This window comes from Pedobacter nototheniae, assembly GCF_004335085.1.
GTDB classification, from domain to species: domain Bacteria; phylum Bacteroidota; class Bacteroidia; order Sphingobacteriales; family Sphingobacteriaceae; genus Pedobacter; species Pedobacter nototheniae.
This window is the reverse complement of sequence record NZ_RQRS01000008.1, coordinates 115,343-173,013: the sequence shown is the minus strand read 5'-3', so window position 1 is coordinate 173,013 and position 57,671 is coordinate 115,343. Positions and strand designations below refer to the sequence as shown.

Annotated in this window: 53 protein-coding genes and 1 riboswitch (2 of these 54 running past the window's edge); of the genes, 26 read left to right on the top strand and 27 right to left on the bottom strand. The window is 34.3% G+C overall.

Annotated elements, in window-relative coordinates; all coding sequences use genetic code 11:
* Both EHC72_RS09345 and ctlX read left to right on the top strand, forming a co-directional pair.
* Positions 1-124, top strand: the final stretch of a protein-coding gene (locus tag EHC72_RS09345) for an arginine deiminase family protein (protein WP_131537418.1). 1,325 nt of this gene lie to the left of the window's left edge; the window shows 124 of its 1,449 coding nt (coding positions 1,326-1,449); its start codon lies beyond the left edge, outside the window; its stop codon occupies positions 122-124.
* Between the two features lie 44 nt (positions 125-168).
* Positions 169-1,080, top strand: coding sequence for a citrulline utilization hydrolase CtlX (gene ctlX, locus EHC72_RS09340; RefSeq protein WP_131537417.1), 912 nt, complete (start codon positions 169-171; stop codon positions 1,078-1,080).
* Between the two features lie 64 nt (positions 1,081-1,144).
* Here ctlX and EHC72_RS09335 read toward each other — a convergent pair whose 3' ends face one another.
* On the bottom strand, positions 1,145-1,378 hold the full coding sequence (locus tag EHC72_RS09335) for a hypothetical protein (protein ID WP_131537416.1): 234 nt from the start codon (positions 1,376-1,378) through the stop codon (positions 1,145-1,147).
* 324 nt (positions 1,379-1,702) lie between these two features.
* Here EHC72_RS09335 and EHC72_RS09330 point away from each other — a divergent pair, with 324 nt between their 5' ends.
* A complete protein-coding gene (locus EHC72_RS09330; RefSeq protein WP_131537415.1) occupies positions 1,703-3,091 on the top strand; it encodes an arginine decarboxylase in 1,389 nt (462 codons plus the stop codon).
* A gap of 59 nt (positions 3,092-3,150) precedes the next feature.
* Here the strand turns inward: EHC72_RS09330 and EHC72_RS09325 are convergent, their stop codons facing one another.
* The 3 genes from EHC72_RS09325 to EHC72_RS09315 are packed head-to-tail and all read right to left on the bottom strand — an operon-like array spanning position 3,151 to position 8,783.
* Entirely contained in the window at positions 3,151-4,140 is a 990-nt protein-coding gene (locus EHC72_RS09325; protein ID WP_131537414.1) for a TlpA disulfide reductase family protein, read from the bottom strand.
* 16 nt (positions 4,141-4,156) lie between these two features.
* Entirely contained in the window at positions 4,157-5,590 is a 1,434-nt protein-coding gene (locus EHC72_RS09320) for a SusD/RagB family nutrient-binding outer membrane lipoprotein (RefSeq protein ID WP_131537413.1), read from the bottom strand.
* 10 nt (positions 5,591-5,600) lie between these two features.
* A complete protein-coding gene (locus EHC72_RS09315) occupies positions 5,601-8,783 on the bottom strand; it encodes a SusC/RagA family TonB-linked outer membrane protein (protein ID WP_131537412.1) in 3,183 nt (1,060 codons plus the stop codon).
* A gap of 281 nt (positions 8,784-9,064) precedes the next feature.
* Positions 9,065-9,164: riboswitch (SAM riboswitch) on the bottom strand.
* A gap of 214 nt (positions 9,165-9,378) precedes the next feature.
* Between EHC72_RS09315 and EHC72_RS09310 the strand changes: the two genes are divergently transcribed.
* Genes EHC72_RS09310 through EHC72_RS09300 form a run of 3 tightly spaced genes read left to right on the top strand, consistent with a single transcriptional unit; the run spans position 9,379 to position 10,873 of the window.
* A complete protein-coding gene (locus EHC72_RS09310; RefSeq protein ID WP_131537411.1) occupies positions 9,379-9,615 on the top strand; it encodes a DUF433 domain-containing protein in 237 nt (78 codons plus the stop codon).
* Positions 9,608-9,955: a DUF5615 family PIN-like protein gene (locus EHC72_RS09305; protein WP_131537410.1), complete on the top strand. Its 348-nt coding sequence runs from the start codon at positions 9,608-9,610 to the stop codon at positions 9,953-9,955. The genes EHC72_RS09310 and EHC72_RS09305 overlap by 8 nt, the downstream gene beginning before the upstream one ends.
* Before the next feature lie 21 nt (positions 9,956-9,976).
* The gene (locus EHC72_RS09300; protein WP_131537409.1) at positions 9,977-10,873 is read left to right on the top strand and encodes a DUF72 domain-containing protein; all 897 of its coding nucleotides are present in this window, start codon (positions 9,977-9,979) and stop codon (positions 10,871-10,873) included.
* Between the two features lie 51 nt (positions 10,874-10,924).
* Here EHC72_RS09300 and EHC72_RS09295 read toward each other — a convergent pair whose 3' ends face one another.
* Positions 10,925-11,446, bottom strand: coding sequence for a DUF1579 domain-containing protein (locus tag EHC72_RS09295; protein ID WP_246029409.1), 522 nt, complete (start codon positions 11,444-11,446; stop codon positions 10,925-10,927).
* Positions 11,447-11,543: 97 nt separating this feature from the next.
* Between EHC72_RS09295 and EHC72_RS09290 the strand changes: the two genes are divergently transcribed.
* The 7 genes from EHC72_RS09290 to EHC72_RS09260 all read left to right on the top strand — a co-directional run bounded on the left by EHC72_RS09290 (position 11,544) and on the right by EHC72_RS09260 (position 20,111).
* Entirely contained in the window at positions 11,544-12,257 is a 714-nt protein-coding gene (locus EHC72_RS09290) for a 3'-5' exonuclease (protein ID WP_131537407.1), read from the top strand.
* Positions 12,257-13,960 (top strand): ABC transporter ATP-binding protein, encoded by a 1,704-nt coding sequence (locus EHC72_RS09285; RefSeq protein WP_131537406.1) that lies wholly within the window; start codon positions 12,257-12,259, stop codon positions 13,958-13,960. Before EHC72_RS09290 ends, EHC72_RS09285 begins: the two co-directional genes overlap by 1 nt.
* Before the next feature lie 7 nt (positions 13,961-13,967).
* The gene (locus EHC72_RS09280) at positions 13,968-15,008 is read left to right on the top strand and encodes a sialidase family protein (protein WP_131537405.1); all 1,041 of its coding nucleotides are present in this window, start codon (positions 13,968-13,970) and stop codon (positions 15,006-15,008) included.
* Positions 15,009-15,131: 123 nt separating this feature from the next.
* On the top strand, positions 15,132-17,264 hold the full coding sequence (gene rnr / locus EHC72_RS09275) for a ribonuclease R (protein WP_131537404.1): 2,133 nt from the start codon (positions 15,132-15,134) through the stop codon (positions 17,262-17,264).
* Positions 17,265-17,477: 213 nt separating this feature from the next.
* Positions 17,478-18,452 carry a polyprenyl synthetase family protein gene (locus tag EHC72_RS09270; protein ID WP_131537403.1) on the top strand — a complete coding sequence of 325 codons (975 nt, stop codon included), beginning with the start codon at positions 17,478-17,480 and terminating at the stop codon, positions 18,450-18,452.
* 163 nt (positions 18,453-18,615) lie between these two features.
* The gene (locus EHC72_RS09265; RefSeq protein ID WP_131537402.1) at positions 18,616-19,395 is read left to right on the top strand and encodes a hypothetical protein; all 780 of its coding nucleotides are present in this window, start codon (positions 18,616-18,618) and stop codon (positions 19,393-19,395) included.
* Positions 19,396-19,397: 2 nt separating this feature from the next.
* On the top strand, positions 19,398-20,111 hold the full coding sequence (locus tag EHC72_RS09260; protein WP_131537401.1) for a hypothetical protein: 714 nt from the start codon (positions 19,398-19,400) through the stop codon (positions 20,109-20,111).
* Between the two features lie 57 nt (positions 20,112-20,168).
* Here the strand turns inward: EHC72_RS09260 and EHC72_RS09255 are convergent, their stop codons facing one another.
* From EHC72_RS09255 to rplU, 3 genes are all read right to left on the bottom strand, one after another.
* On the bottom strand, positions 20,169-21,005 hold the full coding sequence (locus EHC72_RS09255; RefSeq protein WP_131537400.1) for a hypothetical protein: 837 nt from the start codon (positions 21,003-21,005) through the stop codon (positions 20,169-20,171).
* Between the two features lie 140 nt (positions 21,006-21,145).
* Positions 21,146-21,550 (bottom strand): 50S ribosomal protein L27, encoded by a 405-nt coding sequence (gene rpmA / locus EHC72_RS09250; RefSeq protein ID WP_131537399.1) that lies wholly within the window; start codon positions 21,548-21,550, stop codon positions 21,146-21,148.
* Between the two features lie 51 nt (positions 21,551-21,601).
* The gene (rplU, locus tag EHC72_RS09245) at positions 21,602-21,913 is read right to left on the bottom strand and encodes a 50S ribosomal protein L21 (protein ID WP_039476071.1); all 312 of its coding nucleotides are present in this window, start codon (positions 21,911-21,913) and stop codon (positions 21,602-21,604) included.
* Positions 21,914-22,267: 354 nt separating this feature from the next.
* On the opposite strand from rplU, the gene EHC72_RS09240 reads away from it, so the two are divergent.
* Both EHC72_RS09240 and EHC72_RS09235 read left to right on the top strand, forming a co-directional pair.
* Positions 22,268-23,191, top strand: a complete 924-nt coding sequence (locus tag EHC72_RS09240) for a GLPGLI family protein (RefSeq protein ID WP_131537398.1) — start codon at positions 22,268-22,270, stop codon at positions 23,189-23,191.
* The gene (locus tag EHC72_RS09235) at positions 23,188-25,851 is read left to right on the top strand and encodes a TonB-dependent receptor (RefSeq protein WP_131537397.1); all 2,664 of its coding nucleotides are present in this window, start codon (positions 23,188-23,190) and stop codon (positions 25,849-25,851) included. Before EHC72_RS09240 ends, EHC72_RS09235 begins: the two co-directional genes overlap by 4 nt.
* A gap of 191 nt (positions 25,852-26,042) precedes the next feature.
* On the opposite strand, the gene EHC72_RS09230 is transcribed toward EHC72_RS09235, so the two are convergent.
* The 4 genes from EHC72_RS09230 to EHC72_RS09215 form a co-directional block, all read right to left on the bottom strand.
* Positions 26,043-27,494, bottom strand: coding sequence for a M56 family metallopeptidase (locus tag EHC72_RS09230; RefSeq protein ID WP_131537396.1), 1,452 nt, complete (start codon positions 27,492-27,494; stop codon positions 26,043-26,045).
* Between the two features lie 4 nt (positions 27,495-27,498).
* The gene (locus EHC72_RS09225) at positions 27,499-27,861 is read right to left on the bottom strand and encodes a BlaI/MecI/CopY family transcriptional regulator (RefSeq protein WP_131537395.1); all 363 of its coding nucleotides are present in this window, start codon (positions 27,859-27,861) and stop codon (positions 27,499-27,501) included.
* Positions 27,862-27,982: 121 nt separating this feature from the next.
* The gene (locus EHC72_RS09220; RefSeq protein WP_131537394.1) at positions 27,983-28,483 is read right to left on the bottom strand and encodes a hypothetical protein; all 501 of its coding nucleotides are present in this window, start codon (positions 28,481-28,483) and stop codon (positions 27,983-27,985) included.
* Positions 28,484-28,540: 57 nt separating this feature from the next.
* Positions 28,541-29,926 carry a dicarboxylate/amino acid:cation symporter gene (locus EHC72_RS09215; protein ID WP_131537393.1) on the bottom strand — a complete coding sequence of 462 codons (1,386 nt, stop codon included), beginning with the start codon at positions 29,924-29,926 and terminating at the stop codon, positions 28,541-28,543.
* Between the two features lie 160 nt (positions 29,927-30,086).
* On the opposite strand from EHC72_RS09215, the gene EHC72_RS09210 reads away from it, so the two are divergent.
* The 3 genes from EHC72_RS09210 to EHC72_RS09200 are packed head-to-tail and all read left to right on the top strand — an operon-like array spanning position 30,087 to position 31,748.
* Positions 30,087-30,584, top strand: a complete 498-nt coding sequence (locus EHC72_RS09210) for an RNA polymerase sigma factor (protein ID WP_131537392.1) — start codon at positions 30,087-30,089, stop codon at positions 30,582-30,584.
* Positions 30,571-31,170: a hypothetical protein gene (locus tag EHC72_RS09205; protein ID WP_131537391.1), complete on the top strand. Its 600-nt coding sequence runs from the start codon at positions 30,571-30,573 to the stop codon at positions 31,168-31,170. Before EHC72_RS09210 ends, EHC72_RS09205 begins: the two co-directional genes overlap by 14 nt.
* Positions 31,171-31,202: 32 nt before the next feature.
* Positions 31,203-31,748 carry a DUF922 domain-containing protein gene (locus EHC72_RS09200; protein WP_131537390.1) on the top strand — a complete coding sequence of 182 codons (546 nt, stop codon included), beginning with the start codon at positions 31,203-31,205 and terminating at the stop codon, positions 31,746-31,748.
* Positions 31,749-31,858: 110 nt separating this feature from the next.
* Here the strand turns inward: EHC72_RS09200 and EHC72_RS09195 are convergent, their stop codons facing one another.
* From EHC72_RS09195 to EHC72_RS09165, 7 genes are all read right to left on the bottom strand, one after another.
* Positions 31,859-32,230 (bottom strand): diacylglycerol kinase, encoded by a 372-nt coding sequence (locus EHC72_RS09195; protein WP_131537389.1) that lies wholly within the window; start codon positions 32,228-32,230, stop codon positions 31,859-31,861.
* 26 nt (positions 32,231-32,256) lie between these two features.
* The gene (locus EHC72_RS09190; protein WP_246029408.1) at positions 32,257-32,871 is read right to left on the bottom strand and encodes a hypothetical protein; all 615 of its coding nucleotides are present in this window, start codon (positions 32,869-32,871) and stop codon (positions 32,257-32,259) included.
* A gap of 56 nt (positions 32,872-32,927) precedes the next feature.
* The gene (locus EHC72_RS09185) at positions 32,928-34,838 is read right to left on the bottom strand and encodes a beta-N-acetylhexosaminidase (RefSeq protein WP_131537388.1); all 1,911 of its coding nucleotides are present in this window, start codon (positions 34,836-34,838) and stop codon (positions 32,928-32,930) included.
* Positions 34,839-35,073: 235 nt separating this feature from the next.
* Positions 35,074-36,030 carry a thioredoxin-disulfide reductase gene (gene trxB / locus EHC72_RS09180; protein ID WP_131537387.1) on the bottom strand — a complete coding sequence of 319 codons (957 nt, stop codon included), beginning with the start codon at positions 36,028-36,030 and terminating at the stop codon, positions 35,074-35,076.
* 115 nt (positions 36,031-36,145) lie between these two features.
* Positions 36,146-37,309 carry a dipeptidase gene (locus tag EHC72_RS09175; protein WP_131537386.1) on the bottom strand — a complete coding sequence of 388 codons (1,164 nt, stop codon included), beginning with the start codon at positions 37,307-37,309 and terminating at the stop codon, positions 36,146-36,148.
* Between the two features lie 85 nt (positions 37,310-37,394).
* Positions 37,395-37,931, bottom strand: coding sequence for a preprotein translocase subunit SecA (locus tag EHC72_RS09170; RefSeq protein ID WP_131537385.1), 537 nt, complete (start codon positions 37,929-37,931; stop codon positions 37,395-37,397).
* Between the two features lie 30 nt (positions 37,932-37,961).
* Complete coding sequence (locus EHC72_RS09165) at positions 37,962-39,590, bottom strand: acyl-CoA carboxylase subunit beta (protein WP_131537384.1); 1,629 nt, start codon at positions 39,588-39,590, stop codon at positions 37,962-37,964.
* 172 nt (positions 39,591-39,762) lie between these two features.
* Here EHC72_RS09165 and EHC72_RS09160 point away from each other — a divergent pair, with 172 nt between their 5' ends.
* The gene (locus EHC72_RS09160; RefSeq protein WP_131537383.1) at positions 39,763-40,224 is read left to right on the top strand and encodes a DUF1801 domain-containing protein; all 462 of its coding nucleotides are present in this window, start codon (positions 39,763-39,765) and stop codon (positions 40,222-40,224) included.
* Between the two features lie 24 nt (positions 40,225-40,248).
* On the opposite strand, the gene EHC72_RS09155 is transcribed toward EHC72_RS09160, so the two are convergent.
* From EHC72_RS09155 to guaB, 5 genes are all read right to left on the bottom strand, one after another.
* Positions 40,249-40,806, bottom strand: coding sequence for a hypothetical protein (locus tag EHC72_RS09155; protein ID WP_131537382.1), 558 nt, complete (start codon positions 40,804-40,806; stop codon positions 40,249-40,251).
* A 184-nt stretch (positions 40,807-40,990) separates the two neighbouring features.
* Entirely contained in the window at positions 40,991-41,452 is a 462-nt protein-coding gene (locus tag EHC72_RS09150) for a MaoC family dehydratase (RefSeq protein WP_131537381.1), read from the bottom strand.
* A 65-nt stretch (positions 41,453-41,517) separates the two neighbouring features.
* The gene (locus EHC72_RS09145) at positions 41,518-42,111 is read right to left on the bottom strand and encodes an LOG family protein (RefSeq protein ID WP_131537380.1); all 594 of its coding nucleotides are present in this window, start codon (positions 42,109-42,111) and stop codon (positions 41,518-41,520) included.
* Between the two features lie 175 nt (positions 42,112-42,286).
* Positions 42,287-44,866, bottom strand: a complete 2,580-nt coding sequence (locus EHC72_RS09140; protein ID WP_131537379.1) for a TonB-dependent receptor — start codon at positions 44,864-44,866, stop codon at positions 42,287-42,289.
* A 408-nt stretch (positions 44,867-45,274) separates the two neighbouring features.
* Entirely contained in the window at positions 45,275-46,744 is a 1,470-nt protein-coding gene (gene guaB / locus EHC72_RS09135) for an IMP dehydrogenase (RefSeq protein ID WP_131537378.1), read from the bottom strand.
* Between the two features lie 194 nt (positions 46,745-46,938).
* On the opposite strand from guaB, the gene EHC72_RS09130 reads away from it, so the two are divergent.
* From EHC72_RS09130 to ppnP, 3 genes are read left to right on the top strand one after another with little or no spacing between them, the layout of a single operon-like run.
* Positions 46,939-48,936: a DUF3858 domain-containing protein gene (locus EHC72_RS09130; RefSeq protein WP_131537377.1), complete on the top strand. Its 1,998-nt coding sequence runs from the start codon at positions 46,939-46,941 to the stop codon at positions 48,934-48,936.
* Positions 48,936-50,831: a DUF3857 domain-containing protein gene (locus EHC72_RS09125; RefSeq protein WP_131537376.1), complete on the top strand. Its 1,896-nt coding sequence runs from the start codon at positions 48,936-48,938 to the stop codon at positions 50,829-50,831. The genes EHC72_RS09130 and EHC72_RS09125 overlap by 1 nt, the downstream gene beginning before the upstream one ends.
* Before the next feature lie 20 nt (positions 50,832-50,851).
* On the top strand, positions 50,852-51,136 hold the full coding sequence (gene ppnP, locus EHC72_RS09120; protein ID WP_131537375.1) for a pyrimidine/purine nucleoside phosphorylase: 285 nt from the start codon (positions 50,852-50,854) through the stop codon (positions 51,134-51,136).
* A gap of 77 nt (positions 51,137-51,213) precedes the next feature.
* On the opposite strand, the gene EHC72_RS09115 is transcribed toward ppnP, so the two are convergent.
* The 3 genes from EHC72_RS09115 to EHC72_RS09105 form a co-directional block, all read right to left on the bottom strand.
* Complete coding sequence (locus tag EHC72_RS09115; protein ID WP_131537374.1) at positions 51,214-51,459, bottom strand: hypothetical protein; 246 nt, start codon at positions 51,457-51,459, stop codon at positions 51,214-51,216.
* A 178-nt stretch (positions 51,460-51,637) separates the two neighbouring features.
* Positions 51,638-52,909, bottom strand: a complete 1,272-nt coding sequence (locus tag EHC72_RS09110; RefSeq protein ID WP_131537373.1) for a M16 family metallopeptidase — start codon at positions 52,907-52,909, stop codon at positions 51,638-51,640.
* On the bottom strand, positions 52,902-54,146 hold the full coding sequence (locus tag EHC72_RS09105) for a M16 family metallopeptidase (protein ID WP_131537372.1): 1,245 nt from the start codon (positions 54,144-54,146) through the stop codon (positions 52,902-52,904). The genes EHC72_RS09110 and EHC72_RS09105 overlap by 8 nt, the downstream gene beginning before the upstream one ends.
* 178 nt (positions 54,147-54,324) lie before the next feature.
* Between EHC72_RS09105 and EHC72_RS09100 the strand changes: the two genes are divergently transcribed.
* The 4 genes from EHC72_RS09100 to EHC72_RS09085 form a co-directional block, all read left to right on the top strand.
* Complete coding sequence (locus EHC72_RS09100) at positions 54,325-55,035, top strand: hypothetical protein (protein WP_131537371.1); 711 nt, start codon at positions 54,325-54,327, stop codon at positions 55,033-55,035.
* Positions 55,036-55,059: 24 nt separating this feature from the next.
* Entirely contained in the window at positions 55,060-56,169 is a 1,110-nt protein-coding gene (locus EHC72_RS09095) for a hypothetical protein (RefSeq protein ID WP_131537370.1), read from the top strand.
* Between the two features lie 28 nt (positions 56,170-56,197).
* A complete protein-coding gene (locus tag EHC72_RS09090) occupies positions 56,198-57,193 on the top strand; it encodes a hypothetical protein (protein ID WP_131537369.1) in 996 nt (331 codons plus the stop codon).
* Between the two features lie 123 nt (positions 57,194-57,316).
* Positions 57,317-57,671, top strand: the 5' end (the start) of a protein-coding gene (locus EHC72_RS09085; protein WP_131537368.1) for a CofH family radical SAM protein. 770 nt of this gene lie beyond the right edge of the window; only the first 355 of its 1,125 coding nucleotides appear in the window; it begins with the start codon at positions 57,317-57,319; the stop codon falls past the right edge of the window.

Genomic DNA, 57,671 nt, shown 5'->3' with positions numbered 1-57,671 from the left:
CGGCAAAGTTGACGCTAATACAATTACCGATACCTTAATTTTAATGCCATCGGCTGAGTTATCAAGAGCCAGAGGTGGTTTCCATTGTATGAGTTTACCTATTTTAAGAGATAATTTAAGTTAAAAAGTTAAGGTACTCCTTAATACTTACTATTTGATACTAAAAAAATGCAAAGTACCAATCATATATTAATGATCCGCCCGGTTGATTTTAAATTTAACGAACAAACGGCAGGAAATAATAAATTTCAGGAAGCAAGCACACAAGATAATGTACAAGCAGAGGCGTTAAAAGAGTTTGATGGCTTTGTAAATTTACTTCGTAAAAATGATGTGGATGTTACAGTAGTTGACGACACTTTATCGCCTGAAAAGCCTGATTCTATTTTTCCAAATAACTGGGTTTCCTTCCACGAAGATGGCTCTGTTTATCTCTATCCTATGTTTTCTGAAAACCGCAGGCTGGAAAGAAGAAAGGACATATTAGAGGGGCTAAAGAATAAGTTTGAGGTAAACCATGTAAGTGATTTAAGCTTTTACGAACAACAACATCTCTTTTTGGAAGGTACGGGCAGCATGGTGCTGGATAGACCAAATAAAATTGCATACGCTTGTTTAAGCGTGCGTACAGATGAAGAAGTGTTAAACAACTTTTGTATGCTAACTAGCTATGAACCAGTAGCCTTTCAGGCAATAGATGCTGAACGTTTCCCAATTTACCACACCAATGTAATGATGTGTGTGGCCGATCAGTTTGCTGTAATTTGTTTAGAATCTATTCCTAACGTAGATGAAAAGGAAAAAGTTGCATTAAGCTTAATTGATAGCGGCAAAAAAATTATTGAAATTACCTTGGCGCAAATGAACCGTTTTGCAGGCAACATGCTACAGGTTAAAAATGCTCAGGGAGAAAATCTTTTAGTAATGTCTGAACAAGCTTATCTATGCCTAACGCCAGAACAGGTTGCAACTTTGGAGCAGTTTAATAAAATTATTTATGCGCCTTTATATACCATAGAAAAAAATGGTGGTGGCAGCGCACGATGTATGCTTGCCGAGGTACATTTACCTCAGAAGTAATTTGCATATAAAATAAAAATCGTCATTCAGGTAAACCCCGTATGGCGATTTTTATTCTTCCTATTTACCAAATCGGTGGTGCATAAAAGTTTTGTAAGGTTTCACAATTGAAACCAAACCGAGCTAAAAGAGATATGGTGTCTTGACTTTTATCAGCAGTAGAATCTATTCTTAAAATCTTGTCAGAATCCGATAAATCAACGCTCCAGGTGGCGCCAGATAGTAAATTATTTAGGTGACTGGTTATTTCTTTTAACTCTGCACCTGATTGAATATTGGTTTTAAAGATCGAGATCATAATAACAACAGTTTATTGTTTCGTGATTTTTTTATTAAGGTTTAATCTTATAGACGTATGAGATTAAGTTTTACCTTAAAAAAAATGATTTTTTTTTCGCCTTTCCAAATAAGTCGTGAATTATGCGTTTAGTGATGTTATTTCTTTAAAAAAAAGGTTAGTAGCCTAATATAAAACCAGTTTTTTGGGCAACAATTTCCATTAAAACAATTACCATATAAAATTTGTAGTTACACCAAGCGTTTCTCTACAGTAAAAATATTTTCAATAACGTTTAATTCTCGATTTAAAATTACATTTTTGCAAAAATTATTTAGACCATAAATGCAGAGTTACTCAGAATTTCTCGATCTAAGTGTTGGCTTTCCTCAAGAAGGCTTTGACGTTATAGATGATGAATTATATTTTCAGGATTTAAACCTGATGGAAATGATTGAAACTTACGGTACTCCCCTACGTTTCACTTACTTACCACTGGTTAGTAAGAAAATACAACAGGCTAAAATTCTTTTCCAAACTGCTATTTTAAAGAACAATTACCGTGGCGATTATAAATATTGTTACTGTACTAAAAGTTCGCACTTTAGGCACATCGTTGAAGAGGCTTTAAAGAATAATATTCACTTAGAAACTTCTTCGGCTTTTGATATGCCAATGGTTGACGCATTGGAGAAAAAAGGGCACTTAACTAAAGATACGACCATTATATGTAATGGTTTTAAAACCTATCAGTACAAGCAATATATTATAGATATGTTGCACGATGGTTATAAAAACATCATTCCGGTATTGGATAATAAGGAAGAGTTTAACCTTTATGATGATGAGGTAGAAATGGATACACCATGTAATTTGGGTATTCGTATTGCTGCTGAAGAGCAACCAGATTCGCAATTTTATACTTCTCGTTTAGGTGTACGTATGGAAGATGTAATTGATTTTTACAACAATAAAATCGTTACCAATCCTAACTTTAAGGTTAAATTATTACACTTTTTTATCAACTCTGGTATTACCGATTCTCCATATTATTGGAATGAGTTGGAGAAATATGTAACCTTATATTGCAAGTTCAAAAAAATCAATCCAGATTTAGACACTTTGGATATTGGTGGTGGTATGCCGTTTAAAGATTCGTTGGTTTTTGATTTCGATTACGAATACATGGTAAATGAAATTGTAAAACGTATTAAAGAAATCTGTGCTATCCACGAAGTAATGGAACCAGATATTATTACCGAATTTGGAAAATATACTGTAGCAGAGGCTTCTGGCATTTTATACAAAGTGTTAGGCCGTAAACAACAAAATGATCGCGAAAGATGGTTAATGTTAGACGGTTCTTTTATTACCAATTTACCTGATGTTTGGGCTTTAAACCAAAAATATATTCTTTTGCCAGTTAATAATTGGGATGCTGAATATGAACGTGTAAACTTAGGTGGCATTACATGCGATGGACAGGATTATTATAATCAGGAAGCCCATATGAATAGCGTTTTTATGCCCAAAACACGTAAAGTGCAATATTTAGGCTTCTTCCATACTGGTGCTTATCAAGAAGTTTTAAGTGGTTATGGAGGTATTCACCACTGTTTATTACCTAGTCCTAAACATGTTTTAATCCGCAGAAACCGCGACGAAAGTTTTAACTTTGAGGTTTTTGGAGAAGAACAAAACAGTAAACAAGTATTAAAAATTTTAGGTTACTAGAATTCTAAAACATATCAAAAAGCCAGATTTAAAAATCTGGCTTTTTTTTTTATAATTTTTTATTTAGCACTGAAAATTTCTTCCAATTTTTTTTCTAAATCTACACCGTATAAATTTCTGGCTATAATTACGCCATTAGGATCAATAAGTACATTGGCTGGAATAGCTCTAACCCCATATATTTTTGCACCTGCACTGTTCCAAAACTGAAGATCAGATACCTGAGTCCAATCTAAATGATCGTCTTTAATGGCTTTAAGCCAATTTTCTTTGCTTTTATCTAATGATACACCAAATACATCAAATCCTTTTGATTTATACTTTTGAAAAAGTTTAACCACATTTGGGTTTTCAGCACGGCATGGCGGGCACCAGGAAGCCCAAAAATCAACCAACAGATATTTACCAAAATGATCTGATAATTTAACCTTTTTACCATTTGTATCAGGCAATTCAAAATCTAACGCACGATTACCCGGCTGAACAGATTTTAAAACCGGCACTAATCCCTTCAACACCTGTACATAAGGCGTTTTATCTAACCCTCTATCCAATGCGGCAATATTCTGTTCAATTTCTTGCGGAGTTAAACGGTAAGACCATTCACGATACAAAACATAAGCAGAAACAATTGAGGAAGGATTTGTTTTAATAAAATCTTCAATCTTAACATCCTTGGTTTTTCGGTATTGATTAAATAAATCCTGTGCTACAGAACCTGTAACCGTACTACTTCTATAATATTTGGCAGAATCCAGATTAACTGTTATAGCCTTATTATCCAAGAAAACATATAAAGGCGTTTTATTCTTATCGAAGGTTAAACCGTACAACTCAGGAAGTTCAACCGCTGTATTAAAGGCAAATTTACCATCGTTAATTTGTACAGAATCTACTGTGGTAAACATTTTATTGCTAAACTTTTGCAAATATACTTTACCAGTTTCTGCATGTGCAACCGTACCTTTAAGATTTAGTTTTGTTTGGGCAGAAACGCTGCTAAGGCCTCCCATACCTATAGCAGCAATTAATTTTAGTGATAATTTCATGTTTTCTTTCTTGATTTTAGTTAACATCAAACCACAATTTGGTGGTTAAAATATCGGGGCCTTGCTTTGAAACAGCCTCTGTATAGTTATTTTTATTTAACGATTGTTCGCCTCCAGGATAAATAAAACGAACTGGAATTTTTCCATCAAGCACACCAGCCACCGCGGGTTGTAACTGAGGATAATCCAATCTGCGCCACTCTGCAAAGGCCTCTAACCCTTGTCCGTAAAGGGCAATCCATTTCTGATCGCCAATAGATTTACGATAATTTGTAGCATCATATTGTACAGCTGGTTGGGCTAAATAAGTTTGTATTGCGGTTGCACCAACGCTGTAGTATTGTAATGAAGCTGTAATTGCTTTGTTATATAAAGAAACTGCATCTTCCGTACTAAAACCCCTCTGGGCCGCCTCAGCTCTATCAAATAACGATTCGGAATAACTTAAAATAACTGCCGGAGCTATAGACTTAGTAAAGAAATCACCGATTTTTGATGTTTTTGTAAAACCATAAGCACTGGCATCACCAGTGGTTAAACCATTAGGTAGACCGATATAAACCTCAGGTGTAGCATCTTTTGTAGGGTTGGCATAAATTCCTAATCGTGGATCGTTTAAACCTTTTAATTTTTGAACAATTGTTCTCGAAATGCGATAATCATCACGAGTTTCAAAAACCTTGCCTATTGGGTTCTGATTTGGTGAAGCAAAATAAGTAAGTTTAACGGTTTCGTCCTCATTGCTAATTAATCCTGCAGGATCTGCAAGCACCTCTGTAATGGTTTGTTTAGCTAAAGTGGGTTCGCGATCAGCGATACGCAAAGCTAAACGCAAACGCAGCGAATTGGCAAATTTACGCCAGCTGTTAATGTTGCCCTTAAAAACAGGATCGCCTGCAATAGCACTTCCCGAAGGATTATAAGTAGCTAACGCGGTTTTCAGATCAGCAATTAAGCCTAAATAAACTGTGCGCTGATCGTCATATTTCGGTGTTAAATTTTTAATATCTAAAGCCTGGGTATAAGGTATATTTCCGTAATTATCGGTTAATACAGAAAATATCCACGATTTTAAAGTAATGGCTACAGCCTTATAATTTGGATTATTTAACTGATCTCCCAGCTTAATAATTTCATTTAAATCAGTAAGACTTTGTGTGTAAAAACTCTTCCAGCCACCTTCAAAACTGCTATTTGTAAAAGTATAACGATCGGGATCTGTATATTGGATTTTAGACCAGTGCTGTACAAATAGTAAACTGGCATCCATAGTATTGGCTGTGCTGTAATAATTATCAGCAGCGCTTTTTATGGCATTTGTCAATAAATAATCTGGTGTTGCCGTTTCAGATTCGTTTGGGTTTTTATTTGTATCCTGAAGATCTTTCTTGCAGGCCCCTAAGGTTAAAATGGTTAAACTGAGGGCAATTATATTGGATTTTCTGATCATGATTATCAAATTAAAAAGTAAGATTTAAGCTAAAGCCATAGCTTCTGGTAGTTGGTAATTGTAGCGATTCCAATCCTTGTGCATTATCAGTAGCAAAGGCAGTTTCTGGATCGATGTTGGGAACGTTTTTATGGATAATCCATAAGTTGCGACCAATTAATGTAAAGCGGGCTTTTGATAAACCAATCTTCGAAATCCAGTTTACAGGTAAATTATAACCCAATGTAACTTCGCGTAAGCGGATGGCCGTAGCACTAAAAACATGCGCTTCGTTTACATTTGCAATGGCTTTATAATATTGTTGTGCAGGTAAAATGGTCGTATTTTTCGATCCATCAGCACGTACACCATCAAAAATAATCCCGTCATGATAAACAGTTTCAGTTCCAGGCGCAGAACCACCAGCGCCTAATTGTACTGGTAACTTTCCCTTATCATTACCTGGATAATAGTATGCCAAACCACCATGTTCTTCATCTCTGCCCGGTAAGGTTTCGGCCAAAACCCCTGTTGTAAAACCTGTAGCATGTGTACCCGAATAAATAGAACCGCCTACTTTAGCATCAACTAAAAAACCTAACGTAAAACCTTTATAACTGAAATCGTTATTAATACTTCCAATCCATTTTGGTGTATAGGCACCTAAAACTTGCTTGGTTGGGTTAACCTGTGCATAGCCACTTGAGTTTACAATAATATCGCCATTTGCATTGCGTTGGTATGCACTACCGAATAAAGTACCGTATGGCTGACCAATAGTTGCCAAAACCTGCACGCCACTTGTACCTAATACTACGCTATTTAAATAACCTTCGGCATCAAGTTCTTCAACTTTACTTCTATTTAGGGAGTAGTTAACGTTTACATCCCATTTTAAACCATCAGTTTTTTTAATGGGCGTAAATCCTAATTGAACCTCTAAACCTTTATTATTAATTTTTCCCGCATTAATTAACTTTTGTGCAAAGCCAGTTCCTGAACTAATATCTGCACTGAAAATTTGGTTAAAACTATTGGTATTATAAGCACTTATATCCAAGCGAACCCTGCTTTGTAAGAAAGCTAATTCTACACCTATCTCACTAGAGTTGGTATATTCAGGTTTCAAATTGGCATTTAAAAATTTATCTGTTAACGTTAATAATGGGTAGGTATCAAAAATTGGATTAAATGGATAAGTATTAATCAATTGATATGGATCGGTATCTTTACCTACTCTAGACCATCCTCCACGCAATTTCGCATAAGAAAGTATATCACTTTTCCAATCGAAAGCCTCACTTAAAATAAAACTTCCGTTTGCTGATGGATAGAAATAAGAATTATTTTGAACTGGTAAGGTAGATGACCAATCGTTTCTAGCCGTCAGGTTTAAATATGCGTAATCTTTATAACCCAATTGTGCTGATGAAAACAAACTATATACTTTTAATTTGCTATAATAGCTTGATGATACCAAGGCATCACGAGAGTTTGCAAGCGTATAAACCCCCGGTACGGCTAAACGTGGTGCGGTTTGATTATTTTCTTCGTAAAACTTGGTTCTTAAGTTACCTCCGGCTAAAATATCTAAGCTAAAATCACTATTTAAACGTTTATTAAAGCTTAAACTTGCTTCTGTATTATTCTCGTTTACAGTATAACCAACTTCCTGGTATGAACCAAATGGTGTTCCGTTGGTGCCATAGGCAATTCTAAATTTACGACGATCGTTATAATAATCGTTTCCAGTGTGGAAATTTGCTTTAAAATCGCTGTTAATCTGATAGGTTAACCCAACGTTGCCCAATAAACGGTCGCGACGTTGAGATACCGTATTTTCATATGCAATAAAATATGGATTGCTGTAATAACTATTGTTCCAGTTAAAAGTATTTCCATCAGGACCAATATAGTTTTTAAGGGCATTTACATCAACCTGTCTACCGAACCATAAAAACTGAAGCATAGTACTAGATGCTCTTCTGCCTGCAGCACCTGGTAAATTATCTGTAGAAGTTCTGATGTAATTAGCCGTTAAGTCTAATTTTAATTTTGGCAATAAATCAATTGTCGTATTAAAACCTAAACTATTTTTATCCAATCCTGAGTTTGGAACTACGCCTTTTTGCGAACTATTATTGTAAGAAAAACGATAGTTATAAGCATCACCACCACCAGTAAATGAAACACCATTATTAAAGGTATGACCCGTTTGAAAAAAATCACGAACATTATTTGGATGCGCTACAAAAGGAACAGCTACACCGTTAGAGTTAAATTGAGGAATTAAACGACCATCCATTTTGGGACCCCAACTTTCATCAACGCCATCGTTTACGCCACCACCTTTACCATCTACATAGCTAAATTGCCCGTTAGAACCTTGTCCGTAAACATCTTGATATTCTGGCAATACCAACAAATCTTCAAATGTGGTACTAGAATTTATAGAGATGCTGCTTGCTTTACCTCTTTTACCAGATTTTGTTTTAATAATAATTACACCATTTGCGGCCCTTGAACCGTATAAAGCGGCTGCGTTTGGACCTTTTAAAACACTAATGGTTTCTATATCTTCAGAGTTTATATCTGATATTGCATTGGCAAAATCGCGGGAGCCACCAGCGCCTAGCTGTGAGTTATCAACCGGAACACCATCTACCACAAATAAAGGTTGGTTATTACCCGAAATTGACGTTTCGCCACGAATTACAATACGTGATGAACCCATATTACCCTGGCTATTAGTAATATTTACCCCTGCCACTTTCCCTGCCAAAGCATTCACAATATTACTTTCTTTAGCTTCCGCTAAATCAGAACCTTTAACTTCCTGAATGGCATAGCCTAAAGATTTTTTCTCCTTATTAATTCCTAAGGCGGTAACAACAACCTCCTGCAGGTTATTTTTTGCCTGCTCTAAGCTAATCTGGATTTTATCAGCTTCTGTAACTTTAAAAGTTTGGGTTTGATAGCCTATATAACTGATGCTTAAAACATCACCAAGACTTGCCTGAATACTAAATTTCCCATTAGTATCACTTATGGCTCCGGTATTTTTTCCTTCTACACGGATGCTAACGCCCGGTAATGGTAAACCATCTGCTTTATCGGTTACAGAACCCGATAACTTGCTTTGCCCCTGTGCTGAGAGACTAAAAATTGTAAATAGCCAAAAAAGGCCTGATAGTAAAAGTCTGTTTTTAAACATTTGTGTGTTAATGATAGTTGAAACAATAGAATCCCTGCCCGTTAAAAAAACAGGTACCCTTTAAAAAATAAAATGATGAGAAAACTGTGCGTTAGCTACAGCAACAGCACATGACTAATTGCTGTTGATTGAGGATTGTGCCATACATTGATGGCTGAAGATTTACTGGAGTACTTAGGGATAACTTTTTCATAAAAAATAAATAATCAATTAAAATCTGGCTCAATTGATACTTATGTAAATCAGATCGTCCTTCAGATTCATTTGCAGAAATCGCAAACTCGTTATCTTTCTTCTTTGCAGAAGCAGGATTTAGCACCTACCATTTCTGGGGTTGCTAAGACTTCACAGGGCCTTTCCCTCCGTCTTTCTGGATAAGTATCTAAAGAACTACCAATTTTTGGTTCGGCAAATGTATATAATATCTACCTTTTTAATAGAATATATTTTAAAATATTTTAATCCTTACATTTTCGTGATAAAATGTGTATTTAAAATGCATTTAAAACTTGTTTGAATACTTAATATATAATAGATTAAACAAATCATTCGAGGTTTAGCTTGGTACATTTAATTATTGTATGTAAATTTGAATATGACACCTCAACAGGACATATTACTTAAACGCATAACAATTAAACCTAATTTTATGCAGAGTAAACCCACAATTAGAGGGTTAAGATTCCCAGTTGCTGATATTCTGGAGCTTTTGGCTAATGGTTTAAGCGAAGAAGATATTGTAGAGCAGCACCCTATTTTAGAAAAAGAAGATATTAGAGCTGCTTTAATTTATAGTGCGACTAAAATTAATGAAGATCTAATACATGAATAATTGGGAATTTTGGATTGATACAAATATCTCCCCTATTATCGCAAAATGGATTTCAGAATATACGGGTTACACAGCAAAATCGTCTTACAGTTTAAATCTTCATTTTATTGATGACATTAAAATATACACAATGGCAAGGAATACAGGAAATGTTATTCTAATTTCTAAAGATTCTGATTTTAATAATTTAATCGAATGGTATGGTTCACCACCAAAACTCATTAATATAAAATTTGGAAACTGCTCAAACCATATATTTTGGGACAAATTAAAACCACAGCTTAATAAAGCTATTCAAGAACTTTTAATTAATAATATGGACATTGTTAATATAGGTTGATGAATAATAATAGAAATAAATATGCAATTCGGTAAGGTAACAAACCCAGAAGAAATAGATTTTAAAATCCCGGCAGATGCTCCGGAAACAACAGCCATTTTAAAGGCAAATAAAACAAAGCAATCTTTTCAGGCTTACGTTGGTTGTGCCAAATGGAATAAAGCCGATTTAAAAGGCTTTTATCCAAAAGGTACTAAAGATGAGCTTTCTTATTACTCTACCCAATTCAATTCTATTGAGCTTAATGCTACTTTTTACGGTATGCCATCAAGCGAACAGGTAATTACTTGGAAGGAAAAAACGCCAGATGGTTTTAAATTTTTCCCTAAGCTAACGAATACCGTTAGTCATTTTAAAAGATTAATTAACGTTAAGGAGCCTGTTGAGCAGTTTTGCGATGCAGTAAGTAATTTCGAAGAAAAATTTGGAATGGCTTTTCTACAGCTACATGATAATTTTAAGCCGAAAGATTTTAGCCGCTTAAAAACAGTTATTGAAGAGTTTCCTAAAGTTATTCCATTGGGTGTTGAGGTTAGAAATGAAGAGTGGTTTTCAAATCCTGCTGTTGCAAGTGAATTTGCACAGTTATTTCAGGATCACGGTGTTGCAAATATTATTGTAGATACCGCCGGTCGTAGAGATATGATGCACATGAGATTAACCTCTCCTACCGCCTTTATTCGTTTTGTTGGCGCCAACGTGGATGATATTGATAAAAAACGTTTGGACGATTGGATTGAAAGAATTGTTGAGTGGAAAAAACAAGGACTCCAAAATTTATACTTTTTTGTGCATCAAAATGTAGAGTTATCGTCACCTCTGTTTTCTGCCTATTTTACGCAAAAACTAAATGATGCTATTGGTACAGACCTGAAAATTCCCGTTATGGCAAACCAAAGTCAGTCAAATTTATTTTAATTGTAGTGCCTTGAATATTTGTTAAAGAATATTCAAGGCAAATATTATTTATTAGCCTATCCTTTTGTAAACCGTTTCTGTGGCCTTTGCTTCTACGCCATCTGGCGAAATATTATAAGCTATAAAAACAATTTCGTCATCATTTATAATTTCCAAATCCGTTCTCCAATTCCATAGTTCATCATATTCTGGGCTTCCGTAAGTACCCAAAATAGAAAAACCATTTCCTGTAGCTTGCCCGCTTGAGAGCATAATTTGCGTACCCATATGAAAGCTATCAACCCAACTTGCTGTAAAACGTTGATAAGGAATATCGAAACCAATAATCATTTTACCATCAAAAGCCTTATTTTCTAAACTTCCCTGATAGTCATAAGAAATAAAACGACCATTAAAAAGTGTTGTTATTTTAGCCGTCATCGGAGATTCGTCAGCCAACACATCTTTTTCAAACCATGTTTTTGTAATTCCTTTCCATTCTCCAACTAAATCAATTAGCTTTTTATGTGCTCCGTGAGCTAAAGATTCTTCAAATTTGTTTGTTGCCATATCCAAAGCTAAAAAAATTATCATCAAACTTTAATAACTAAATTTTGGCGTAATTAACTGAAAAAGATAACGAAACAAATCAGAAATGGTTAAAGTATGGTTCTTATCACTATATTGTTTCATGTTAAAAACGCTCGACCTTAATCAAGTAATGGTAATCGATATAGAAACCGTTCCACAATATCAGTCATTTAAAGAAATGCCTGAACATTTTCAACATTTATGGGATCAGAAAACGCATTTCCAAAGAAAACCCGAGCAAAGCGCTGAAGAATTTTATGAACGTGCAGGTATTTTAGCTGAGTTTGGCAAAATTATTTGCATTAGCCTTGGTATTTTTAGCATGCAAAATAAGAAGCAGCTTTTACGAATCAAATCTTTTTCCGGCCATAATGAGTTCGAAATTCTTAATCAATTTGCCATTCTCCTCGAAAAACAAATTCCTACATTGATGCTGTGCGCCCATAATGGTAAAGAGTTTGATTATCCTTATCTCTGTAGAAGAATGCTCGTAAACGGAATCGAGATTCCTAAAATATTGCAAATTGCAGGTAAAAAACCATGGGAAATTAGCCATCTTGATACAATGGAACTTTGGAAATTTGGCGACCATAAACACTACACTTCATTAAATTTACTGGCTGCAATTTTTAACATTCCCACCCCAAAAGATGATATTGATGGTGGCATGGTGAGATCAGTTTATTATGAAGAGCAAAACCTCGATCGTATCGTTACTTATTGTCAAAAAGATGTGATAACTACTGCCCAAATTCTATTAAAATTTAAAGGCATGGAAATAATTTCAGCAGAAAACATTACCATTGTATCCTGATGTTAAACGTAAAAAACTTAAGTATTGATTTCTTTAATCAAGAAGAAAAAACATGGTTTAAAGCTGTAAAACAGATTAATTTCAACGTTAAAGAAGGAACAGTTTTAGGCATTGTGGGCGAGTCTGGTTCGGGTAAGTCTGTAACTTCGTTCTCCATTATACGCCTACACGACGAGCGTTCTACCGAAATTACCGGTGATATTAACTTCGAGCAAATTAGTTTACTTAATTTAAGTGCCAACGAAATTAGGCAATATCGTGGAAATCAAATTTCAATGATTTTTCAGGAACCTATGACTTCGTTAAACCCTGTATTTACTTGCGGTTATCAAGTTGCTGAAGCCATTATTCTACATCAAAAAGTAGATAAAGCCGAAGCCAAAAGGCAAACTATTGCACTTTTTAATGAGGTACAATTACCAAGACCGGAGAAAATATTTGAAAGCTACCCACATCAAATCTCTGGTGGCCAAAAACAAAGAGTAATGATTGCAATGGCATTAAGTTGCAATCCAAAATTGTTAATTGCTGATGAACCTACAACAGCACTGGACGTTACGGTTCAAAAAACCATTTTACAGCTTTTACTTAAATTAAAGGAAGAACGTAATATGGCAATGATTTTTATATCGCATGATTTAGGTGTGGTAAATGAAATCGCCGATGAAGTTGCGGTAATGTATAAAGGTGAAATTGTAGAACAAGGTCCAGCGAACTCAATTTTCAACAATCCACAACATCCATATACTAAAGGTTTGCTCGCCTGCCGCCCATCGCCAGCTTTACAACTTAAAAAACTTCCGGTTGTTGCTGATTTTTTAACAGGAAAATTGGATGATGCTTCTGCACATTTACAAGCTTCAAACCAACTTACACAAGGTGAAATTAACCAAAGAAGAACAAATCTTTATACCGCTAAATCATTACTTAGCGTAGAAGATTTATGTACATGGTACCCTAGCAATGGTGGTTTATTTAACAAAAAGCTTGAATATGTTAAAGCTGTAGATCATGTTAATTTTAAAGTTTTCCCTGGAGAAACATTGGGCCTAGTAGGCGAATCTGGTTGTGGAAAAACCACACTTGGCCGCACAATTCTACAATTAATTAAACCAACATCAGGCAAGGTTATTTTTAATGAACAAGATATTACCACAATTGGCAAAAGTGAATTAAGAAAACTCAGAAAAGATATTCAGATCATTTTTCAAGATCCTTATGCGTCCCTCAATCCTAAATTAAGTGTTGGGCAATCTATTTTGGAGCCTTTACAAGTACATAAACTTTATAATAACGATACAGAAAGGAAACAACGTGTATTGGAATTGATGACTAAAGTTGGCTTAAAGGAAGAACACTTCAACCGTTACCCACATGAGTTTAGTGGTGGCCAAAGGCAACGTATAGTAATTGCCAGAGCTTTGGCTTTAGAGCCAAAATTTATCATTTGTGACGAATCCGTGTCGGCACTTGATGTTTCCGTTCAGGCACAGGTTTTAAATTTAATTAAAGATCTTCAAAGAGAATTTGGTTTAACTTATATCTTTATATCACACGATTTGGCTGTAGTAAAACACATTTCAGATCGCATTTTAGTAATGAATAAAGGTAAAATTGAAGAAGAAGGCTTTCCAGAGCAGATATTTTATGCACCAAAAGCTGCCTATACAAAAAAGTTAGTCGAAGCTATTCCTGGTCAGTAATTTTAAAATGAAGTTAAAAAACATCCCATACCTATTCATATCCTTTCTTTTAGTCGCTCCGTTACTTTCAAAATCTCAAACGTTAAAGGTAATTCAGTCAGCGTATATTTTTAATAAAGCCCCCTTTCAAGCTTGTCATGCATCAACCTTGGTCGAATTAAAAAATGGCAAAATAATGGCTGCTTGGTTTGGTGGTAAATATGAAGGCAGTAAGGATGTTGGTATTTGGCTAGCCACAAAACAAAATAATAAATGGAGCGAGCCAACTGAAATAGCAAATGGAATCCAGCATGATACAGTTCGTTATGCTTGCTGGAACCCAGTTTTATTTAGAGCAAAAAACGGAATATTGTATCTGCATTATAAAATTGGGCCAAACCCAAGAGAATGGTGGGCAGAATATAAAACCTCTAAAAATGATGGAAAAACATGGTCTGATGCTAAAAAACTTCCCGCTGGCCTTTTAGGTCCTATCAAAAATAAACCTATTCAGCTGAGCAATGGTTTTATTCTTTATCCATCCAGTAGCGAAAGTCTGGATGAAAAAACTTGGTTGATCCACGTGGAAAAATCAGATAAAAATGGAGAACACTGGAAAAAAATTGAAATTAATTGTGATACTTTTGGCGTTATCCAGCCATCTATTTTAAGCTACGCTAATGGTAAATTGCAATTGCTTTGCAGAAGCAGACAAAATGTTATTGTAGAAAGTTGGTCAAAAGATCAGGGAGAAACATGGTCTAAACTGAAAGCTACAGAATTGCCAAATCCAAATTCGGGAAGCGATGCTGTAACCTTAAAAGATGGGCGACAGTTGTTAATTTACAATCCACTAGCTTCAGGTAAAAATTGGTGGGAAGGTCGATCTGTACTTAAATTAGCAATTTCAAATGACGGGCAAAGCTGGAATAATATTTATACTTTGGAGGATCATAAAGAAGGAGAATATAGCTACCCTGCAATTATACAATCCACAAACGGGCATATACATTTAAGCTACACGGATAAAAGAAAAAGGATTAAATACGTAGAATTAAAATTAGAGTAAATTTATTATCACTCGAAATTATACCTACAATACGCCTCAAAACATCATCCAATTTACATATTACATTCCCTTTCGTGCTGCTTTTGCATCTTTTCTGTATATTCGGTAAATTCAGTTTAGCGTATGGCAAAGAAAAAATCGGCAAATATAAAATTGGTTCTCAATCAGTTAATTAGTGATGTTTTTGAGAAAAATGGAAATCAACTGCTCAATTATAAACAAGTTTCGGCCAAATTAAACCTTACAGATCAAGAATCGAGAGAAACAATACTAGAAATATTAAAAGAAGGCAAAGGTAACGGCACCTTTTTAGAGCCTGAAAAAGGAAAGTATAAACTTAAAGAATTACAAAATTTTCTTATTGGAAAGGTAGATATGACTGCCGATGGATCGGCTTATATTGTGCCCGACGATGAGTTTGAAAAAGATGTATTTGTAGCGCCAAGAAAGTTGAAAAATGCATTACATGGCGATACCGTTAAAGTATATGTATTTGCAAAAAAGAATGGCCGCAAAAATGATGGTGAAGTTATTGAAATCATCAAAAGAGCAAAATCAGATTTTACTGGTGTTATAAAAATTTCAGATCGTTTTGCTTTTGTCATTGCCGATGATAAAAAAATGATGCATGATATTTTTGTTCCACTTGCTGATATTTTGGGTGCAAAAAATGGACAACGTGTTTTAGTTTCATTAACCGATTGGCCCGAAGGCGCTAAAAACCCAATTGGCATTGTAAAACATGTACTTGGAGATCAGGGCGAAAACAATACAGAAATGAATGCCATACTTGCGCAATATGGTTTTCCACTTTCCTTTCCTCCTGCTGTAGAAAAGGAAGCCAATGCAATTCCCGAAGAAATTTCAGCAGATGAAATTGCTAAAAGAAAAGATTTTAGAAATATTTTAACTTTTACGATAGATCCAGCTGATGCAAAAGATTTTGATGATGCAATTTCTTATCGGAAACTTCCAAACGGAAACCACGAAATTGGTGTACACATTGCCGATGTTTCACATTATGTTATTCAGGGCACCGAATTAGATAAAGAAGCATATAGTAGAGCAACTTCCGTTTATTTAGTTGATCGTGTGATCCCAATGTTACCCGAACGATTAAGCAATGGCGTCTGTTCTTTGCGCCCACACGAAGATAAATTATGCTTTGCAGCCGTATTTGAATTAGATGATGACGCAAATATTATGTCAGAGTGGTACGGAAAAACTGTTATTCACTCCGATAGAAGATTTAGTTATGAGGAAGCTCAAGAAGTTATCGAAACTAAAATTGGTGATTATGCCACAGAAATTCTGAAGCTAAATGAGCTTGCATACATTTTACGCGATCGCAAATTTAAAAATGGTGCCATTAGCTTTGAAAGTACAGAAGTTAAGTTTAAGCTCGATGAAAGTGGAAAACCGATTGGAGTTTATGTAAAAGAACGTAAGGATGCTCATAAACTGATTGAGGACTATATGCTTTTAGCCAATAGAAAAGTTGCTGAGTTTATTGCAAAAAAGGTAAAAGGCACTTCCAAATTAACTTTTGTATATCGCGTTCACGATTCCCCAAACATGGAAACCTTGAATACTTTTGCTCAGTTTGCTTCCCGTTTTGGTTATAAAATCAATACAAAATCTGATAAGGAAATTGCAAAATCATTGAATTATTTAATGAATGATGTGGAAGGTAAAAAGGAGCAAAATATTTTAACTTCTTTGGCAATCAGATCAATGGCCAAGGCTATTTATACTACAAAAAAAACCAGCCATTATGGTTTAGCTTTTGATTATTATACTCACTTTACCTCACCAATTCGTCGTTATCCGGATGTGATGGTACATCGTTTATTAGAAAATTATTTAGAAAACGGTAAATCCGCTGATGCAGAATTTTACGAAGTAGCTAGCATTCATTCTTCCGCAATGGAGAAAAGAGCAGCCGAGGCAGAAAGAGCATCTATTAAATATAAACAAGCTGAATACCTTGAAAATAACATCGGTACTGAGTATAAAGGTATTATTTCAGGAGTTACCGAATGGGGCATGTATGTAGAAATAGAAGAAAATAAATGCGAAGGCATGATTCGCTTACGTGATATTTCTGACGATTTTTATGTGCTTGATGAAAAAAATTACTGTATTGTAGGACAACGCAAAAAGAAAAAATATCAATTGGGCGACGAGGTAATGATTAGGGTTAAAAAAGTAGATCTTTCAAAACGTCAAATCGATTTCACATTAATTCCTGATTAACGTATTATAAAATGCTAACTTTTAATGATTATCAATGTTAAGGATATTAACAATAAAAATTTAGGCGAATCCAATTTAAAACTGATGATGTTAAAATGACTCAAAATTTGAGTTATAATCGTCAATTTTGGCACAAAAATCAAAAGTATAAAATGTACCGCCAAATAAAAGCGGTTAAAATTTTGAAGAAGCCCAGCAAGCTAAAAAGTAAAAATGCAAACTACAGAACAATTACAAGAGATACTCGATCAAGCAATACAAAACCTTACCTTTCCAGATCACCCCAAACACCTTTATGAACCTATAAAATACATCATCAATCTTGGTGGTAAAAGAGTTAGGCCACTTTTGGTTTTAATGGGTACTGAGCTTTTTGGTACAGATGCTAAGCACGCCATTCATGCGGCTATGGCTATAGAAGTATTCCATAATTTTACTTTAGTGCATGATGATATTATGGATAATGCCCCATTACGTAGAGGAAAAGCTACTGTACACGAAAAATGGAGTACAAATACGGCTATTTTAAGTGGTGATGTAATGATGGTTGAAGCCAATAAAAACCTTGCGAAGGTAAATCCTATATTCTTAAAAGATGTACTAGATACTTTCAATGCAACCGCACAAGGCGTTTGTGAAGGCCAGCAGTTGGATATGGAATTTGAACAACGTGATGATGTCAGTATTGAAGAATACATCAACATGATTAGACTAAAAACCGCTGTTTTATTGGGTGGAGCCTTAAAACTAGGTGCTATTATTGGCAAAGCAAGTGAAAAAGATGCAGATTTAATTTATCAGTTTGGAGAAAATATAGGCATTGCTTTCCAATTGCAAGATGATATTTTAGATGTTTATGCCGATCCAGATAAATTTGGAAAACAGGTTGGAGGCGACATTATTGCGAATAAAAAAACTTTCCTTTTATTAAAAGCCTTTGAATTGGCTAAGGATGAAAATCTTGATGCTTTAGAAAATTGGACTAGCTATAAAAAATTTGATGTAGGGCAAAAAGTAAGTGCTGTAAAACAGGTTTATGATGCACTAAACATTCAAAATATTGCAAAAGCCAGTATGGATGAATATTTAAATAAAGCATTAGCCGTATTTAAACAAATTGACGTAAGCGATGAAGCAAAATCAAAACTACTAACCTTAACAACCCAATTAATGGCTAGAGAATACTAGTTATTCAATTAAAATATTAAATCTTTCGTTAGGCAAAAATTAGTTCTAACGAAAGATCCCGTCCTTTTTCTTTAACCCCCGCTCCCTTCCTCTCGTTATAGTCATATTATTTTTTTAGCTATCTTCGAAAATAATTAATAATCAAACCTTAACGCTCAAATTCATGAAACGCTTTCATTCTGCGATTTTATTAATCGCTTTTGTCCAAATTTTTCTGGTAAGCTGTAAAAGTACCTCCAGTAAAATGAATTCCTTTGTGCTTTCTTATAATTCATCAGTAAAGCCAAGTTCTATTTTATACTCATCAAATGCAGAAGCAATTTATGATAAGAAAATTATTAAAATAAAAATTGTAACCAATTATGCTCTAGAAGATGTAAAGGATGGGATTGTAGATAAGTTTCTACCCTCTTTATTTGTTCAACTTTTAGCTAGTGAACCACTTGCAAAAGAATTAATTAACGAAGAAGGTGTTAATTTTGAAGTAACCTTTTTTACGCTAAGGCTATCAGAATTCTCGACGATTATAGTTGATAAAAAGAAACTTGCTGAACTTGAAAGTGATACAAAAGGTAAGTTAAACACTGAAGACTTATTGAGTAGTTCTACTTCCAGTAATTCGAAAATTAAAAGCATGCTCACTGCTTTAAATCAAAACTTACCTATAAAAGATAAGAATACAGGTTTAACTATTTTAAAAATTGATATTAATGCAGCAAATGAGCTAATTTATAACATTAGTGTTCCTGGTATTATTGCTAACAAAATTAAAGGTAATGATGCTAAAGAAGTATTAAAGGATGATATTTTAAGAAGTGGAAAATCCAAACAATTAATGAAAGGTGTTAGAGATCTTGGAATTACTACAATAAAATACGTCTATGAAGATGAAAAGGGTAACGCCCTAAATGAAGTTGTTTTATCAGGAAAAGACTTTCAATAGCAATGAGTGATGAATACAACGAAAGGCCAGTTTGGAGAAGTGTATTAACCATTTGCCTGTTTATTTTCGCTTTAATTAGATTTGGATTTTATTGTTCAAAAATGGATGATAGAAAACGAAATACCTACAAAAGTGATAATGATATAAATTTTGAAGAATTTAGAGATAAATTAAATCAGCAATCTTACAGTGGTTCCGCATCAACAGCAACCCAGGATTATGGAGATGTATTTTATTTCGGCTATAACTATCTTGATACCATTAGCGAATCTCAAAAGCAAATTTATAAAATTGTAAAACTTGAAAAAGATTCCTTAATAAATATTGATTTCACCACCAAATTTAGGGTATTAAAAAATTCATATTTTCAAAATACACATGATAATACTTTAAGATTCGCAGTTAAAACACCTCAAAACCTCAGCATATTCATTCACATTGTAGAAGATAAAAGCACTCTTAATAACGCTTTTAAAACCCTAAAAAATGATTCCCAACTAAGTAATCTCCGTGATTTTATTAAACTTGGTAAATCTTCAAAATTTGTATCTTATTCCATCAAAAAGAAAGCATCTTCATTTAAAGGTGTTGCTTGTTTAATGGGCGATGATGAATATAAATTATTCATAGAATTTGAAAGCAATAAGCTTTCTCAAACAGATCTAGAGGCTAAGGCTCTGCGATATATAACGAATAACCTAATAGCTAAAAAGTAATAAAAAAGCCGATAGATTAATTTCTATCGGCTCTAATTGTTAATTAAAAGGTAAGGGTTAAGATTTTACTAGTAAATATTTTATCCAGAAATCAGATTTTTGCTCAACAACATTTTCACCGCCAGAAGGACGTTGTCCGCCTCGTCCACCACCTCCTCCGCCCATCCTACCGCCACCAGCACCCATTCCTCCACGTCCACCACCCATAGTTCCACCTTTTCCATGTTCACCACCATCATGCATACCACCAGGTTTTCCGGTTCCTCTTTTAAAAGAATTTATCTTAATGTTGTAGGCAATTGGTTTTTTTAAGTTTAAATCTACCTGCAGCTGAGAAAGTGGAATAGCCATTTCATAAATTAAATCACGATTTGGCTTCACCACCATTCCTGTTTTTATTCCGTAACTATTCTCTGGTGAAACAATACCATCAGGAATATTTTTAAAACCAGTTACTTTAATGCCTTGTCCCATTGTTTTTTCATCGGGTAGTTCATGAGGCTCATGTTTTCCATCCGCTCCCATTATGTTTGCCTTTTCAACATTATCAGGCTGTATTGGCGGTCTTTCTCTTAACGGAAAAGTTAATTCTATACCAGTTTTCTTTTTACCGGCAGTATTAATATTCAATGTAATACCTCCAGAAAGTACCTTCATCGTTGTTTCCGGATCTAAGGATTCAATTACAATGTATAAGTTCTGGTCATCGTTTGCGAGTGCAAAAGCCAGTTTAGTATCAGAATTAAATTCGTTAAGTGGTTCGTTCCATTCGTTAGATATGCCATCTGCCTTAAAAGGTTTAAGCATTCTCATGTTGCTTTCAGTCTCTTGCGCATATGCAGTAAAACCAAGCACCACAAGCATCATTGGAAAAGTTATTTTTATTAGTCCCATTCTTATTTTTTTGAATGGACGAATGTAAAATACAGGTTTGTTAAAAAGTGTTATTTAACAGAGTTTAACAATGTAAAATATTTATAACGCAAAAAAGCTCCTGATAAAAACCAGGAGCTTTTTTTTATAATTATTACTGATTATTCTGCAGATGCAGCTTCTTCAGATGCTTCTGCTTTTTTAGCAGGTGCTTTTTTAGCTTTAGCTGGAGCAGCTTCAACTTCTTTAGCTTCAACTTCTTTTTTAGCAGGTGCTTTTTTAGCTTTTGGCTCAGCAACAACTTCTTTAGCTACAGCAGGAAGAACTGAAACGTAAGATTTATTATCTTGTTTCTTTCTGAAAACTACTGTACCATCAATTAAAGCAAATAAAGTGTGATCTTTTCCTAAACCAACATTTTTATCTGGATGGTGTTTTGTACCACGTTGACGTACTAAAATGTTTCCAGCGATAGCTTCTTGACCACCGAAAATTTTAATACCTAAACGCTTACTATGCGATTCACGTCCGTTTTTCGAACTACCGGCTCCTTTTTTGTGTGCCATGATTTTATATTTTTTAACTCGCTAAAAGCGAATTATTGGGTTAACAATTAATTATAACGTGATGTCAGAGATCTGAATCTTAGTGAAAAACTGACGGTGACCGTTTTTCTTTTTATAACCTTTTCTACGTTTCTTGTGGAAAACGATTACTTTATCACCTTTTAAATGAGATACGATCTTAGCTGAAACTTTAGCACCTTTAACTGCAGGAGCTCCTACAGTGATTGCACCACCATTATCAACCAACAATACATTATCAAATTCAATACTAGCGCCTTCATCTCCTTGTAATCTGTGTACAAAAAGGTGCTGGTCTTTAGCAACCTTAAATTGCTGTCCTGCTATATTTACTATTGCGTACATTGTTTAAATATTTGTTTTTAATTTTTATTTAACGAGGTGCAAATATAGAACAAATACTATTAACACACAAACAGATATTAAAAATATTTTCAGATATAATTTATACCCTCCAAAATCACAAATCCATTCGTAATATAATTCTTTTATTCCAAACAGAAAATTATTACTTCTTCTTCTGGATAAACCAAAAAAATCCATAAAAACATCTTTCCTATTCTCAAATAAGTTCTATGTAAAAACCCTAATGTATTGCCATTTAAACCAATTTGTTAAAAATTGTTAAACTCAATTCTTTGTATTACGAATATTTCGTAGTTTTACGAAAATTAAATAGACAACTTAAACTCAATTATTATGAAAAGTATTTTTTTATGCTGTTGTACAGCAATTATTGCATTATCAAGCTATGCTCAAAGCCCTGATAAAGCATTAGCAAGAGTTAGATACACTTTTAAACACATTGAAGATACAACGCAAAGAGATAAACCGCGTACAGAAAACATGTTGCTTGTTACTGGCAATAACGCATCTGTATATACCAGCTATGATAAAATTAACCAGGCTGCCAATATGCAAAAGCAGATTATGGAACAGGTAAAAAACCAAGCCGGAAACACTTCACAAAATATTAAGGTAGAATCAAAAACTACACAACCAATTACACAGATAGATTATTTCTTTTTTGCCAACGAACATAAAATGGTTACTAAAGAGCGCTTATTTAACAGTTATTTGATTGAAGAACCTGCAGCCACAATAGATTGGAAGATAACGAAAGATACTATGAGTTTTTCGGGAGTACATTGCCAAAAGGCTACAACACACTTTAAAGGAAGAAACTGGATTGCGTGGTTTGCTTCAGAAATTCCTTTTCAAAGTGGTCCCTGGAAGCTTAACGGCTTACCTGGCTTAATTGTAGAAGCCTATGACGAAAAGAAAGAAGTTAAGTTTGAATTTGCTGGTTTAGATAAAGTTACAGCTGAGGAATCTGAAAAAGGAGAAAAATCTGAAATTTCAGGAATGACAATAAAAGTAGTTGGTTTAGAAACGGACAACTATTTAGGAAGTGAAATTAAACTACCTGCAAATGCGATTAAAACAACCAGAAAGGAATTAGATAAGTTAAAGGAAGCACGAGATAAAGATCCGCAGGGATTTATGCAGGCCCAAATGGCTGCAAATGGCATTAATGGTTCTTTCAAAACAAATACAGTACGAACTCCTGGAGCCGCAAAGAAAGAAATTTATAATCCGATTGAATTACCTGAGAAAAAATGAGAGGGCTGTATATATTAATGGTTTTCTTGTTTTTGGGCATTGCTTCTAGCTTTGCCCAAAAACAAATTAAAGGAAAAGTTAAGGATATTAATGGCAAAGGGGTCGAATCTGTCAATGTAAACCTTAAAGATACCGAAGGAAATATAGTTAGTTTTACCAGGAGCAACGCTAAGGGCGACTTTAATATTCAGCTAAAGAGTGATGACGTAATTGGTTATAGTATTGAGGCTTCGAGCATTGGTTATAAAAAATCTGCTTTCAAAATTACTGATTTGAATAGTGCTCCTGAAATTGTTTTACAACACAGTGAAACTGACCTGGAGACGGTTACAGTCAAAAATCGTCCATCATTATCAGCCCGAGGTGATACCTTAAACTACCGTCCGGGCGATTTTGCTGACAAACAAGATCGAAGTATTGGCGATGTGTTAAAGAAAATGCCAGGAATTGAAGTTGCTGAGGATGGTAAAATCAGTTATAATGGAAAAGCGATTTCTAATTTTTATGTGGATGGCGATAACCTGCTGGATGATAAATATAATATCGGTACCAAAAGCATTCCTAAAGATGCAGTAGATAAGGTTCAGGTGATTCAAAACGACCAGCCAATTAAAATGATGCGTAAAAATAATATGAGCGATGATGTTGCTTTAAACCTAGTTTTAAAGGACGAAGCTAGACTTAAAATTATGGGAGATGCAACACTTGGAGCCGGAACGCCCAATCGTTTTGATGGAAATTTAACGGCTATGTTATTCAATAAGAAACTTAAATTTATTAACAACATAAAAGGAAATAATATTGGAATTGATCCAGGTATTGATTTAACATCACATAATTTGACAGACTATCTTAAACGTTTGGATAATGATAAACCAAGTGGTTTGCTTTCTACTGGTGCTGCCGGCGTACCTTCCTTACCTCAAAGTAGATATCTTTTTAATAAAGCAGGATTAATAAACTTAAATAACCTCTATAAATTTAATACCGATTTACAATTGAGGGCTAATCTTTATTATTTATATGATGAGAGAAAACAGCAATACAATAAGTTTTCTGAAACTTACTTACCAGATCAAACTATTCGTTATACTGAGCTTCAAAATAATGAGATATATCCTCAGAAATTACGCGGTCAGTTTAATTTAAATGGTAATGCGGATAAATATTACCTGAACAATAATTTGGTTATAGATTATAATCCTTTTAAAACAAAATCTAATATAAATATTAATAATACACCAGCTAATCAATTACTTAAAAGTCAAACGTTCGATCTTTCTAACGAATTTAATTACCGTAGAAAGTTAAAATCTGAGGATGTAATTAATTTATATTCGTACTTAAACAGAACAACGCAACCAGAAGAATTAAATGTTGTACCGGGTTTAAATGCAGATCTTATAAATAATGGTATTCCTTACGCCGCTTTAAACCAATATGTGAGTTTACCTACCTGGTACACTAATAATTACCTTTCTTTTGCATTTGTTAATAGTAAGTTTACCCAAACTTATAAAGCGGGTTTTAATGTACAGAATCAGGAATTAAATTCATCGTTATATCGCGTTCAAAACAATCAAACATCCGAACTGGCTTCGGTAAATGCTGTAAATAATTTAAACTGGCTAAAAACGAAACTTTATACAGAAGCCTCTTACGATTACGCAGGTGAGAAAATTAAAGCAGGCATAACCTTGCCCTTGAGTTACAATGCTATTAGTTATAACGACCCAACAAATGCATTGGATAAGGATTTAAAAAAAGTGTTTATAAACCCATCATTAAATTTTAAATATCAAACTGGGATTGAGAATTATGTTACGGCTAGTTATTCTTTTAAAAATGATCTGGGTGGTATTGATGATGTTTATCGTGGCACAATTTTAAGAAACTATAGATCATTTTTCGCCAACAATGCCCCTATCTCTGAAAGCAAAACACATAATGTTAGTGCTGGATTTAATTTTAGAAAGGCGATGCAAATGTTTTTCCTTAATTTAAATATTGGCTACAACAATACAGAATTGAATACCATTTCATCCTACACTTTAAATAATAACATACAACAACGCGTGGTATTACCATTAAAAAACTACCAGAAAAGTTTGTTTCTTAACGCAAATGCAAGTAAGTATATTTTTGCCTTAAGAAGTACGGTAACAGCAGGAGTCAATGTTTCGCAAAGCGAATATCAGCAATTGCAAAATAAAGATTTATTGCCTATTGAAGCACAAAGCATTTCTTACAAAGGCGGTATTGAAGCAAAAATTGCGAGTTTTATGTCGTGGTCTTATCTTGCAACCTATTCAGTAAGTAACAACAAAGCAAAGGTGGCTGAGAGCATAAAAAACAATTTTCAACAGCTAAGGCAGCAGTCTACCTTATCATTTGTAACGTTTAAAAATGTTTTTATTAATTTATCTGCTGAACATTTATTTACACATCAGGCTTCGCAACCTAATTTGAAATATCTTTTTGCAGATGCAAACATTAAATACAAACTAGATAAGCTGAAAACAGATTTAGAATTTGGATTAACTAATTTAACAAACATTAAAACGTTTGACGCTATTTATTTATCGGCTAACTCATTAACATCAGGAAGCTATACAATTCCAGGTAGAGTGGCGATGTTAAAAGTAAGATTCAATTTTTAAAAAATAGAAAATAATAGCCTGTTATAATGAGTCTGCCGAAATAACTTAAAGGTTCTTTCGACAGACTCAGAATAACAAATTTGATTTCAAAATAAACGATATAAAATTTAATAACAGACTATTATAACTAGACTTACGATTCTCGTTTTCCAAAAGTCTTCTAGCTCTTGCTAAATTCTTAAAATGATAAATTAGTTTTGTTTAGCTATAATTTTCACATCGCTATCAGGCTTAATAGATATGCTTGAAATTGTATTTGGAGATAGTTTCATAAATTCTTCTTTTGTAAGTTTCTTGCCATTAACAAAGTAAATTACATTTTTGACCTTTGCTGTACTATCAACAGAAATTTTCACATCCCCTGTAGTTGAAAAGGTTTTAAAGTTGTATGAATTTTCCTTCTTCTCTCCCGTTCCTTTATGTGCTACGATGGTAATATTCTTTATAAAAGTCTTTTTTTCGTTAGTTGCAGAATCTGTGAAGGTATAACTGCTTGAAAAATTAGTTTTTTTGGTGCCATTTGCAGGAAGTTCGTTTGCCTTATTTTCAAAATTATTTAAAATAACCTTTAAAACTTTGTCTGTAGAATCGGTAAAATTAAAAGTTTGGTGCATAAACAACACGATCTTTTTTAAGCTATCCTTTTCAACAGGCTTAATATCAAGAGACTTTTTTCTTTTGGTAATTATTTTTTGAATTGCTATTGTTTCTTTTTCAGGTCTTACTTTTGTATCAGGCAAAACCTGATTTACAAATTTTGAAAGTGGCACAAGTTTCTTCTGAATCTCTTTCTTGTTTATGGTAAAAGCCAATGTAATGGCGAGGATTGGTATAGCAAGCAAATATCTGGTTAAATTTAATGACGAAGATTTTTTTGTATTCATCATTTTAATACGTTTTTTAAGGTCTGATAGGTTAAAGTTATTTACAATTGCAACTGATGGTTCTAAAGTACTAACATCAAGCAAGCTATATTGATATGTTCTTTTATCAATGCCTCTTTTTAAAATTTTAGCATCAGTTATAAATTCAATATTTTCCCTTACAGCTTTTTTCATCAACCAAACACCGGGATTAAACCAGTAAAAAACCACACAAATTTCTGCAAGAATAATATCTAAGGTATGTAATTCTTCTACGTGTACTTTTTCATGCTCCAGTATATTTTGCAGATCTTCTTTTTTATGAATTAATGGATTTACATAAATAGTTTGCCAAAAACTAAAAGGACTAACTTTGTCACTCAGAATCCTTACACTATGCTGTTCTACATTTCCAGGAACTGAATTATTATGCATTCTACGCAAGGATATAAACTGAAAGGCTAATCTTAAAGCCATTACCACAACACCTACATAAAATAAAACAACTAGTAATTGCCAATAAAATGGCACTGCATCTTGCTGTACAAAACGGTTTACATTTTGCGTAAATTTGGGCACAAGTGCTTGCACTGATTGATATTTGCCAAAAAATTCTGTTAGGTTAATAAATGGATATAATGACGAAAACAAAATACCAAACATCAAAAACATTCGGTTTATGGCATAAAAAGTTAATCGCCTAAGTACAAGATAATAGGTTGCAGCAAATAAAATTAGTACCAAGTTTATCTTAAAAAGTAGAATAAAGAAATGTGGCATAGCATTACTTTTCAGGGTTTTCGATAAGGTTAATAATCTCTTTTAATTCATCAGCACTTATCTTTTTATCCTTCGCAAAAAACGCAACCAATTCTTTATAAGAACTTTGAAAGTAATTATTTACAAAACCACTCATAAAGCGTTTTTTATAGTCCACCTCTTTCACTTTTGCACCGTATCTGTTGGCATTGGCAAACTTTTCACTGGCAAGGTAACCTTTACGCTCCAGGTTTTTTATTGTTGATGCAAGTGTGGTATATGGTGGTTTTGGTTCTGGCAATACATCCATAAAATCCTTTATAAAGCCTTTTCCTATTTGCCAAACGGCAAGCATTGCTTCTTCTTCCTGCAAAGTTAATTTCTCCATTATATTACGAATATATCGTAAACATACGAAATTCTCTTAAAAAGAAAAAGACTTTATCAAAATACTCATATCGAGCACTTTAATAAAGTCTTTTTTAAAATTACAAAAATGATTAAGAGAGTTATTTCCCAGTTCTTTTTTCTGCCTGATTTATAGTTTCTTCTATTACTTTACGCATTTGCATTGCAGCATCTAATAATTTAGGATTGCCATCGAAATCGCCATAAATAACAACATGTTTAGATTTTTCTTTATAGTTAAATTTCAAATCATAACGTGGTATTGCCATTGATTTAGCGCTTTTTACTCCAATAGTATCAGGAAAATTCCAAAGGCCCAATTCGTTTGCTTTACTATGAATGTAAAGAATGTCGTCACTTTTCAAGAAAACCGTCTTTTTAACTAAAGAATCACGATTATTTACGTACTGATAATGACCATCTTTAGAATTGTATTGATTTTCCAAAGTATCTTTTACGCCCCAGGTATATTGCATAGAAACAAAATCGGCCTTACGAAAAGGTGCATTTTGTATAATGGGTTTATAATAAATGTAACAGTAAATAATCATCGGAACGATGATTGAAAGCGCTAAAAATATCTTTTTTCCTTTATTTGACACTAGTTTTAATTATTGAATGAGTAAATTATTAATGTTATTTGCTGCAAAGATATTAACTTAAACTGAACCTTCTGGCTTAAGTTCTCCCTCCCATTTACTTACTACAGCTGTTGCAATACTGTTACCTACCACATTGGTTGCAGAACGGCCCATATCCAACAGTGGATCTATACCGATTAGCAAGGCTAATCCTGCTTCAGGAATATTAAATGAAGCAATGGTACCTGCAATAACCACAAGTGATGCACGTGGCACACCTGCGATACCTTTACTGGTTAACATTAAAATAAGTAGCATAGAAATTTGCTGCTCAAAGCTTAAATGGATACCGTAAGCTTGTGCTATAAACAAGGAGGCGAAAGTCATGTACATCATTGATCCATCAAGGTTAAATGAATAACCTAAAGGCAATACAAAACTTACAATTTTATCTTTACAACCGAAACGCTCTAAAAGCATCATTGTTTTTGGATAAGCGGCCTCGCTACTGGCGGTACTAAAAGCCAAAATAGCAGGTTCTTTCATATCGCTAACTAAACCGAAAATTCGTTTTTTAAGTACAAGGAAGCCTAAGAAAATTAGAACACCCCAAAGAATGGCTAATCCTAAATAAAATTCTCCTATAAAAATTGCATATGTATTTAACACATTTAATCCTTGCTTAGCTATAATTGCCGTCATGGCGCCAAAAACAGCTAATGGAGCAAAGTTCATTACATAGCCAGTCATTTTTAAAATAACATGTGCAATGGCATCAAAAGCTTTAATAACAATGGCTCCAGCGGGACCAATTGCTGCTGTAGCTACTCCAAAAAACAAAGAGAATACAACGATTTGCAAAATTTCATTGTTGGCCATGGATTCGGCAATACTTTTAGGAAACACGTGTGCAATAAAATCTTTAACACTAACTGCAGCTTTTTGGATTCCAGTATTGACTAAATGATCTGGAAGTGGCAACTTCATGTGTCTACCTGGCTCAAACCAGTTTACTAAAATCATTCCTAAAACCAACGACATTAAGGACATAGCCAAGAACCAGCCTAAAGTTTTAACGCCTATTCTGCCCACGGCTTTTATATCACCTACTTTTGCTACACCTACAACCAAAGTTGTAAATACCAATGGGGCAACGATCATTTTAATCAAACGAAGAAAAATATCACTTAAAAGCGTAAAATATTCAAGCTTTTTTTCGCGGATTTCTTCATTATCCTTTTTAATTTTTGCGGTTGCCTTTCTTTCTGCTTTCAGTTGTGCAAACTGCGTGGTTGTTGTATCGGTAGTTTTAGCGATACTAACTTCTATATTTTTAACTTTTGCATCTGCCGTCAGGATATTCTGGTTATAAACATCAATAGAATTAACATTAAGAATATAGCCCAATGCAATACCCGCAACCAATGCAATAAAAATAAATAACGTGAGTTTGTTTTTCTTCATTAATAAAATAGTATTTGGCTTTTTTAATTTGGTAAAACTACGATATTTACGCCGTGTAACAAATTTTGATTTATGCAGCCGTTCAAATCGAACTAAATTTTTACTCAGGCTGTAACAAAATGGCTTACATACCATCTAAAAAGCAATTATCATCCCTTAAATGGAACAAAAAGACAAGTTATTTAAGCAAATCTTCGATTCGAATTCCAAAAAGATATTCCATTTATGTTATGGTTATACAGGCGATACTGATGCTGCAAACGATCTTCTTCAAGAAACATTTTTAAAAGTTTGGCAAAATCTGGATAAATTCAGAAACAAATCTTTAATATCTACCTGGATTTATAGAATTGCAGTAAATACCTGTTTAACTTACCTCCGATCTGAAAAAAGACAGGCGAAGGATGAATTAACTGATAATATCATTGAGAATAAAATAGAAGAGTTTTCAGAGAAAAATGAGCAGGTTGCCCTTCTTTACAAATGTATTTCTAAACTAGAAGAAAATGATCGTTTAATTATTACCATGGTACTTGATGAATTACCATACCATGAAATTGCAGATATCTCAGGGATTAGCGAGGGCAATTTAAGGGTTAAAATTCATCGCATTAAACAAAAATTAACAGAACTATATAGCCAGTATGCAAGCGTTTGATCAAATACAGGAGTTGTGGCAAAAGCACGAGGTAGAAGTTAAGTTTTCTGCTGATGAAATGCTGCAACAAGCTAAAAAAGAGGTAAATGGTTTAAAGTTAAAATCTGCTTTGAACATTTTGGGGATGCTGGTATCTTTTATTGCCATTGCTGCGCTGTGGATTTTTATGCACTTTGAATCATGGACTACACACGTTGGTATTAGCATTATTATAGCGGCTATTGCAGTTTACACTTTAATTCTTTATCGGGATTACCGTTTAATTGCCAAAAATGATTTTACTGCTCATCCGCAGGAGTACTTAAACAACTTAAAAACCTATCAATTAAATAGATACAAACTTTACAATTCTCTTTATTGGTTTTATGCCATTGCTTTATCTTTAGGAATAATCTTCTATTTTGTGGAGATTTTTGATTATTTAAATGTGCTTCAAAAAGTTGTAGCCATGGCATTAACCTTTTCATGGATGGTATTTTGCTCAACAATTTTAAGAAAAGCAGTAATTAAAAGAGAGAAAGAAAGAATTGCATTGTTAATAGAAAAGTTTGAGCGCATTAGCGGTCAGATTTCTACACCTGAATAATTTCGGCATGGTTTTTTCATTGTAGAAAATCAATGAAAAAACTATTTGCCGCACTTCTTATTTTTGCTTTTCCATTTGTTTCGCTTTGCCAGAGTTTTACTAAACCTGTACAGCTTAATTGGGAAGAGTATTTTAAAGGTAAACCCGAACCTGGCTCGCCTTTTTATGCACTCACCGCAATGACGTGGCGCTATAGCTACGAATCTACCGTTTACAGAAATAAAGTGACCATTAAACTTAAAAACGAAATAAGTATTGATAAAAGCAGATCATGGGTAAGGTGGGATAAAATAAAAAATGAGGATATTAGAAATAGTCTGCTTCACCATGAGCAAGGTCATGTAAACATTCAATTTATCTTACTAAAAGAAGCTGATCGAGTTTTAAAGGGAAGGACTTATTCTGTTCAAAATTATAAAGCAGAAATATCTGAACTTGCTAATAGCATAAGCAATTTTTACGATACGATGCAAAGAAATTATGACGAGGAAACCGAGCATGGAAGCAATCATAAAATGCAGGCACGCTGGGATGATATTATTCAAGAAAAAATGGAAGAAGCCATTGCCAATCAATAAATCAGAATATTTATTTAAAGCAAATAGTTAATTTTCTACAAAATACCTCAGAATAGAAAACATAGACCGTATTTTCTGAAATTCTGTAGATTATGGAAAGTAATTTGTTCTTAGTTAAAAAGCTTAGGAATAAAAATTAGCCCACCAACCAATAAGGCTAATATTGCTGAAACTAAAACGGCAGCAGCGGCTAAATCTTTCACAATTTTAATTTTGGGATGCCTTTCAATTGTAACTACATCGGCTAACTTCTCAATAGCTGTATTTAGAATTTCAGCGATAAATACAGCAGCAATTACCGCTAAAATGGCAATCCATTCAAACGTAGAAAGGTGAAGGCAAAAAGATAAGCCAACTGCAATAATGGCTGCAACCAAATGAATACGACCATTATGTTCTGAAATAAAAAATAGTTTTAAGCCATTAAAAGCGTAGATAAAACTCTTAATTCTATCCTTAACAGAAAATGGCTTATTATTCATTTAGCAAAAATAAAGTATTTAAAGTGTTAGTTAACTTTTTCTTTCACTTCTGTGGTTGAAAAACTATTCCCACTTAATTTGTACTGATAGGTTTTAATAATCTTTTTTGTACTATCAGCGCTATCCGTAACGGGAAATGACCTGAATAAATCACCATTTTTAATGAAAAATTTATCATCTCCAGCATAACCTTTCTTTTGATTTGAGTTTAAGGATGGAAAAGAAATTTTATTAAAATCGCCACCAGCGTATTCATACACATTAAGGTCTGACGCATTTTTTTTGCTCAAAAGCTGAACATAAAACTCAGGATTGCCATCATTATCCAAATCCATATTCCAGAAATCGGTTATAATTCCTTTTCTTTCTGCAGCAAGTGATTTATAATTATTTTTTACAGAATCTGACATTAATATTTGGTAACCTCCAATCGAATCCACTCCTTTTCCCCAACTTATAATTTCAAAGTTTAAGCCGGGTTTTACTTCAATATCCTTATAAAATTTAAATGGACTTTTAACGGTTTGGCTGATTTCGGTTTTAACTTCTTTTGCAGACTCTGTTTGGGTGCATGAAAAACAAAACAGCACCCCTGCTATAAGCAAAAGATGCTGTAAAGTATATTTTTTATAATTCATCATTTAGTGCGTTTGTTTGCACCAAAGTAAGAATTTTAGCCTTTTAAAGCAAAGATTTTTTATTTCTTGGCTTCTGCTTTTGCTTCAGGTGCTCCATTGTTTAAAACAGTTTCTGTAACAACGCTTCTTTTTCCACTTGGAACAATTACAATTGTTTTTAGTGTTCTTTTTTCACCTTGTGGAACTGTTATTTTAATCGGCGCTTGGTAAAGGATAGCATTTTCTGATGGTCTTGATTCATCAATTGAATAGTAAATTTTAGCGCCTTTAACCGGAACTTTCAAATCAAATGTAAAATCACCGCCAGTTAAAGGTTTATCACTCTGACCGATTGGAGTTGGTACCCAAAAATTAATGTCCATTTTATCTAAACGGGCTAAATGAACTGGTAAACGATCTTCCTGGAAATTTTTTAAATCTTTACGGGCAACGGGCGTCCATGCAATTTCGGCCAAAGCCAACAACCTAGGGAAAGCATGGTTTTCTACTTTTGCTGTTGTTCTAATATATTCAGACCATAAGTTTGCTTGTACACCGGTAACATATTTAGCTTGCTCTGGTGTTAAAACTTTAGGAACTGGATCATAAGCATAAATTTTTGTATATGGAGCTAAACCACCAATTGTTACAGGTTCATCAGGCGAATTTGATTGTTTATGATCGATATATAAACCCATTGAACCAGGTGTCATAATTACATCGTGGTTTTGTTGTGCTGCTGCAATGCCACCTTCTTCGCCTCTCCAGCTCATTACTGTAGCATTTGGAGCTAAACCGCCTTCTAAAATCTCATCCCAACCAATAATTGAACGACCTTTGCTATTGATGTATTTTTCTATTGTGCTAATGAAATAACTTTGAAGTTCATGCTCATCTTTCAAGCCTTTTTCCTTCATTAAATTTTGACAGAAAGGAGATTCTTTCCAGTACGTTTTAGGACATTCATCGCCACCAATGTGAATATATTTTGAAGGGAAAATAGCAATAACTTCATCCAAAACATTCTCTAAAAAGGTAAAAGTATTCTGGCTCGGTACAAAAACATCGTCAAAAACACCCCAAGTTTGTTGTACTTGCTTACCTTTTCTACTGCCAGACCACGGCGTATTATTAGCAACATAAGTATCACGATCCGGGAAGCAGCTTAATTCAGGATAAGCGGCAATTGCTGCAGAAGCGTGCCCTGGCAATTCAATTTCAGGAATTACGGTGATGTATTTGCTTGCTGCATATTTAACAACCTCTCTAGCTTCATCTTGAGTATAAAAACCTTTAACGGTACCAAAATCATTTCCAATTCCTGGATGATGGCCTATAATCGTTCCATTTCTTGATGAACCATTTGCGGTTAATTTAGGATATTTTTTAATTTCTAATCTCCAGCCCTGATCATCAGTTAAGTGCCAATGAAAAGTATTTATTTTGTAGTAAGCCAGTTGATCTATATATTTTTTAATGAATGATACAGGAAAAAAGTTTCTCGAAACATCAAGCATAGTTCCGCGATATTTGAAACGGGGAAAATCATTAATATCAACTGAAGGAATTGTTATTTTATCGGCTACTTTATCTGGCATCATTTGCATTGCAGATTCTACAGCGTAAAATAAACCTGCACCCTTTCCGGTTAAAATAATTTGTGTTGGTGTAACTTTAATTGTATAACCCTCTGCAGGTAATTTATCAGCACCGGTTGAAGTAACTAAAATTGATTTTTGCTTTGGCTGTACAGATTTTGCTTCTCTTAAAGCATAACCAGCTTTAGTAACAATAAAAGCATTTAATAAATCAGCCATTTTTGCGCCATCAGGACCTTCGTTAATCAATACTACAGTTTTATCGAGCACAAAGTTTCCAGTATTCTTAGTAATAGAAAATGGTGCAGGAATAATGCCGAGATTAGGATCGTTTTGCGCAAAGGCTGATGTGCTGAGTAGGGCACAAAATAGAACTGAATAAATTTTGTTCATGGTTAGAAATGTGTGTTTTACGGTTTAAATTACCTCTAATATAAAGATAAAGCAAATAGTACTATTACCACATTTTTGTTACCAAATTAATCAAACGTTTGCGTGAAGCTTATTTGCTTATATTATTTAATAGTTTGCTTTTTAAGTTTAAATACTTTTGAAAAAAATAAAATAAGCAAAAAAAAAGGCTTTCTGAAATATCAGAAAGCCTTGTAAATATTATAAAAATATAGAATTAAGCTTCTACCGGATGTTCTTTTGCTGCCAAAAAGCGTTCGGCATCAAGTGCAGCCATACAACCAGAACCTGCAGCAGTTACCGCTTGTCTGTAATACATATCCTGCACATCTCCACAAGCAAAAACGCCTTCAATATTTGTTAATGTTGATCCTGGTTTTGTTAAAAGGTAGCCAGTTTCATCCATATCCAATTGTCCTTTAAAAATATCGGTATTAGGCTTATGTCCAATTGCTACGAAGAAACCTTCAACAGGAATATCAGTTTCTACACCTGTTTTATTGTTTAACACTTTAACAGCGGTAACATTTTTACCATTACCCAAAATTTCCTGAGTTTCGGTGTTGTAATGCACTTCGATATTTGGAGTAGCCAACACACGGCTCACCATAGCTTTAGAAGCTCTAAATTCATCTCTACGCACTAATAAATGAACTTTACTACAAAGTTTTGCTAAATAGGTTGCTTCTTCCGCAGCGGTATCCCCTGCGCCAACAATTGCTACATCTTGTCCTTTAAAGAAAAAGCCATCGCAAACTGCACAAGCTGAAACTCCGAAACCATTATATTGTTGCTCACTTGGTAAGCCTAACCATTTGGCTGTTGCACCTGTTGCAATAATAACGGTATCAGCAGTGATGGTTTTAATTTCATCAACTACAACTTTATGAGGTGTTGATGAAAAATCTACTGAACTCACATAACCAAAGCGGATATCAGTACCAAAACGTTCTGCTTGTTTTCTAAAATCCTCCATCATTTCGGGCCCCATTATTCCTTGTGGGTAACCTGGAAAATTCTCAACATCAGTAGTTTGCGTTAACTGACCACCAGCTTGCATGCCGGTATACATAATTGGTTTTAAATCTGCTCTGGCAGCATAAATTGCTGCAGTATAACCTGCAGGACCAGAACCTATAATTAAACACTGAACGTGCTCGTTTTCTTGTGACATTATATTTGTGTATTGAAATGTATAACCTAAATACAAAGATAATTCTTTAAATAATTATGGACAACACCGCATTGTCAACATAGTTTACTTATTAACATTACATTAATAGTAACAGCTAAATTCCTTTATTCGCCTTAATTACTCTAATTACGTTTCCGCCCAATATTTTATTGATATCTTTTTCATTATAACCGCTTTTAATTAGTTCTGCTGTAATTTTAGGGTAATCGGCTACGCTATTTAAACCTAATGGAAAAGATCCCGCTCCATCAAAATCGGCGCCTAAACCAACATGATCTATTCCTGCTAATTTTACGATGTAGTTAATGTGTTTGATTAATAATGAAATTGGTGGTCTCCATGCTTCCAAATCTGCCTGATGATTTGATAGTAAAGAATCTAACGCCGCAGTTTTACCATATTTATCTGCGAGTATTTTCAATTCTCCATCATACTTTTTAAAAAAAGCAATTTGTTTGGCATCGTAAGTAGAATCAAGAAAACCACTATAAAAATTAAGGCATATTACGCCATTATTTTTGGCTACAGCTTTAATTTGATCGTCTTTCAAATTTCTAGGAACTGGATTTAATGCATATGCACAGCTGTGCGAAACTATAACTGGCTTTGATGAAATTTTAATGGCATCATAAAAAGTCTTTTCTCCAACATGAGATAAATCAACCATCACCCCTAACTTATTTAGTCGTTTAACCACCTCACGTCCAAAACTGTTTAAACCTGCATTTTCTGGTTTAACCTTTCCCGAAGTTTCTTCTGCTGCTGAGCTTGACCAAGGTGTGCTATTATTCCACGTTAGTGTAAGATAAGCCATGCCCCTTTTGGCTAAGCTATCAATATAATCCAGTCTATTGTTAATCATATGGCCGCCTTCTACACCAATCATCGCTGCAAGCTTATTATTTTTAACCGCTTGCTCCAACTCGGCACCAGTTTTAACCAATTGTATTCTTTCTGGGTAACGTTTAATAAGACTGTACAGAGAATCAATTTCTCGATTTGCGTAATTATAATCTCCAGTTTCATCGCACCAGATGGAAAAAAACTGTACATCTAAACCTCCTTGTTTTGCCCTAACCAGATCAAAGTTTCCTTTGGACTGCAGTTTGCCAATATCAAAACCAGTTTTAAGGGCGGCATAAAAAACATCGCCATGGGTATCGATAACAATTGCCTTTTGATGAATATCTTGTGCTGATTGCGCAGAAGCACAAAAATTAAGAAAGAGAAATAATAGGAAGAAGTTAAAGGTTTTCATAAAATGAATTTAAGCATTTACCCTTAATTTATAGGAAAATGCTTAAATTTTTGTATAAAATTATGCTGGACTCTGGCTGGTTTAACTATTGATTTACACCTGCATTGAGCAACCAATCGGCTTGCGATCTTGCTGATCCGTTTATTAATGTTTTTGAAGCTATTTTTTCTTGTGCGCTTTTAATTGAACTGCTAATCATGTTATGTTCAATCATTTCATCTTCTTTTAAACCCATTTTCCGCATCAAATCTACAATGCGATCACCGCCAAATAATTGAAAAATAGGTTCAGATAGTGAAGACAAAACCGTTATTTCATCTTTACCAAACTCTGTGGCTATTCTTTGTTCCTCGCTAGATAATGGATGATGCTCCACAAAAAGAAATTCTTTATTTGCTTGGGATGAACTTAAATAATCTGCCAAATACACTTGCTGTTCCACATTATTTTTCTGGAAATAAGCTTGTAAAGCACTCTTAGTTTCGTCAAACCAGGCAATAAATATAATGTTCTGGTTGTTTTTGCTAAACTCTACACAGGCATGAAATTTGGCTTCATCTGAGATCCAAATTTTATCAACAACTTTTACGCCTTTATCTTTTTTGCTGAATAGTCCGAACATATTTAAAAATATATAACTAATTAATTTGTATTAAGTTTGAATAACCCCCACACTAAATTGTTTTTTAATTGGCGATTGATTAGCTGCTTCAATCCCCATTGATATTACTTTACGGGTTTCTAAAGGATCAATAATACCATCAACCCAAAGCCTTGATGCGGCATAATATGGCGTAGTTTGACTGTTATATCGATCAGTAATTTCCTTGAGCAATTCATCTTTTTTCTCAGGAGTAATTACTTCTCCTTTTGCTTTTAAAGAAGCCTCCTGAATTTGCAGAAGGGTTTTTGCAGCCTGAGAGCCTCCCATAACAGCAATTTTTGCAGTAGGCCAAGCATAAATTAAGCGTGGATCGTACGCTTTACCACACATGGCGTAATTGCCAGCTCCATAAGAGTTACCAACCACAATTGTAAACTTTGGAACAACAGAATTAGCAACGGCATTAACCATTTTAGCGCCATCTTTAATAATGCCACCATGTTCTGATCTACTGCCAACCATGAAACCCGTTACATCTTGCAAAAACACCAAAGGAATTTTCTTTTGATTACAATTCATAATAAAACGAGCAGCTTTATCAGCACTATCCGAGTAAATTACCCCGCCAAATTGCATTTCACCCTTTTTTGATTTTACAACCTTACGCTGATTAGCTACAATACCAACTGCCCAGCCATCAATACGGCCTAATCCACAAATAATACTTTGACCGTAACCTTGTTTATATTCTTCAAATTCAGAACCATCAACAATACGATTGATAATATCCATCATATCGTAAGGTTTCTCTCTATTTTCAGGAAATAAGCCATACAACTCCTTTTCATTTTCTTTGGGAGGTGCAGGTTTGATGCGATCAAAGCCTGCATCCTGGGGTTTACCAAGCATACTCATAATATTACGGATGCTATCCAGACAAGCCTGATCGTTTGGGTGCTTATAATCGGTTACACCCGAAATTTCGCAATGCGTAGTAGCACCACCAAGTGTTTCATTATCTACATCTTCGCCTATAGCTGATTTTACCAGATAAGAACCTGCTAAAAAAACTGAGCCCGTTCCAGCTACAATCATCGCTTCATCGCTCATAATTGGTAAATATGCTCCACCAGCAACGCAAGCTCCCATGATTGCAGAAATTTGAACAATACCTTCTGAAGACATTATTGCATTGTTTCTGAACATTCTTCCAAAGTGCTCTTTATCTGGAAAAATTTCGTCCTGCATAGGCAAGTAAACACCTGCACTATCTACCAGATAAATTACAGGTAAGCGGTTTTCCATTGCAATTTCTTGTGCCCGCAGATTCTTTTTAGCCGTCATAGGAAACCACGCTCCAGCCTTTACGGTCGCATCATTGGCAACAATCATACATTGTCTGCCGCTAACGTAGCCAATGCCGCAAACCACGCCTGCAGATGGGCAACCACCCTGCTCTTTATACATACCATCGGCAGTAAAAGCCCCAACTTCTAAAAATTCAGAGTCTTTATCAATAAGATATTCAATTCGCTCTCTGGCAAGTAATTTGCCCTTTTCTTTTTGTTTAGCAGCATTTTTTTCGCCACCACCTAAATATATTTTTTTAAGCTTGGTTTTAAGTTCGTAAACCAACTGCTTATTTACATCTTCATTTTTGTTGAATTCGATATCCATGGTGGCAATTTAAATTTAATTTTATAAAAATCGTATTGACCATTTTGGTTTCCGGTCTACCAAATACTGGGTAATCATTTTGTTATTTCAAAAATGCCAATCCATTACGTTTGTATTTACATTTAAAACAATATTTTTGATAAATCTTTCATAAAAAATATAAAAACTAAGTATGCAAATATTTGTAAATACGGTGGCTGAATATATCAACAGTATTCCGGAAGAACGGAAAGAAGCGATTTCAAAACTTCGCAATTGCGTAGTGGAAAATTTGCCTAAAGGTTTTGATGAAAGAATAATTTACGGTATGATTGGCTACGTGGTGCCACACAGCTTATACCCAGCTGGTTACCATTGTACACCTGAGCAACCGCTTCCTTTTATGAATATTGCGTCTCAAAAGAATTTTATTGCGGTTTATCACATGGGCCTTTATTCTTTTCCTGATTTATTAGAATGGTTTAAAACTGAATTCCCTAAGCATAGCAAATTCAAATTAGACATGGGAAAAGGCTGTGTTAGGTTCAAAAAAATTGACGCTATTCCTTATGAACTGATTGCAGAATTATCGACTAAAGTTAGTCCGCAGCAATGGATTAGCCAGTATGAAAAAATGAAGGATAGCCGAAAATAACGAGTTTAACCTTATAACAAACTTCTATTTATAAACCTTTCCGTTAATCTTAATCTCCTTCCAATTATCCGCCCAACCCTTACCTTTTATATATTTTTCGGTGTGTTTGCTTCCTTTTAAGTTTGGATGATAAACCATATCGAACTCAAAAACCATATCGGAATCTGTTTTACTGAGCACTTTTACTTGATAATCATTTTCGGTTTTATCGTTTAAAGTATAAAAAATATCGCCAGGTTTGGCATTAAAGTCGGCTTTAACATATACTTTTTTTGGATCGTCGGTATAACTTTCTACTAACCTATTTTGTTCATCAATACGATAATAATTTGTACTGGTTGCATCGCCTCCTACTAAAGAATAAAATTTATAATAAAGTTTACCGTCAATCTGTGTTGTATCTTGTATTTCGGTATATGAAGTGGGAGACATTTTCCAGTAATTCCCTATTTGCATTGGAAAAAAGGAATTAGAAGGATTTTTATCTGTTGCCATTTTATTTTTACAGGATGAGGACATTAAAACCACGATTGCAATAGCTGCTGCAACAATATGGAGCGTAGTAATTTTTAGATTTTTCATAACGAGATTGGTTAGACTTTATTTTAAAACGTAGAAATTAACTTAAACGCTACAAGCACAACACCGTGTTGCACTTAAAGTTTGAATCACAAGGTTTTATATAGGCACAAAAAAGCAGAAAACTAATTATAGCCTAAATGACTTTAATTAATTTTCTGCTTATTCTAAGGTTTTGAATCTAATACTATGAAATGAAGTGGTATAAGAACACAACCTCTCCGTTGAAGGCAGGCTTTTTTTGGTCTTCAATTTCCATTTCAATTCCCATGTTAACCTTTGTTACGCCACGTAAATTAATAATTGAAGCCAGTTTTGCTCTTAATCTAATCCTACTGTTAACGGTTACGGCTTGGGCAAATCTTAAATTTTCTATTCCGTAATTAATTTCCATTTTCAGGTTACGAATATCTACAATTTCCTTCCATAAATAAGGAATTAACGACAAGGTTAAATAACCATGTGCAATTGTAGATTTAAATGGTCCTTCATTTTGGGCACGTTCCTCATCAACATGTATCCATTGATGATCTAATGTGGCATCGGCGAATTTATTAATCTGCTCCTGGGTAATGGTATGCCATGAAGAAAGGCCTAATTCCTTGCCAAGGTATTGTTCAAATTCTGCGTGGTTTGAAATAATTTGCATTATATAAAGTTAAAGCGGTTTTAAAATTAATTGCTTTATGTATTGTTAATTGTGTTGTTTTCTGGTTAGATTAAATTTCTTTCTCTAAACCAAACCTCATCAGGCACGGCCGAAAAGTTATCCATTTTATCGATCAGTATTTCAGCATCCGCCTCATTAAAAACCAAATCTCTGTTGGCAGGCTTTAAAAATTTGCTTTGTACCATCATTTCCATTTGCGCAAATAAGGGATCATAAAATCCATTTACATTTAATACGCCAATAGGTTTGTTGTGCAGGCCAAGTTGTAACCAGGTTAATACTTCAAAAAATTCTTCAAGTGTACCAAAACCACCAGGTAAAATTATAAAGCCATCACTCAAATCGGCCATTTTTTGTTTACGTTGGTGCATATTTTCAGTAACAATCATTTCGGTTACACCTTTATGCCCTACTTCCTTATCCATCAAAAACTGAGGAATAACGCCGGTTACCAAACCGTTTAATTCTAAAACATCATTTGCTAAAACACCCATTACCCCAACACTACCACCACCATATACCAAACGGATATTTTGTTTAACCAGCGATTGCGCCAGTTGTTTGATCGCATTTCTTAGCGCTACATCGCCATTAAAGTTTGAGCCACAATATACACAAACTGATTTAAGCTTATTCATTAAGTCAAAATTTGATCGAAGTTAAGATTTTATCCCTTCTATATAAATTTTAATTCTGCACAAAACTGTTACAGATGTTATTTTGACGATTGAAAAGCAAAATGACAATATTTTATAAAACAAAAAGCGCCGAATAAATCGACGCCTTCTAACCAAATATAAAGAGAGAAAAAGATTAAAATGTGTAACGGAATGTGATGCCGTAAGTTCGTGGATCTCCTAGCGCACCTGCATATAAGCCAGAATTACCAGCAGCAGCCTGCAACTGTTCGTAATAATGGGTATTTGCAATGTTTCTACTCCAAACAAATGCAGAGAACTTATCAGATTTAAACCCTAAGCGGGCATTTAATAAAGAATAACCTGCAACATTTAAAACACTTGAAGGTGTTGGGTTTGACGAATATTGTGACCGATAGCTGGCATCACCAGCGATAAAATATCTTCCGCTTTTAGTTGCCAAACTACCAGGTGTGCTAAATTCTGCTCCACCAGAGATGTTCCATTTAGATATACCCGGCAATCTACCACCAGAAGCATCTTTAAATGCAACCTGTGTAGATACGCCATTAATAACCTCGGTATGGCCAGTTTCTTCTAGTGGTAAAGGTGCATTTGTAAATTTCACATACTTACCATTAAGATAAGCCAAGGCAGCATTTAAAGTTAAAAATCTTTCCAATTGATAAGTTCCATCAATCTCTAAACCCTTTACATTAACTTTTTCTGCATTGGCAAGATAACCCCTGTTTACACCTAATTGCGGCGATTGTACATTGGTTTGATAATCTTTAATATCAGTGTTAAAAGCGGTAACATTTAACAAGAAACCTTTGGCTGGCTTTGTTTTAACACCTAATTCGTAATGCTCCACATACTCTGGTTTTACTACGGCTAATGATAAATCTGCCGCTCCTGTAGATGTTGTTGGCAAACCGCCTACGTTAACGCCTACTGGTTTATAAGCTGTGGAGAAAGTTCCATAAACGTTTAACCTTTGATTAGGGCGGTAAGATACCGTTAAGTTACCCGAAAGATTATTATTGTTTGTGCTTGTAGTAAATTGTTGATTGCTATAAACAGCCGCTTTTAAACCAAGTAAAGTAGCATCTGTGGTTTGTAAACCGCCATAAGTTACTCTATTGTAATCAACATCTTTTTTATCATAAGTAAATCTTAAACCAGGTAAAACATGAAAATGTTCTAAAAACTCCCAGTCAACCTGCGCAAATACAGCAGCACTTAAAGATTTAATGGTCGAATTGGTTTTAATCCCGAAGCCATCCAACAAACCAGGTGTTGCATATAATGCCTGAGAGCCGGTGTTGCTTGTTTGCACAAATCTCCATTGATCTTTACCTACTTCTTCTGTTTGATCTAACCCTTTTAAGTTTTGCCCAAGCGCAAATACTCCAATTACACCGCTTAATTTTTCGGTTATGTTACCTGCGTATCTAACTTCTTGAGAATATTGATCGTGACGCGAATTTCCCTGAGATTTGGTTAACGCAGCTAGTTCAGAGAAATCCCTGTCGTTGGTTGGATCCCAATTCCAGAATCTCCACGCGGTTGTAGAGGTAAGCGTTCCATTACCAATTTTATAATCTACGTTTAAGGATATACCACCTATTGATTGATTGTGTCTCCACGGCGTATTTGTATTAATCTCCCTAGAAAATGGATCAATTTTTGGCTGCTGATAACCTAAATCGGAAACAATTTTTGAGTACTGGCGAAAAGCACTTCGTTCAGTATTGGTTACACCAGCAATTACTAATGGATAACCTGCAGGGTGCTGAATGCTTACATCGCCACTAAGTAATATTTGTAATTTATCTGATGGCGTGTAATATAACTGACCTTTAAAGCCTAAATTATTTTGTCCACTATATTTACGTTCCTCGCGTGTATTCCAAATAGTGCCATCCCTTTGGGTACCTGAGATTGAAACTTTTGCAGCAAGGTTTTTAGCCACTCCACCAGAAACCGATGTTTTAGCCTGGATAAAATTATAATTTCCAAAGCTCAGCTCTACCTTTGCCGATGGCGTTTGTGTAGGCTTTGTGGTTGTAATATTAAATGCCCCAGCTGTTGTATTTTTACCAAATAAGGTGCCTTGCGGACCTCTTATTACTTCTATTTGCTCAATATCAAGAAAATCTGTAGAGGTTGCAGCCGGACGGGCGTGATAAACACCATCCACATAAAAACCCACTCCTGGATCAATACCGTCATTTGTTAAACCAAAGGTAGAACCCAATCCCCTGATGTTAAGGGTTGTATTTCTTGCATTTGAAGCATAAAGCTGTACCGATGGCACCAATTCCTTTAAACGATTAACGTTAAAAGCACCAGCATTTTCTGCAGCTTGACCACCAATAACTGTAATTGGGATGGGTACATCCTGTAAAACTTCTGACCTTCTCCTTGAGGTGACCACAATCTCATCAAGAAGCGCATTTTCTACCAGAACAAACTCTGTTGGTGTATCCTGCAATTTTAAAATCTGAAAATCTTGTGGTTTATAGCCAACTGAGCTAACTTGAATATAAAATGGTGGCTCTTGCCTCGCATTAATTGTAAACACTCCGTTTTCATCTGCAACAGTAGAAATAGTAGTCCCTCTTACCTTTACGGTTGCATGTGGAATTGTTGTGCCATTAGTTGATTTTATTATACCCTTTATTGGAGTTTGAGCAAATAAATAAGTTGTAGATATAAGGAGAGAAAATAGAATTAGTAAACTTTTTTTCATGATTGTTTGATTTGTTTGGATTATTTTTTTGTTGGTTAATCACCCGTTCGTTTGAACGGAAATATTGATTTAAGTTGCATACAACAACAATTTTCGGTTTTTTGGAAAGTCTTCATAAATTATTATATAAAATCTATAGATTTAGTCGACAAATATATTAAAAAAAAGTATCTGCCAAATTTTATTTTGCTAAAATTATTTATTTGCCATTTACCTTGCCTATCATTTGGTTTCAAATTATATAGATGAAATGTTATACTATTTTAAAATCCATCAAATAGAGAATGAGCACGGGTAAAATATACTCAAAGAAAAAGCGGGGCTGTCATTTCTGACGCCCCGCTTCTATTTATTATAATAATTTTCCTTTAAAACTGCTTTACTCTTGCAATAAGGGATTTACTGGTTCTATCTTGTATAATTTGGTGCTTCTTTAGTAATTGTAATATCATGTGGATGACTTTCACGCATACCGGCAGCAGTAATTTGTACAAATTGTGCTTCTTGTAAAGCTTCAATATTAGCAGCCCCACAATAACCCATACTTGCACGTAAACCACCAACATATTGGTACATTACTTCTGCCAATGTACCTTTAAATGGCACACGACCTACAATACCTTCAGGAACTAATTTTTTAATATCATCTTCAACATCCTGGAAATAGCGATCTTTTGAACCTTGCTCCATCGCTTCAATCGAACCCATACCACGATAAGATTTAAATTTACGTCCTTCGTAAATGATTGTTTCACCTGGCGATTCTTCCACTCCGGCAAATAATGAACCAGCCATAACTGCACTTGCACCAGATGCAATTGCTTTTGCAATATCACCAGTGTGTTTAATACCACCATCGGCAATTACAGGTACACCAGTTCCTTTTAATGCTTTTGCACATTCGTAAACAGCATATAATTGAGGAACACCAACACCCGCAATAATTCTGGTTGTACAAATAGAACCTGGTCCAATACCAACTTTAACAGCATCTGCACCAGCATCTGCTAAAAATTTGGCTGCTGCTCCTGTTGCAATATTTCCAACAATCACCTGTAAATCAGGGTATTTTGCCTTAACTTCCTTTAATTTATCTACAACACCTTTTGAGTGCCCATGTGCGGTATCAATTGTAATTACATCCACTCCTGCATTTACCAAAGCATCAACACGTTGCAAAGTATCGGCAGTAACACCAACAGCAGCACCAACGCGTAAACGCCCACGCTCATCTTTACAAGCCGCAGGATAGTTTTTAACCTTAGATATATCCTTAAAAGTAATTAAGCCGCTTAAATAACCGTCTTTACTTACTACTGGAAGTTTCTCTATTTTATGATTTTGAAGAATTTCTTCTGCCTGTACCAATGTTGTACCTTCTGGTGCAATAATTAAATTTTCTTTAGTCATTACCTCAGCAATCGGCCTTTGCATATTCTTTTGGAAACGTAAATCGCGATTGGTAATAATGCCGACCAATTTATTATCACTGCTTACTACCGGAATACCACCAATTTTATGTTCTTTCATAATTTTGAAAGCATCAGCAACAACAGCAGTTTCTAATAAAGTAACCGGATCCTGAATCATTCCACTTTCCGAACGTTTAACTTTACGTACCTCCTCAGCTTGTCGCTCAATCGTCATGTTTTTGTGCAACATACCTAAACCACCATTTTGCGCAATGGCAATGGCAAGTTCTGCTTCTGTTACGGTATCCATTGCGGCAGAAACTAATGGAACGTTAAGTTTAATTTTTTTGGTTAAAAATGATGCTGTACTTACTTCACGAGGTAAAATCTCAGAATATGCGGGTACCAAAAGTACATCGTCATATGTTAAACCTGTGGCAATAAATTTTGTGGAATCGAGTTGCATGGCAAATAAATTAGGATTTATTATATGCCGGGCAAAGATAAGAAAGTTTTATCAAAATCAAAAGGCTGATCTATTTCTGCTCAGAAATTACATTTCAGATACATTAACATCTCTAATGTGCTTTATATATTTCGAAAACCTTTTAAACTAGAAATAGATTGCTTTAATTTGTGATACCAAACAATCAAAATTTAATGCAGAAAACAGCTCTCAAATTTCTGATTCTAATGCTATGCATTGGAGTTGGAACCATTAGTGCCCAAACCAAAGTAAAAAGAGAATTTAAATTCGGTAAAATATTACCTTCAGAATTTGATGTAAAAGCTACAGGAGTAGATTCTGCCGCCGCAGCAGTTAAATTATTCGATGTTGGCGATTGCTATTTCGAAATAAGTTCATCAACTCAAAGTTTTATTTATGTTTACGAAAGACATGTTCGTTACAAAATCCTAAAAAAGAGTGGATACGATCTTGGTAATTTTAGCATAGAATTATATAAAAGCAATAGTACAGCCAAAGAAGAACTAAATTTTATGGATGCCGCAACCTATAATATGGTTGATGGTAAAATGGTTGTAAGCAAGCTAAATAAAGATGCCAAATTTACTGAGGCGTTTGATAAAAATAATATTATCAAAAAATTTGCATTACCCAACATCAAAGAAGGTTCTATTATAGAGTTTAAATACAGAATTAAATCCGACTTTATTTTTACTTTAAGAGGATGGAGATTTCAAACTGGTGTACCTACCCTATGGTCTGAATATAATGTTAAAATTCCTGAATACTTAACTTATAAAAATAACTTAGGTGGTTATTTCAAAATAGATCATCCTATCCACGAAACCACAAATGCATCATACGTAACGGGGCTAAATTCTAATGCTTTATACGATAAATACTGTGCAGAAAATTTGCCTGCATTGAAAGATGAGCCCTATGTAACTACAATGGATGATTATACGCCAAAAATAGAATTTGAATTAAAGGCTTCTAATTTCCCTGGCGAGTTGTACAAAGATTATAATGGATCATGGAATAAAATTATTGCTGGGCTAGCTGATGAAGAAAACTTTGGCTCTTACATCAACAAAAATAGCTATGCAAAATCGGTTTTACCAGGCATATTAAAGGGCGAAAAAGATTCTTTAGCCATTACTAAACTTATTTTTAGTTACGTTAAAAATAACCTGAAGTGGAATAATAAGTATTCGAAATATTCATCAGAAAGTAACCCTAAAACTATCTTCGAAAAAAAGACGGGTTCATCTGCTGATATTAATCTCGCTCTACTAAGCTTATTGAAAGAAGCAAAAATTTTAGCTTACCCTGTATTAATTAGCACCAGAGAAAATGGAGAACATCCTGGTTATCCAGTAATTTCTGCTTTTAATAATGTTGTAGCTGTAACTCAAATTGGCGAAACTTTATATTATATGGATGCTACCGACCGCGATTTACCGTTGGGCATGCTAGATTATGAAAATTTAAGTCATCAAGGGTTTTACATTAATTTAACCGAAAAAAATGGACAATGGCTTTCTACAGAGCCAAGTATTAAAACTGAAAAAACATTTGCATATACCCTAACACTAAACAAAGAAAACAAATTAGTGGGGCAAATTAATCAGTATTCGATGGGTTATTCTGCTTTAAACCTTCGCGAGAAATATAGAAAAACTAATGAAGCAGAGTTTTTAAAAAACTTTAAGAAAAACAAAACTGGACTTGAAATTTCCAACTATAAAATTAGCGCTCTTAATGATTTGGATGAGTTGCTTACCGAATCAATGGATGTTGTAATTGAGGATAATGTGGAAGAAGCTGGCAATTTGGTTTACTTTACGCCACTTCTTTTCGAAAGAACTAAAGAAAATCTTTTCAAACTGGAAGAACGCAAGTTCCCTGTTGATTTTGCTTATCCTTTTAAAGAAACTTATAGAATATCCTTAAATTTCCCTGAGGAATATGAAATTGATAAACTGCCTAAAAGCGGCATCTATAAACTATCGGATGATAAAGGAACTTTCAGCATCAACTATGTTAGTGAAGGTAAAGCGCTGATGGTAAAAAGTGTAATCAACGTAAATAAATCTCTATACTCTCCAGAAGAATATTTTGATTTAAAAGAGCTTTTTAAAACAATTGTAGAAAAACAAGCAGAACAAATCGTATTTAAAAAGAAATCCTAATGAAGTACTATTTAAGTATAATTTTAATATTCTGCGCCATTGTTAACAGCTATGGACAAGGCATTTATGATGTTGCCAAACTTACTGAAGAGCTTAAAGCAAATGCTAATGTGGTGATTCGTAATGAAGAACAGTTTTTTGATGTTAAATCATTAGGTTCTGCCCATTACGATTATAAAGTGGCTGTTACCATTTTAAATAAAGCTGGTGATGGTTACAGTGAAATGGCGGAAGTGTATGATAAGTTTTCGACCATTTCTAACATAAAAGCTACCTTGTACGATGCTTCAGGAAAAAAGATTAAGGATTATAAATCATCTGATATAAGAGATCAAAGCTTGGTATCTGATTTTTCAATATTTGATGATAACAGGTTAAAAGGATTAAAATTTGTTAATCTAACCTATCCATATACCATTGAATATAGCTACAGTCAGGATTTTAAGGGTTTACTTTATTTTCCATCGTGGAGAGATTTAAAAGGATTTGCAGTTTCTGTTGAGAAATCTACTTATACTATTCAAAAAAATAAAGGTTATCAACTTAGATATTTAACCAGTCAAAATTTAAAGACCGATTCTGTTGTTGTAGGTGAAAAAATTCAGTACAAATGGAGTAGTTCAAATGTTGCAGCATTAGTACGAGAGCCTTTAAGTTTAGGCGTTGATAATGTTAGTGCATGGGTAAAAGCATCGCCAAATCAGTTTGAATATGATGGAACAACGGGTAATTTTAACAACTGGAAAAATTTTGGACTATGGTTGTATAATTTAAATGAAGGTGGAAACAAGTTGCCTGAAGCAACTAAAGCTCAGGTACAGAATTTAATAAAGGATGCAAAAACTCAAAAGGAAAAAATAGCTATTTTATATTCTTTTTTGCAGCAAAACACACGTTATGTTAGCGTTCAGCTAGGTGTTGGAGGTTTTAGACCAATTCTTGCAGAAAAAGTTGCGCAGGTAAATTATGGAGATTGCAAGGCTTTATCAAATTACATGAAAGCTTTGCTTAATGAGGCAGGAATTAAATCTAATTTGATTGTTATAGGAAATGATTTACCAAGTTTAAATCCATCTTATTCAAGCATTGGGCAAGCAAACCACATGATTTTATGTGTACCTATGGCTAAAGACACTACTTTTTTAGAGTGTACAAGTCAATATAAACCAATAGGCTTTATTGGCTATAGCAACGCAGATAGAAATGTTTTAATGGTTACCGATGCAGGTGGAGAAATTGTGCATACACCAGCTTATAATGCAAAGGATAATTACCAGCTAAGAAAAGCAAAAATAACACTAAGCGAAGATGGAGTGGCCAATATTGTAATTAAATCAACCTACGGAAATGCGCAGTTCGAAAACAATTTTTCAATGCTACTGAAAGAACCTTCGGAGCAACGCAAAAAAGTAATTGAAGATAACAACATTCCTGGTGCCGAATTGGTTAATTATAAATTTGAACAGGCTAATAAAAGCCTTCCAGTAATGACTGATGAATTAAATTTTAAAACGAGTCAATTACTTACAAATGGTGGCAATAAAGCATTTTTAACTTTAAACCAAACCAACAGACAAGAAAGTGTTCCGCTTAAAGTAGAAAATAGAAAAACCTATTTTGCTGTTCCTTTTAGTTATAATGATGAAGATGAAATTAATTATACCTTACCAAAAGGTTATACAGTTGAATTTATTCCTAAAGACATCAGCATCACTTCTGAATTTGGAACTTATACTGCAAAATTTATTACTAAAGAGAATACCATCACTTATATTCGTACTCAAGTTATAAACGATAAAAAATATCCGCCAGAAAAGTATAATGAATATGTAGATTTTTGCAAGAAAATTTATCAGGCCGATAAACAAAAAGCGGTACTTGCAAAAGCATTATAAATTATTAAACATTCAAAAGTATGATAACAGAAAACCAATATTTTGATGGAAATGTAAAATCACTGGGTTATGAAACTTCAGAGGGAAAATCCACTGTTGGTGTAATTAATGCAGGCGAATATGAATTTGGAACTGCACTTAAAGAAATTATGCACGTAATAGAAGGCACTTTGTCTGTTCTGCTACCAAAAAAAACCGAGTGGGAAATTATTCCTGCCGGAAGCTCTTTTGAGGTACCAGCAAATACTTCTTTTAAAGTAAAGGCTGCTGTACAAACGGCATACCTGTGTCAATATAGAAATTAAGAAAAATAACAACAATACCATTTTCCATGGTCAAAATTGTAAGGAACGAAACAATCTTAAGTGCTATTTATTAAAAGCTAATCGTAAGATTGTTTCGTACCTCGCAATGAATTGTGTTCTGTAATTATTTGCTTCGCTCCTTTAATGCAATTATTTCTGTAAACAGAAGTAAGAAATGAGGTAAATAGGCTTACCAAGCCATATTCAACCATTACCAAGCCATATTCAACCATTACCAAGCCATATGCGACAGTTACCAAGTCATTCGAGACTGTTACCAAGTCATATGCAACCGTTACCAAGTCATATGCAACCGTTACCAAGTCTCATGCGAGCATTACCAAGTCTCATGCGACCGTTACCAAGTCTCATGCGACCGTTACCAAGTCTCATGCGACCGTTACCAAGTCTCATGCGACCGTTACCAAGTCTCATGCGAGCATTACCAAGTCTCATGCGACCGTTACCAAGCCATATGCGAGCATTACCAAGCAATTCTGGTTATTTTTTCCCTACTATAACTTCTGTAAACGTTTCTGTTGTTAAATATTTATTCGCCATTGCTTTAATTTCTTCGGCTGTAATATTTTTTACGGTACGAATGTAATTATCGTAATAATCATAATCTAAGCCAGAAAAGTAGATATTTTTAAATTTATCAGCGTGAGAAAAAACATTTTCAAGGCTACCCAACATAGAGCCTAACATATAGTTTCTAACTAAATTTAACTCTTCTTCACCTACCAAATCATTTTTAAGAATATCAATTTCCTTATAAATTTCTGCAAGGGCATTGCTGCAAACATCAGCTCCAACTTCTGTTGAAATAAAGAAATAACCAGCATCTTTTAAAGAAGATATCCCTGAACCAATGCCATAAGTGTAACCTTTATCTTCGCGAATATTTGCCATTAAACGTGAACCAAAATAACCACCCAAAACGCAGTTCAAAATCTGTAATCCAGGAAAATCCTGATGCTTACGGTTTACCGCGAGGCCACCTATTCTAATAGCTGATTGAATGGCTTCTGGCTTTTCTTTATAAATAGATTGTTTTGAACCTGTAGTAAAATTGAAACTATTTATGGTAGAATTACTTTTCTCCCACTTATTGCCCATCACAGCGTTTAGTAGGCTATAGCTATTTTCTTCAAACTTACCAGATACCACAATTATACAGTTATTTGGTACGTAGGCGGCCTTAAAATAAGCTATAAGATCATCACGTTTTAAAGCATCATAGTGGTGGAGTTGAATATCTACCCCATAAGCAGTATCACCAAATAAGGCATGTGCAAATTCTTTTCTTACCAGAATATCGTTCTTCTGCAAATTAACCATTAGTTTTTGCTTCTGGTTTTGGATATAAAGATCTAATTCTGCCTGTGGAAACTCACTATTTGAAAGAATATCTTTAACTATTGGTAAAACCGATGCCAAATGTTTATTTAAAGTGTATAATGTTACTGAAGATTGATCTTGAGCATATTCCGTTTGAAAAAATGCACCATAAAAATCAATTTGCTCGGCAATTTCTTTAGCCGAAAACTTTTTAGTTCCATTATTAAGCAAGGTACTGGTAGCAATGGCCTGCAAAGGTTTATCCTGATTCCAGTTTACGTTATTAAAAATAAATTCAATACGTACTAAATCTTGCTCTCCCGAATAAATTGTGAAAACAGGGATACCATTATCCAGTTCTGCCTTTTTTGGATGTATAAAATTTATAGTGGAAACCTGTTTAAAATCAGGCGCCTGTTGTCTGTTAAGCATTTTCTTCTGTTAAGTAGTACAAAGTAGAGGATGAATTTTTATTGAAGGTTTCGTTAGATATTCTTTTGATATCATCAGCAGTAACTTTCAAAAATTGAGCGGTTTCCTGATTTAACAAGTCCGCATCACCAAGCAATTCGTAATAAGCCAAATTCATGGCTTTATCCAGCAAACTCATTTCAGAAAACACTAAAACAGATTCTACCTTATTTTTCACTTTAGTTAGCTCATCTTTAGAAACCAACTCTGCTTTAATCTTTTCTAGTTCTACCCAAATTGCCTTTTCAGCCGTTTCTATTGTTATGCCTTCAATTAATTTACCTTCAACAATAAACAATCCAGGATCCAAACTACTAGAAATATAAGCGTTTATATCACTAAAAAGCTGTTGCTCTTTCAGTAAGCTATTGTATAAACGAGAAGATTGACCACGAGACAGAATATCAGATAGTAGATCATAAGCGTAATAATCATCACTTAAACGACCAGGCATTTTAAAAGCGATGTATATAGCATTTAAAGGAACATTAGCTTTAACGGTTTCTTCACGAGCTTCTGTTTGCGGTTCTTCTTGAGGCAAGTTTCTAACGTATTTATCTCCTGCCGGGATAGGTTCAAACCATTTTTCAGCTAATTTTTTAACATCCTCTGTTTTTACATTTCCACCAACCACTAAAATTGCATTTTGCGGTGTATAATGTTTCTTAAAAAAGGCCTTAACATCGCCCATTGTAGCATCTTCAATATGAGAGAGCTCTTTTCCAATGGTTGCCCATTGGTATGCATGTTTTTTATAGGCAAGCGGACGCAGTTTTAACCAAACATCGCCATATGGCTGATTTAAATAACGTTGTTTAAACTCCTCACTCACTACATTTCTTTGCGTTTCTAAACTTTTTTCGGAAAAAGCTAAACTAAGCATACGATCGCTTTCCAACCAAAAAGCAGTTTCAATGTTTTCTGCAGGCAGCGTTATGTAGTAATTGGTAATATCATTGCTTGTAAAAGCATTATTTTCGCCTCCTACCCTTTGTAAAGGCTCATCGTAACTTGGAATATTTACCGAGCCACCAAACATTAAATGCTCAAATAGGTGTGCAAAACCAGTTTTATCAGCGTCCTCATCGCGAGCGCCAACATCATATAAAATATTTAAAACTGCCATAGGGGTGGTTGGGTCTTCATGTACCAAAACCTTTAAACCATTGGCTAGCGTAAAACGATTAAAATCTACCATTATCTATTTTTAGTGTGGTAAAGATAATTTAATAATTCATTTAGCAAAAAGCGTTTCAAAATTATGACGGCTTCTCCATATATTTTTTAAATTCTTTTAAATGGAAAGTTATTAAAACATGTTTTTGTCACTTAACCAATTCAATTTTTATTATTTTAGCAACAGATAATCATTAATCATGGGCGAGGAAACAGCAAAAAGTTCTTTTGGAATTTTAAATAGCTTAAAAAAACTAATATTCGAAGATAGTGCAGAAACAACTGATAACATGCAAGATAAGGGGCAAAACCCTGTTCAAGAAAATGCAAAAGCGCCCGAACCTGTAACTAACCAGCCACAGGTTAATCTAAAAGAAAATGTTACTGTAATAGGCGTTACCGATGTTAAGCAAATGAAAGTAAAAGTTTTGGGCATGCTAGAAAGAATGAACGAACCAGGACTTGATTTTTTTGAAGTTTGGAATGCTGCAGCAGAAATGGGAAGTATTGATGCTACAACTATAAAAGCTGCTTTTACATCATTAAAATATGTAGAGAAAGATTTAAATAAACAAAAGCTACTTACTACAGGTAGAAATTATGCTACCGAATTAAAGAAGGTTATAGACCAGGAAAGTAGCCAGAAACAACAGCAAAAGCAAACTATAGAAAATAATTTGGTTGATGAAAAAGATAGCTTGGTAAACGAAATTAAATCTATTGAACAAAACATTGCCGACCTTAAAGCTAAACTACAAGCAAAAGAACAAGATTTAAAAAGTATAAACGCCAAATACGATCCGCAACTGAAAGATATTGATCAAAAAATTGCATTAGGCAATGCAGCGGTTAATGAGGTAATTGCAGATATTGAAAAAGCATTAAACATTATTGAAACAAACATAAATTAAACGATTAAAAATTAACGACAAGTAATGGAAAACAAAAATCAGTATGTAAATATTCCAGCTGAAATTAAGAGTCAGCTGCCTATATTTCAGGTCTTGGGCGATCATCTTCCCAGTCAGGTACAAACTCCTGAAGGAAAAAAGGTAATTTCAAGTATCTTTTTTTGGGCGCTTATTTTAGGAGGTGCATTTGCATTTTTTAAATTTTTACCAATCATGCTGGTTTATGCAGCTAAAAGTATTCTATTAGTTATTTTTAGTATTATACTTATTGTTTTGCTTTTATTGGCGCCAAAAATTATTGCATTATTAAACCGTTTAGGTACAATTTTAATTTTTAAAGGCGAAAAAGCAATCATTAGAGGCAACCCTATCGAAACGCTTCAACTATTATCAAAAGATGCAAAAGACACTTTAAAAAGAGTAAAAGATAAAATTGCAAATGTTGATGGCGTTCGTATTGATATGGTTCAAAGCGGAGAAACAGCACAAAAAACTGCTGAAGAAAAATATACTTATGCCAAACGTTTCACCGTTGAGGCAGCAAGTTTAGATGAGAAAGCAAAACAGGAAACCACAAACAATAATATCGAAAAAGCCAACGATTTAAACAGAGATGCCAAAGAAACCCGTACGAAGGCATTTTTATTAGGTAAGGAAGGCGAAGCTGAAGAGCAAAATGCCCGCAGCTATGTACAATATGCCAATCAGTTTGCTAAGGTTTTAGAGGTTTTGAAAGATAATGAAAGTGCTGCTCGTATTTATGTAAGTACATTGGATAGCAGTATTTCCATCATTTCTAAAAAATTGGAAGCAACTCAAAAAATGAAAAATGCTACTGAAGGTCTTGCAGAAGTATTCAACATTAAAGATGGATGGGCTTTCCAGGAAGCTATGAATGCAGCCACGGGTGCCATTAGCCAAAACATAGCATCTATTCGTTCAAATCTTGATTTCTTAGATCAAAACAATAACATTACCGTTGGCGGTGCGCCATCACAAAGTGAATTAGAAGAGTTTATCAAAAAAGTAGACGATCGCAACCTTAAAATGCTTAATGTAAGCAGAATGGCTGATGCTTCTTATGAGCTTAAACCTGAAGAAAAAGTAGATAAAGGATTTTCATTATTAGACTAATCAATATTTAAATTAAACACTTACCACAATGGAAGAAAAATCAATCTGGGCAAGATTACGCTGGCCTATAAAGGCAATTATTATTGCAATACCAATTATTGGCTTAGGCTACTGGGCTTTTGAATCAGGAAAAATTGATGCTGTATCAAATGTTGGCGGAGGTAAAAAAGACAGCACTGAACAATCATCCTCATCCCCTGTTGCAGCCAAAAATGATGATAAAAGAAGTTTTAACTACATACCAGAAAAACCTGTAAATGGCGAATATAAAGGTGTTGTTGAAGTTGGTGCATCAGGCTTTAACTCTTTCGTAGTAAATATTGATAAAGAAAAACGTTGGGAAATTATTTCTAAAGATTTCGGTAAATCTTTTGTTTACGAAGGTATGGCTAGCACAGCTGATATTAGAACTGGCCTAAAAGATTATATAGGCGCCATGTTTGATAAAGGCGTTAAATCAAAAAATATTCACTTTGTAATTAGTTCAGGTGCACAAAAAGAACCTAAAACAGCAGCTATCGTTTCCGAATTAAAGAAAATGGGCTTTGTTGTTAACTTGGTTACAGCAGAGCAAGAAGGCAAATTGGCTTTAAAGTGCGTTTTACCTCCTTCATACTACGATAATTCTTTTGTTGTAGATATAGGTTCTGGTAATACAAAAGTTTCTTGGATGGATGGTGACATTAAATCTGCTGAAGCTCCAGGTGCAAAATATTACGAGAAAAACTTAAAAGACGATGCCGTTTATAATGTTGTAAAATCTATTTCTTCAAAAATTCCATCAGGAAAACGCGAAGTTTGCTTCATCATCGGTGGTGTGCCTTTTGAGCTTGCTAAACAGACTAGAACAGGAGAAGAAAGATTTACCGTTTTAAATAATCCAGATAAATACAATACCGATAAAATAAAGATTAAAAGTGGTGTAAATATCTATAAAGCTATAAAGGATGCAACCAACTGCGATACTTTTGTATTTGATTGGGATGCTAACTTTACCATTGGTTTCTTATTAGCTTTAAAATAAAATCAAAAATATAAAGTTAAAGAGCGACTGTTTAATTACAGCCGCTCTTTTTTATGTTAAAAATTTACTTTTCTGCCATAATAACTAAGCATTGTTGTATAAACAATTTAGTATTTTTGCAATATGAATACAGCCGATTTACTGCAACGGGCATTACATTTTGAGTTTTTAAGTCTTGAAGAAGGTGTGCATCTATACCATAATGCCGATACTGCATCGCTTATGTTTGTAGCTAACGAACTTAGAAAAATTCAAGTACCGAGTGGTAAAGTAACCTGGCAAATTGATAGAAATGTAAACACCACAAATGTTTGTATTGCCAACTGTAAATTCTGTAATTTCTTTCGCAGACCTGGTCACGATGAGAGTTATATTACTGATATTGAAACTTATAAAGTAAAGATTGAAGAAACTTTCCGTTTAGGCGGCGATCAACTTTTACTACAAGGAGGCCACCACCCCGATTTAGGATTGGCTT

Coding starts and splice junctions, on each gene's coding strand:
- ctlX (WP_131537417.1), top strand. CDS start 169: ATGCAAAGTACCAATCATATATTAATGATCCGCCCGGTTGATTTTAAA.
- EHC72_RS09335 (WP_131537416.1), bottom strand. CDS start 1,378: ATGATCTCGATCTTTAAAACCAATATTCAATCAGGTGCAGAGTTAAAA.
- EHC72_RS09330 (WP_131537415.1), top strand. CDS start 1,703: ATGCAGAGTTACTCAGAATTTCTCGATCTAAGTGTTGGCTTTCCTCAA.
- EHC72_RS09325 (WP_131537414.1), bottom strand. CDS start 4,140: ATGAAATTATCACTAAAATTAATTGCTGCTATAGGTATGGGAGGCCTT.
- EHC72_RS09320 (WP_131537413.1), bottom strand. CDS start 5,590: ATGATCAGAAAATCCAATATAATTGCCCTCAGTTTAACCATTTTAACC.
- EHC72_RS09315 (WP_131537412.1), bottom strand. CDS start 8,783: ATGTTTAAAAACAGACTTTTACTATCAGGCCTTTTTTGGCTATTTACA.
- EHC72_RS09310 (WP_131537411.1), top strand. CDS start 9,379: ATGACACCTCAACAGGACATATTACTTAAACGCATAACAATTAAACCT.
- EHC72_RS09305 (WP_131537410.1), top strand. CDS start 9,608: ATGAATAATTGGGAATTTTGGATTGATACAAATATCTCCCCTATTATC.
- EHC72_RS09300 (WP_131537409.1), top strand. CDS start 9,977: ATGCAATTCGGTAAGGTAACAAACCCAGAAGAAATAGATTTTAAAATC.
- EHC72_RS09295 (WP_246029409.1), bottom strand. CDS start 11,446: ATGATAATTTTTTTAGCTTTGGATATGGCAACAAACAAATTTGAAGAA.
- EHC72_RS09290 (WP_131537407.1), top strand. CDS start 11,544: ATGTTAAAAACGCTCGACCTTAATCAAGTAATGGTAATCGATATAGAA.
- EHC72_RS09285 (WP_131537406.1), top strand. CDS start 12,257: ATGTTAAACGTAAAAAACTTAAGTATTGATTTCTTTAATCAAGAAGAA.
- EHC72_RS09280 (WP_131537405.1), top strand. CDS start 13,968: ATGAAGTTAAAAAACATCCCATACCTATTCATATCCTTTCTTTTAGTC.
- rnr (WP_131537404.1), top strand. CDS start 15,132: ATGGCAAAGAAAAAATCGGCAAATATAAAATTGGTTCTCAATCAGTTA.
- EHC72_RS09270 (WP_131537403.1), top strand. CDS start 17,478: ATGCAAACTACAGAACAATTACAAGAGATACTCGATCAAGCAATACAA.
- EHC72_RS09265 (WP_131537402.1), top strand. CDS start 18,616: ATGAAACGCTTTCATTCTGCGATTTTATTAATCGCTTTTGTCCAAATT.
- EHC72_RS09260 (WP_131537401.1), top strand. CDS start 19,398: ATGAGTGATGAATACAACGAAAGGCCAGTTTGGAGAAGTGTATTAACC.
- EHC72_RS09255 (WP_131537400.1), bottom strand. CDS start 21,005: ATGGGACTAATAAAAATAACTTTTCCAATGATGCTTGTGGTGCTTGGT.
- rpmA (WP_131537399.1), bottom strand. CDS start 21,550: ATGGCACACAAAAAAGGAGCCGGTAGTTCGAAAAACGGACGTGAATCG.
- rplU (WP_039476071.1), bottom strand. CDS start 21,913: ATGTACGCAATAGTAAATATAGCAGGACAGCAATTTAAGGTTGCTAAA.
- EHC72_RS09240 (WP_131537398.1), top strand. CDS start 22,268: ATGAAAAGTATTTTTTTATGCTGTTGTACAGCAATTATTGCATTATCA.
- EHC72_RS09235 (WP_131537397.1), top strand. CDS start 23,188: ATGAGAGGGCTGTATATATTAATGGTTTTCTTGTTTTTGGGCATTGCT.
- EHC72_RS09230 (WP_131537396.1), bottom strand. CDS start 27,494: ATGCCACATTTCTTTATTCTACTTTTTAAGATAAACTTGGTACTAATT.
- EHC72_RS09225 (WP_131537395.1), bottom strand. CDS start 27,861: ATGGAGAAATTAACTTTGCAGGAAGAAGAAGCAATGCTTGCCGTTTGG.
- EHC72_RS09215 (WP_131537393.1), bottom strand. CDS start 29,926: ATGAAGAAAAACAAACTCACGTTATTTATTTTTATTGCATTGGTTGCG.
- EHC72_RS09210 (WP_131537392.1), top strand. CDS start 30,087: ATGGAACAAAAAGACAAGTTATTTAAGCAAATCTTCGATTCGAATTCC.
- EHC72_RS09205 (WP_131537391.1), top strand. CDS start 30,571: ATGCAAGCGTTTGATCAAATACAGGAGTTGTGGCAAAAGCACGAGGTA.
- EHC72_RS09200 (WP_131537390.1), top strand. CDS start 31,203: ATGAAAAAACTATTTGCCGCACTTCTTATTTTTGCTTTTCCATTTGTT.
- EHC72_RS09195 (WP_131537389.1), bottom strand. CDS start 32,230: ATGAATAATAAGCCATTTTCTGTTAAGGATAGAATTAAGAGTTTTATC.
- EHC72_RS09190 (WP_246029408.1), bottom strand. CDS start 32,871: ATGATGAATTATAAAAAATATACTTTACAGCATCTTTTGCTTATAGCA.
- EHC72_RS09185 (WP_131537388.1), bottom strand. CDS start 34,838: ATGAACAAAATTTATTCAGTTCTATTTTGTGCCCTACTCAGCACATCA.
- trxB (WP_131537387.1), bottom strand. CDS start 36,030: ATGTCACAAGAAAACGAGCACGTTCAGTGTTTAATTATAGGTTCTGGT.
- EHC72_RS09175 (WP_131537386.1), bottom strand. CDS start 37,309: ATGAAAACCTTTAACTTCTTCCTATTATTTCTCTTTCTTAATTTTTGT.
- EHC72_RS09170 (WP_131537385.1), bottom strand. CDS start 37,931: ATGTTCGGACTATTCAGCAAAAAAGATAAAGGCGTAAAAGTTGTTGAT.
- EHC72_RS09165 (WP_131537384.1), bottom strand. CDS start 39,590: ATGGATATCGAATTCAACAAAAATGAAGATGTAAATAAGCAGTTGGTT.
- EHC72_RS09160 (WP_131537383.1), top strand. CDS start 39,763: ATGCAAATATTTGTAAATACGGTGGCTGAATATATCAACAGTATTCCG.
- EHC72_RS09155 (WP_131537382.1), bottom strand. CDS start 40,806: ATGAAAAATCTAAAAATTACTACGCTCCATATTGTTGCAGCAGCTATT.
- EHC72_RS09150 (WP_131537381.1), bottom strand. CDS start 41,452: ATGCAAATTATTTCAAACCACGCAGAATTTGAACAATACCTTGGCAAG.
- EHC72_RS09145 (WP_131537380.1), bottom strand. CDS start 42,111: ATGAATAAGCTTAAATCAGTTTGTGTATATTGTGGCTCAAACTTTAAT.
- EHC72_RS09140 (WP_131537379.1), bottom strand. CDS start 44,866: ATGAAAAAAAGTTTACTAATTCTATTTTCTCTCCTTATATCTACAACT.
- guaB (WP_131537378.1), bottom strand. CDS start 46,744: ATGCAACTCGATTCCACAAAATTTATTGCCACAGGTTTAACATATGAC.
- EHC72_RS09130 (WP_131537377.1), top strand. CDS start 46,939: ATGCAGAAAACAGCTCTCAAATTTCTGATTCTAATGCTATGCATTGGA.
- EHC72_RS09125 (WP_131537376.1), top strand. CDS start 48,936: ATGAAGTACTATTTAAGTATAATTTTAATATTCTGCGCCATTGTTAAC.
- ppnP (WP_131537375.1), top strand. CDS start 50,852: ATGATAACAGAAAACCAATATTTTGATGGAAATGTAAAATCACTGGGT.
- EHC72_RS09110 (WP_131537373.1), bottom strand. CDS start 52,909: ATGCTTAACAGACAACAGGCGCCTGATTTTAAACAGGTTTCCACTATA.
- EHC72_RS09105 (WP_131537372.1), bottom strand. CDS start 54,146: ATGGTAGATTTTAATCGTTTTACGCTAGCCAATGGTTTAAAGGTTTTG.
- EHC72_RS09100 (WP_131537371.1), top strand. CDS start 54,325: ATGGGCGAGGAAACAGCAAAAAGTTCTTTTGGAATTTTAAATAGCTTA.
- EHC72_RS09095 (WP_131537370.1), top strand. CDS start 55,060: ATGGAAAACAAAAATCAGTATGTAAATATTCCAGCTGAAATTAAGAGT.
- EHC72_RS09090 (WP_131537369.1), top strand. CDS start 56,198: ATGGAAGAAAAATCAATCTGGGCAAGATTACGCTGGCCTATAAAGGCA.